Source organism: Cryobacterium sp. 10I5 (assembly GCF_035019865.1).
Classification (GTDB): Bacteria; Actinomycetota; Actinomycetes; order Actinomycetales; family Microbacteriaceae; genus Cryobacterium; species Cryobacterium breve_A.
In genome coordinates this window covers 1-43164 of sequence record NZ_JASJVI010000025.1, presented here as the reverse complement: position 1 = coordinate 43164, position 43164 = coordinate 1, and the positions used below count along the sequence as shown (strand labels likewise).

The 43164-nt window shown below is 69.2% G+C and carries 34 protein-coding genes; 10 read left to right on the top strand and 24 right to left on the bottom strand.

Annotation, left to right across the window (positions count from 1 at the left end):
• The 16 genes from QN350_RS08875 to rsmI form a co-directional block, all read right to left on the bottom strand.
• Positions 1 to 2391: hypothetical protein (locus QN350_RS08875; protein ID WP_323516161.1), on the bottom strand; the 2391-nt coding region annotated here is incomplete at its 3' end.
• A complete protein-coding gene (gene pstS / locus QN350_RS08870; protein WP_322139188.1) occupies positions 2388 to 4079 on the bottom strand; it encodes a phosphate ABC transporter substrate-binding protein PstS in 1692 nt (563 codons plus the stop codon). The genes pstS and QN350_RS08875, both read right to left, overlap by 4 nt.
• Positions 4076 to 5470 (bottom strand): phosphate ABC transporter permease PstA, encoded by a 1395-nt coding sequence (gene pstA, locus QN350_RS08865; RefSeq protein ID WP_322139187.1) that lies wholly within the window; start codon positions 5468 to 5470, stop codon positions 4076 to 4078. Before pstA ends, pstS begins: the two co-directional genes overlap by 4 nt.
• The gene (gene pstC, locus QN350_RS08860) at positions 5470 to 6540 is read right to left on the bottom strand and encodes a phosphate ABC transporter permease subunit PstC (RefSeq protein WP_322139186.1); all 1071 of its coding nucleotides are present in this window, start codon (positions 6538 to 6540) and stop codon (positions 5470 to 5472) included. Before pstC ends, pstA begins: the two co-directional genes overlap by 1 nt.
• Before the next feature lie 156 nt (positions 6541 to 6696).
• Positions 6697 to 8688, bottom strand: coding sequence for a protein kinase domain-containing protein (locus tag QN350_RS08855; protein WP_322139185.1), 1992 nt, complete (start codon positions 8686 to 8688; stop codon positions 6697 to 6699).
• Between the two features lie 7 nt (positions 8689 to 8695).
• Positions 8696 to 9541, bottom strand: a complete 846-nt coding sequence (locus QN350_RS08850; protein ID WP_323516159.1) for a murein transglycosylase — start codon at positions 9539 to 9541, stop codon at positions 8696 to 8698.
• Positions 9538 to 10203 (bottom strand): hypothetical protein, encoded by a 666-nt coding sequence (locus QN350_RS08845; RefSeq protein ID WP_322139183.1) that lies wholly within the window; start codon positions 10201 to 10203, stop codon positions 9538 to 9540. The genes QN350_RS08850 and QN350_RS08845 overlap by 4 nt, the downstream gene beginning before the upstream one ends.
• 172 nt (positions 10204 to 10375) lie before the next feature.
• Complete coding sequence (locus QN350_RS08840; RefSeq protein ID WP_281534225.1) at positions 10376 to 11035, bottom strand: methionine ABC transporter permease; 660 nt, start codon at positions 11033 to 11035, stop codon at positions 10376 to 10378.
• The gene (locus QN350_RS08835) at positions 11035 to 12102 is read right to left on the bottom strand and encodes a methionine ABC transporter ATP-binding protein (protein ID WP_322139182.1); all 1068 of its coding nucleotides are present in this window, start codon (positions 12100 to 12102) and stop codon (positions 11035 to 11037) included. Before QN350_RS08835 ends, QN350_RS08840 begins: the two co-directional genes overlap by 1 nt.
• Positions 12103 to 12252: 150 nt before the next feature.
• The gene (locus tag QN350_RS08830) at positions 12253 to 13137 is read right to left on the bottom strand and encodes a MetQ/NlpA family ABC transporter substrate-binding protein (protein ID WP_416347725.1); all 885 of its coding nucleotides are present in this window, start codon (positions 13135 to 13137) and stop codon (positions 12253 to 12255) included.
• 219 nt (positions 13138 to 13356) lie between these two features.
• The gene (locus tag QN350_RS08825; RefSeq protein ID WP_281534222.1) at positions 13357 to 15162 is read right to left on the bottom strand and encodes an ABC-F family ATP-binding cassette domain-containing protein; all 1806 of its coding nucleotides are present in this window, start codon (positions 15160 to 15162) and stop codon (positions 13357 to 13359) included.
• Positions 15163 to 15320: 158 nt separating this feature from the next.
• A complete protein-coding gene (locus QN350_RS08820) occupies positions 15321 to 16256 on the bottom strand; it encodes a 4-(cytidine 5'-diphospho)-2-C-methyl-D-erythritol kinase (protein WP_322139180.1) in 936 nt (311 codons plus the stop codon).
• 144 nt (positions 16257 to 16400) lie between these two features.
• The gene (gene rsmA / locus QN350_RS08815; RefSeq protein ID WP_322140394.1) at positions 16401 to 17207 is read right to left on the bottom strand and encodes a 16S rRNA (adenine(1518)-N(6)/adenine(1519)-N(6))-dimethyltransferase RsmA; all 807 of its coding nucleotides are present in this window, start codon (positions 17205 to 17207) and stop codon (positions 16401 to 16403) included.
• Between the two features lie 188 nt (positions 17208 to 17395).
• Positions 17396 to 18328, bottom strand: coding sequence for a TatD family hydrolase (locus QN350_RS08810; protein WP_322139179.1), 933 nt, complete (start codon positions 18326 to 18328; stop codon positions 17396 to 17398).
• Positions 18321 to 19883, bottom strand: a complete 1563-nt coding sequence (gene metG / locus QN350_RS08805) for a methionine--tRNA ligase (RefSeq protein ID WP_281534220.1) — start codon at positions 19881 to 19883, stop codon at positions 18321 to 18323. The genes QN350_RS08810 and metG overlap by 8 nt, the downstream gene beginning before the upstream one ends.
• Positions 19884 to 20052: 169 nt before the next feature.
• On the bottom strand, positions 20053 to 20916 hold the full coding sequence (rsmI, locus tag QN350_RS08800; protein WP_322139178.1) for a 16S rRNA (cytidine(1402)-2'-O)-methyltransferase: 864 nt from the start codon (positions 20914 to 20916) through the stop codon (positions 20053 to 20055).
• Between the two features lie 51 nt (positions 20917 to 20967).
• Between rsmI and QN350_RS08795 the strand changes: the two genes are divergently transcribed.
• From QN350_RS08795 to QN350_RS08785, 3 genes are all read left to right on the top strand, one after another.
• A complete protein-coding gene (locus QN350_RS08795; RefSeq protein ID WP_323516140.1) occupies positions 20968 to 22650 on the top strand; it encodes a dolichyl-phosphate-mannose--protein mannosyltransferase in 1683 nt (560 codons plus the stop codon).
• A gap of 223 nt (positions 22651 to 22873) precedes the next feature.
• The gene (locus QN350_RS08790; RefSeq protein ID WP_134448201.1) at positions 22874 to 23974 is read left to right on the top strand and encodes a fatty acid desaturase family protein; all 1101 of its coding nucleotides are present in this window, start codon (positions 22874 to 22876) and stop codon (positions 23972 to 23974) included.
• 292 nt (positions 23975 to 24266) lie between these two features.
• A complete protein-coding gene (locus QN350_RS08785; protein WP_322139176.1) occupies positions 24267 to 25289 on the top strand; it encodes a YeiH family protein in 1023 nt (340 codons plus the stop codon).
• Between the two features lie 298 nt (positions 25290 to 25587).
• On the opposite strand, the gene QN350_RS08780 is transcribed toward QN350_RS08785, so the two are convergent.
• Positions 25588 to 26772: an FAD-dependent oxidoreductase gene (locus QN350_RS08780; protein ID WP_322139175.1), complete on the bottom strand. Its 1185-nt coding sequence runs from the start codon at positions 26770 to 26772 to the stop codon at positions 25588 to 25590.
• Positions 26773 to 26978: 206 nt separating this feature from the next.
• Here QN350_RS08780 and QN350_RS08775 point away from each other — a divergent pair, with 206 nt between their 5' ends.
• On the top strand, positions 26979 to 28355 hold the full coding sequence (locus QN350_RS08775; RefSeq protein WP_322139174.1) for an L-serine ammonia-lyase: 1377 nt from the start codon (positions 26979 to 26981) through the stop codon (positions 28353 to 28355).
• A 411-nt stretch (positions 28356 to 28766) separates the two neighbouring features.
• Here QN350_RS08775 and QN350_RS08770 read toward each other — a convergent pair whose 3' ends face one another.
• The gene (locus tag QN350_RS08770; RefSeq protein ID WP_322139173.1) at positions 28767 to 29819 is read right to left on the bottom strand and encodes a Gfo/Idh/MocA family oxidoreductase; all 1053 of its coding nucleotides are present in this window, start codon (positions 29817 to 29819) and stop codon (positions 28767 to 28769) included.
• A 100-nt stretch (positions 29820 to 29919) separates the two neighbouring features.
• On the bottom strand, positions 29920 to 32418 hold the full coding sequence (locus tag QN350_RS08765; protein ID WP_322139172.1) for a DEAD/DEAH box helicase: 2499 nt from the start codon (positions 32416 to 32418) through the stop codon (positions 29920 to 29922).
• Between the two features lie 149 nt (positions 32419 to 32567).
• Here QN350_RS08765 and QN350_RS08760 point away from each other — a divergent pair, with 149 nt between their 5' ends.
• Complete coding sequence (locus QN350_RS08760) at positions 32568 to 34169, top strand: molybdopterin-dependent oxidoreductase (RefSeq protein ID WP_322139171.1); 1602 nt, start codon at positions 32568 to 32570, stop codon at positions 34167 to 34169.
• A 170-nt stretch (positions 34170 to 34339) separates the two neighbouring features.
• Positions 34340 to 34729 carry a TraR/DksA family transcriptional regulator gene (locus QN350_RS08755; RefSeq protein ID WP_281534215.1) on the top strand — a complete coding sequence of 130 codons (390 nt, stop codon included), beginning with the start codon at positions 34340 to 34342 and terminating at the stop codon, positions 34727 to 34729.
• Here the strand turns inward: QN350_RS08755 and QN350_RS08750 are convergent.
• From QN350_RS08750 to QN350_RS08730, 5 genes are all read right to left on the bottom strand, one after another.
• A complete protein-coding gene (locus QN350_RS08750; protein ID WP_322139170.1) occupies positions 34726 to 34917 on the bottom strand; it encodes a DUF202 domain-containing protein in 192 nt (63 codons plus the stop codon). The two genes, QN350_RS08755 and QN350_RS08750, sit on opposite strands and share 4 nt — an antisense overlap.
• A 96-nt stretch (positions 34918 to 35013) precedes the next feature.
• Complete coding sequence (locus QN350_RS08745; RefSeq protein ID WP_322140393.1) at positions 35014 to 35373, bottom strand: YidH family protein; 360 nt, start codon at positions 35371 to 35373, stop codon at positions 35014 to 35016.
• A 4-nt stretch (positions 35374 to 35377) separates the two neighbouring features.
• A complete protein-coding gene (locus tag QN350_RS08740) occupies positions 35378 to 37369 on the bottom strand; it encodes an ABC transporter ATP-binding protein (protein ID WP_416173022.1) in 1992 nt (663 codons plus the stop codon).
• Positions 37366 to 39099, bottom strand: coding sequence for an ABC transporter ATP-binding protein (locus tag QN350_RS08735; RefSeq protein ID WP_322139169.1), 1734 nt, complete (start codon positions 39097 to 39099; stop codon positions 37366 to 37368). Before QN350_RS08735 ends, QN350_RS08740 begins: the two co-directional genes overlap by 4 nt.
• Before the next feature lie 8 nt (positions 39100 to 39107).
• A complete protein-coding gene (locus tag QN350_RS08730) occupies positions 39108 to 39773 on the bottom strand; it encodes a TetR/AcrR family transcriptional regulator (RefSeq protein WP_322139168.1) in 666 nt (221 codons plus the stop codon).
• A gap of 123 nt (positions 39774 to 39896) precedes the next feature.
• Between QN350_RS08730 and QN350_RS08725 the strand changes: the two genes are divergently transcribed.
• The 4 genes from QN350_RS08725 (at position 39897) to QN350_RS08710 (ending at position 43011) form a co-directional block, all read left to right on the top strand.
• The gene (locus QN350_RS08725; protein WP_322139167.1) at positions 39897 to 40457 is read left to right on the top strand and encodes a TetR/AcrR family transcriptional regulator; all 561 of its coding nucleotides are present in this window, start codon (positions 39897 to 39899) and stop codon (positions 40455 to 40457) included.
• Positions 40458 to 40583: 126 nt separating this feature from the next.
• Positions 40584 to 41672: a medium chain dehydrogenase/reductase family protein gene (locus tag QN350_RS08720; RefSeq protein WP_323516133.1), complete on the top strand. Its 1089-nt coding sequence runs from the start codon at positions 40584 to 40586 to the stop codon at positions 41670 to 41672.
• Positions 41673 to 41893: 221 nt separating this feature from the next.
• Positions 41894 to 42394, top strand: coding sequence for a methylated-DNA--[protein]-cysteine S-methyltransferase (locus QN350_RS08715; RefSeq protein WP_281534210.1), 501 nt, complete (start codon positions 41894 to 41896; stop codon positions 42392 to 42394).
• Complete coding sequence (locus QN350_RS08710) at positions 42391 to 43011, top strand: DNA-3-methyladenine glycosylase I (RefSeq protein WP_322139165.1); 621 nt, start codon at positions 42391 to 42393, stop codon at positions 43009 to 43011. Before QN350_RS08715 ends, QN350_RS08710 begins: the two co-directional genes overlap by 4 nt.
• The last annotated feature ends 153 nt before the right edge of the window (positions 43012 to 43164 follow it).

Sequence of the window (43164 nt, the reverse complement as noted above, 5' to 3'; positions counted from 1 at the left end):
GGTGGGGGTCGGGTTTGCCGTGACGATGGGGCTGATGCCCTTTTCGATCGCCGTCGCGGCGGCAAGGGCCTGGGCGACCCAGCTGGCCGGAATCGACGCGTAGCCCTCGGGAAGCTGGCCGATTGCGGCGCCGGGAACCTGACCGGCAGCGACAGCGTAGCGGATCATGTTGGCGTAAATGCCACGGGCAGTGGAATCAGTTTGCAGCGGGTTCAGCGCCGCGTAAACCGGCATGGTCATCGGGTAGGCCGATGCCGCGGCCTTGGCGCTCGAGCTCGTCGGGTCGTACTCGAGCACGGCCTTGTTCGCGGTGGTCGGGGTCATTGCCGCTGCCGCAGCGAGCAAGGAAGCGGAGTTAGCGGCGACAAAGGCACCGGCCGAATTTCGCAGCGAGGCGGTGACGGTCTGGTAGCGGGCTGCTGACGCTGTCGTCGTCAGGCCCAGGACGCGTTGGGTGCCGACAAGGTTACGCACACTCTTGCCCCATTTCGGGGGCACTGTGTTCGGGCTCCAGTCACCGAGCTCCTGGCCGTCACCGCGCAGGGTCAGGTAGGCGCCAGTCTCGAAGTCGCTGGTATAGGGACGCCAGGTGACGAGGTTGACTTCGGTCTGACCGTCGGCCTTGGCCACCCGTGCGATCGGGTCAGCCTTGGGGAAGTTGGTGCGGGGCACGGTCATTTTTGTTCCGGAAGAGTTGACGGCGTCCTTGGTGGCGTACCAGGGGTTGACCTTCATGCCCCACTTGTCGGCTTCGCCGTTGAGGAAAGCCACGGCATCCGGATCTGAGAGCACGTAGCGCCACAGCTGGAGGGCCTCGTCGGAGCGCCCTGAGGGCAGGAGCATGTCGCCGAGGGACGGGCCGGTCAGGTCCTGGTACTGCCATTCCGCGTCGTTCACGGCGAGGAAGTCAGGGTCAACGCTCAGGTTCCTCGCGTTGTGGTTTACCTTCTCGGGGTTATCGACGAAGAACGCGAGAGATTTGGACGTAGCGGGGGCCCCCGTCGGCAGGGAGTCCAGATATGAGTTCGTCAGTAGCTTCGCGATCAGGCGCGGGGTGAGGTTCATCGAGGTGAAGGACTCGGTGTTCTTGTCCTTGTATTCCTGAGGCACGGTGCCGACGGGTTTCACCCGCCGGTCGATCGAGAAGGACACGGCGAGTCCGGAGAGTGCGATCGGCGCGTACTGCACCGGATCCGCCTTCGTCGTCTGCAGGGCACGCGATGTCAGGGCGAGAGGACTCGGGGTCTTCTGGCTTGCGGAGAGGAGAGAGTCTTCCTCGTTACCTGTGCTGAGCACGAAGGAGGATCCGGTCGAGCCGGTGCAGAGGTTGGGTTGCCAGGACGCGACGGCCGCCGAGGCGAGTTCGCTTCCGGAGAGTTGTTTCTCGGCCGAGCCGATGGAGCAGCGCAGGCCGATTGGCTTGAAGTCGAGCTTGACGGCCACGCTGTGCTGCCAGGCGTCCCAGAACAGGCCGGACTTGGTGATGTAGGACTCGCCGACGTCGTTCGTGCCGCGCGGGATGACCACGAGCCAGCACGACTTGCCCGTGACCGTGCCGTCCGTGGCCGTGACCGGCATGCCGCACCCGAGGCCGGGAGACTGCATCGCGGTCTGCACCTCGAATTTGACGGAGCCGGCGCCAGTATCGCTCGACCCCACCCACGGCACCTCGTTTGTCGTGTACTGCGTGTAGAACTCGTTCGTCGCGAGGTCGACGCCCACAATCGGGGAGGGCAGGGTCACGCCTGTCGCCGAGGGAGTGCCGGTCGCGGTCTGCACGAGACCCGTCAGCGGATCGAGGACGTAGTGGGTGAGGACGCCGGCGCCGTTCTTGAAGACCGAGGAGATGGTGCCGCCGGTCGAGGCGCGGTAAGGGATCGCCGTGACGGCCGGGATCGTGAAACCGTTGGAGGGCGACGTGTATTCGACGTCTTTCGCGTTGATGAACTCGTCCGAAACCGAGGTGTCCCTGGTAGACGCGGCCTTGCCGGGGAAACCGCCATACTGGCAGGTGGTGCGGTCGGGGTGCCCGGGGTTCAGCGGGTCCTCGCCCCAGCACTGCGCGATCTGCAGGAAGTTCTGGCCGCCCGAGCTCGTGTCAGGCCGGACCGACTTCGCGCCCGAGCCGGTCCAGTTGACAACGATTCCCTGCGAAACCAGGTCCTTCGTCTGGGAAACGGTGACCTTCAGGTCCGGGAACGGTGCGGTGTGGATGTCGAGGTCGTACCCCTTGGCAGCCACTGTGACGGCGCTTGAGGTGTCCGCGGATGCGGCGGGCGGGGTGATGGAGGCGAGCATCGAGACTCCGACGCCCACGACGATGCCGACCACGATGCCGCTCGCACCGGCGCGGGTCCAGACGGAGTCCGTCGCGAAGATCAGGCGCTTCACTTGTTGCCCGCCTTCGGAGCGCGTGGCTTGAGTCGGCGCCAGAGCACCGGCGGCAGCACGGCCGAGCCTATGAGCAGCACTCCGGCGAACAGCATGATCGACTGCTGCGCTCCCCAGCCGTTGTCGGCGAGCGTGAACGGCGACGCCACCGCGGACCCGGCCACTCCGGTCGAGGCCGTGCCACCGGTGCCGCCGGAGACGAGTGCACCGTTCTCGTCGTACACGGCAGCCGCGGCACCACCCGTGCCCGCCGCCGCGGCGTTTGCCGTCGTCGCCGCTGCTCCGGCTCCCGCTCCTGCGGCGGCCGCGGTTGCAGCGGCTGTGTCGGCCGTGGCGGCCGACCCGCCCGTACCGGTGCCGGTCGTCGCCGTGTCGTCGGTCGCACCGGCGGTGCCGGTGACACACTGGCTCGTGCCGACCTTGTCACACGCGGCGGGCTGCAGCGCGGACGTCGCGAGCTGGTTGCTCGACGGTGAGTCCCCGGCCTTGAACGTGGGGTTGTTGCAGTTGTTGATGTCGACGCCCGAGACATCCGCTCCCGGAACCCGCTTGATCTGGTCGAACCCGGCGAGTACAAGGTTCATCGGGAGCGGCGAGTAGCCCAGGGCCGCGGCCTGCTGCTGCCCCTCGCAGAGCATGTAGTTCGCGAAGGCGCCGAGAGTGAGGCCCTTCTTCGCCGTGAACACGCCGCCGACCTCGGTCGGCACGATCATGTACGAGTAGCTCGAGAGCGGGTAGGTGCGCGGATCGGTGTTGTTGTAGACGCCGTCCAGGATCTGGGTGAGGTAGTCGGGGCTCGTGACCGGGACATCCGTCTTGATCTTTGCCTGCAGCAGGGCGACGGCGACAGAGTTCGCGGTCGGCTCAACGTAGTAGCCGGCGTTGTTCAGGACCTTCGCGACCGGGAACCCGGCCTTGAGCGCATAGGAGTACTCGACGTAGGTGATGGCGCCTTCGCCGTAGTCCTGGCTCACGTACCCGGCCACGCCTGCCGAGCCGCTCTGGGCCTTCGCGTTGCCGTAGGTCGGGTACTGCGAGGTGAGCCCGCAGGAGGCCGGCTTTCCGACCTTGACGCAGAACTGGCCCCACAGGGAGTTGTACTGTTTGGACATCCAGAGGCTGAACTGGGCGGTCGAGCCTGACCCGTCGGAGCGCACGACGGGCACGATGCCCTTGTCCGGCATCTTGAGGCCGGGGTTGTCCGTCTGGATCGCCGGGTCGTTCCACTTCGTGATGACGCCCGTGAAGATCTTGGTGATGACCTCGCCGCTCAGCCGGAGGTTCGACACGCGCGAGCCATTGATCTTGAGGTTGTACATGAACGAGGTGCCACCGGCAACGATCGGCATGTAGGCATAGCCGCGGCTGGGCACCTCGGGCGCCGAGCCGTCCTCGGGCGCCGTCTGGAACGGGATCTCGCTGACGGCGAAGTCGACGTTGCCGGCGACGAAGTCACGGCGGCCGGCGGAGGAGCCCACACCGGAGTAGTTGACGGTCATTCCGTAGTTGGAGGCGACGTTCTTGCGCCACTGGTCGAGGGCGTTCTGGGACCAGGTCGATCCGGTACCCGTGATCGGGTCGTACGAGACTGCCTGGGCAGAGAGGGTGCCGGAAAGGCCGAGGATCGCCACGACGGCGAGGGCGAAGAGGGCGCGGATCGAACGGATCCATCGGGGCTGCGGCGTCACGAGGACGGCTCCTTTGTGCTGAGGTCGATCGTCGGTGCTGGGCTGCTCGGGTCGGTCGGAGGCGCAGAGGGCGGGGGCCAGGCATCCGCGGTGGTGGCCGCGAGGTGTTCGCGCCGGTCGGCGGCCACGGTGATCCGCTTGAGATCACGGGCGGATGCCGCGACGACCCGCTGCTGCTGGGCCCGGGACAGGTCGCCCGGGCCCTTTCCGCCGATGAGACGGGCGATGGCGAAGAGAGTGAGCACGAGCAGGATCAACACGGCCGCCGCCCCGAAACCACGGGCGATCATGTTCGGCTCCGGCGACTTGACGAAGTCGAACACCTGGAGCGGGAGCGAGATCATCGGACCCTCGAAGGGGTTGAGGTTGACGACGGCGGTGACGCCGGACGTGAGCAGCACCGGGCTCGTCTCGCCGATGCCGCGGGCGGTGCCGAGGATGACGGCGGTCGCGAGCCCGGGCCGGGCGGTCGGGAGCACGACGTGCCAGACCGTGCGCCAGCGCGTCGAGCCGAGGGCGTACGCGGCTTCGCGCAGGTTGCCCGCGACGAGGCGGAGCACGATGTCGGAAGCGCGGATCACGATCGGGAGCATCATCACCGTGATCGCCATCGACGCGGCGAACCCGCTTCTCTGGTGGGTGATCAGCACGATGATCGCCGAGTAGACGAAGAGGCCGGCGACGATCGAGGGCAGCGCGGTCATCGCGTCCGAGATGGTGCGCACGAAGCGGGCGAACCTGCCGCCGACCTCGTTGAGGAACAGGGCCGTGAGGATGCCGAGCGGGACAGTGACGATGAGCGCCATCGTGATCTGCATCAGGGTGCCGAGGATGGCGTGGAAGATGCCGCCGAGCTCGAGGCCGTCGAGCGGGCCGGCGAGTTCCATGCTGTCGGTGAAGAAGTTGAGGTGAGGCAGGGCCTCCTGGCCGCGCACGAGGGTGTACGCGACGACGAAGACGAGAGCGCCGAAGAGCAGCACGCCGGCGCTCGAGAGCACCACGGACATGACCCGGTCCTTGACCTCCTGCCAGTCGCTCTTCAGGCTGACGAGCAGGGCATAAAAGCCGATGAAGGCGATGAACGCCACGATCACGAAGCCGACATAGCCGGAGAGGGGTCCGAACCAGCCGAACAGCAGCACGGCGACGGCCACGCCGGCGGCCAGCGCGCCGAACACGTTGAACTGGTCGTCGACCCTCGCGGCGCGCATCCGCCGGCGCGGGCCGATCTCGATGCCCTCCGAGGACGGGATGTTCGTGGTGTGCCGGACGAAAGCGGCCTGGAGTTCGAGGTCGGCTTCGAGTTCGACGGCGGTCTCGGTCATCACGAGGGTCGAGGGGCCCGCGGATGCCGCGGGATCCGTCGCCTGGGTGCGGTGAGTGGTGGTCATCAGTCGCTTTCCGCCCCGGAGCGGGACCGCGCCACGATCGACGAGGCCGTGAAGTTGATCACGAGGGTGATCAGGAACAGCACGAGGCCTGCGGCCATCAGCGCAGAGAGGCCGAACGAGCTGGACTCTCCGTAGCGGAGCGCGATAAGCGCGGACACCGAGTTCGTGCCGGTCTTGAGCACCTCCCAGTTGATCGTGAAGATCGGGGAGATGATCATGTAGACGGCGATGGTTTCGCCGAGGGCGCGGCCGAGGCCGAGCATGGTGCCGCCGATGATGCCGCCGCGGCCGAACGGCAGCACCACGGACGTGATCATTCCCCACCGGGTCGACCCGAGGGCGAAGGCCGCCTCGCGTTCACCGATCGGCGCCTGGGAGAAGGCCTCGCGCATGACCGATGTCTGGGTGGGCACGACCATGAGGCCGACCACGATTCCGGCGATGAAGGCCGAGGAGGTGAAGGCGCTCGCCTCGGTGAGGGCCTGGCCGGTCGCATCCGTCACGCTGAAGAACGGGATCCAGCCGAAGTAGGTGGAGATCCAGGTGGCGACCGGGATGACGTTCGCCTGGAGGAAGAACACGCCCCAGAGGCCGAACACCACGCTGGGAACGGCGGCCATCAGGTCGACGAGGGTGACGAGGGTGGCCTTCAGCCGGCCCTGGGCGACCTCGGAGATGAGGAGCGCCGTGCCGAGGGCGAGGGGCACCGCGACGCACATCGCGATGACGGCGATCGTGATCGTGCCGAAGAGAACGGACGCGATGCCGAACTTCTTCGTCTCCGGCGACCAGTCCTGCTCGAAGAGGAAGTTGACGCCCGCGACCCCGAGGGCGTCGCCGGCCCGCAGCGAGAGGAAGACGCCGACCGCGAGCATGATCAGCACGGTGATCGTGCCCGCGCTGAACGCGACAGAGCGGAACACCGAATCGGAGATCGACGGGCGGGAGACCAGGGAGCGCCGCGGCCGGGAGTCGGGGCTCGACGGGTCGAAGACGGCCGGGTCTGCCCCGAAGGCATCGCCCAGGGGCGAGTCGCCCAGGGGCGGCGAGACGAGGCTCGAAATCGGCATAGCTGTCCTTGGGAAGACTCGGGAGGGGGTGAACGCACGGGTGGGGGTAACGCGTCCGAAACATATGTTCGGGGCGGTTAGTGAACGATTGGCGTCGATTTCTCAACCGAGATATGGACGCCGCGTGGAGAGTTGTGGCGGTCGATTCTGGCGCCGTCAGCCCGCGGGCGTCTGCGTCGGCGAGGGGGTCGGTGTCGGAGTCGGCTGCGGCGTCGACGTGGCCGTGGGAGTGGCCGAAGGCTCGGGCGCCGTGGACACAGTGAGGGTGATCGAGGTGCCGAGGCGCAGGGCGTTCTGGCCGGAGGGGGCGACCGCGATCACGGTTCCCGGCGGTGCGGCAGAGTCGGGCTTCGAGTCGGTGAGCACGACGAATCCCGCGTTTTCGAGGGCGGCGATCGCCTCCGCCTTGCTCAGTCCGACGGTGTTCGGCACCGTGTTCGAGCCGGACGCCACAGTGAGGTCGACCGTGTCTCCGGGGTCCAGGAAGCTGCCGGCCGCGGGGCTGACGCCGAGCACCGTGTCGAGGGGGCGCACCGAGTCCTGGAGGGTGAGGGCGCCGAGGCGGAGTCCGAGGGCCGCGAGCGCCGCCCGCGCCCCGTCGAGGGTCATCACCGAGACCTCCGGCACCCGGATGGTCTTCGGCGCCGCCGTGGCGTGGGCGGTGATCATCGGCTCGGGGGTGGCGCTCGCGGGCGCGGGCGTGCTGCTCGTGACGGCAACGGAGGTCGGGGCCGCGCCGCCGGCAGCGAGGATCCAGGCGAAGGCTCCCCCGATCACGAGGATCATCGAGACGGCCCAGAGCCCGCCGCCGCGCCGGCGGCTGCGGCCGTTGCGCACCCAGGCCGGGTTGTCCGGAACGGCGATGACGGCGGCGGATGCCGTGCCCGCGCGAGCGTTTCCCGTCGCGTGCACGATCGTGGCCGGGGCCGGGGCCGGGCCGGGTACCGGCACGGGGACCGCACCGAGCACCCTGGTGCGCTCCGCGAGCTCGGCGAGGTCGCCGGGCCGGAAGAGGCCGGTGGTGTCGTCGGAGGGCGCGGCGAGTACCCCGCCGGCCGGGGCCCCCTCGAGCGGAGCCGCGCTGCGACCCGGCGCTCCCCCGGCCCCGATGCGGTCCAGGGCAGAGTCGACGGCCACGCCCATCGCCGCGGCGGAGGGGAACCGGGCATCCGGGTCCTTGAGGAGCGCCTTGACGACGAGCCGGTCGACACTCCGCGGAATGCCGGACTGTTGAACGGACGGAACCGGAGGCGGCGACTGCACGTGGGCGCGCAGCACCGCGGCGACCGAATCCCGGAGGAACGGGGCCCGAGCGGTCAGCGCGAAGTAGAGCACCCCGCCGAGCTGGTACACGTCGCCGCGTTCGTCGACGGCGTCGCCCCGCGCCTGCTCCGGCGACATGTAGTTCACGCTCCCGAGCACGCTCTGCACGGCCGGGATCTCCTGCGTGGTCGCATCGAGGGTGCTGCGGAGAACGTCGGTGCCGAGGGCGGGGCGACCGGCGGCATCCGCGAGGCCGAAGTCGAGCAGGCGTACGCCGTCGCTGCCGACGTGGCCGGCCATGTCCGGGTTGACCATGATGTTGGCCGGGGAGACGTCGCGGTGGACCAGGCCGATGGCGTGCGCGGCCGCGAGGGCGCGCAGCACCGCGGAGGCGACGGTGAGCGCCTGCGCGACGGGGAGCGCCCCGCGGTGCTCGACGTACTCGGCGAGGCTGATCCCGGGCGCACGGTCGAGGGCGATCCACGCCTGGGGTTCCTCGGCGTTCGCGCCGGGGCCGGAGCGGGAATCTGTCCCGGCGGTTGTCCCGGAGCCGTGGCCGGTGTTGTGCACGCCGACGCCGAGCACCGCGACGATGTTCGGGTGCCGCAGCGCGGCCGCTGCCCTGGCCTCCGCGAAGAATGCCTCCCTGGCCCGGTCGGAGCGGGACAGGTGCGGGTGCAGGATCTTGAGGGCGATCTCCGTGGCGGCACCCTCGCCCGCCTGCGTGTCCACGGCGGCGAAGACGGATGCCGACCCGCCCGTCCCGAGCAGTTCGCCGAGCCGGTAGCGGCCCGAGATCAGGCCCGCGCCGGCACGAGCCGTGCGCCGGCCCGCCTGCGCACCGGAGGCATCCGTCGGCTCGGCGCGATCGATCGCGTCTGTCACGCCAGGGCTACTTCGCCCGGGCGGCGTAGGTGTTCGCGTACCCGGCGACGGCGGTGACATAGGAGTCGACGTGGTTGTAGGCGAAGACGGCCGCGCGCCAGCGGTCGGGCAGCGCCAGGTCGCCGTAGTTGCACAGGTAGCGTCCCGCTGCGAGGGCGGCGTCGTCGATCTGCTGCGGGTCGTTGACGCCGTCCCGGTTGCCGTCGGCGCCCCAGCGCTGCCAGGTCGCGGGGATGAACTGCAGCGGGCCGACCGCGCGGTCCCACGCCGCGCTGCCGTCCCAGGCGCCGCCGTCGGTGTCGGTGATGGCGGCGAAGTCGGAGCCGTCGAGGGCCGGGCCGAAGATGCCGGGGCGTGCCGTGCCGTCGGTGCCGAGCGCGGAGCCCGCGTGGGTGCCGTGCCCTGACTCGATGTTGCCGAGGCCGGCAAGGGTGCTCCAGCCCAGACGGCAGCCGGGCTGTTCTGCGGCGAGGGCGAGCGAGGCGCCGGCGTAGCCGAGCATGGCCCGCACCGGGATGCCGGTGGCCGCGGCCACGCGTCCCGCCCAGTCCGCGTCCACGAGCGCAGCGTTGCCGGTGAGCAGCGCGGTTTCCCCGGTCGAGGCGAGGGACGAGCCGGCAGCGGCGGACTCGGCGGCGGCCGGAGCCGGGGTCGGGGGTGTCACGGTGACGGTCGCGGCTGCATCCGCTGCAGCGGGAACGGCGGCGACGGCCTCGGCGGCGACGACAACGACGCTCGCCCGGATGCCCTCCGGGGCCGTGAAGCCGGGCACGAGCCAGCCGAAGACGACCCAACCGAGCAGCCCTGCGGTCGCCGCGGCGCCGAACCAGCCGCGCAGCCTCGCGCCACTCACCACGCCTGCGCTCGTTCTTCCTCGCTGAGCACCCGGCTGCCCCTGCGGCCGGCCTCGGTCGCGTGGCGGGCGTCTTCGGCCACGACCGCGACCCGGAAGGCCTCGATGGTGCCGGCGGCGGCTTCGCGGCTCGCGGAGGCGGCGCCGTACCAGCGCCCTGCGGTCATCACGATGCGTTCGCCGATGGTGACCACCCAGCCGTGGGTGCCGGCCGACGGGCCGGTGACGACGGTCGCGACCATCGCGTCGCACTGGTCCTTGAGTTCGAGCACGTGCGCTCGCGCGCCGGTGAACGAGCCGTAGACCGACGAGCTGCGGCCGAGTTCGCGGCTGTTGGAGGCGAGCAGCCGCCAGATGCCGGAGTGGCCGGAGTGGCCGGAGTCGGCCATAGCGACGGTCGCGAGGCCGCGGGAGCGATCCCGGACATCGACAACACGGTCGGTCGCACCGATCCGCGCAACCTCTGCGGGATGTGCGAGTTCGCCGGTCCGCGGGATTTCTCCGCTGCGCAGTATTCCGCCGGTGCGGGCGAGTTCTCCCGTGCGGGCGGCGGCGGTGCGGCCACCCGCCTGAACGCTCTCCCGGAAGGCGACCCAGCCCTGCAGGCGCGGGTCGGCATTGGAACGGAAGGCCGAGAAGACCACACTTGGGCGGGGCGACACAGCGACTCCAACGGCCTGGAACAAACAGCGATGGGTGCAGTCAAGACTGTGTACCGGCTCGGGTGGGCCAGCCCCGGCATTACTGTGCTGGCCCCAGGTGTCCGGCCCGGGCTCGTCACCTTACCGGGGGATGAACGGAAGCTGTCCGGATCGGCAACAGTTGTGAAAGGAACTAACGGCGGAGGGCCTTTCGCGCCAACGTGTTCCCGAGGTACTGCACCAGCTGCACGAGCACGATGATCAGCAGCACGGCGGCCCACGTCACGATCGGGTTGAACTGACGGTACCCGTAGAGAAGGGCGAAGTTTCCGAGGCCGCCGCCGCCGACGTAGCCGGCGACCGCTGACATGTCGACGAGGGCGACGAAGATGAACGTGTAGCCGAGGATCAGCGGGCCGAGCGCCTCGGGCAGCAGCACCGTGAAGATGATCCTGGCCGTACCGGCGCCCACACTGCGCGCGGCCTCGATCACGCCGGGCGTGACCGTGAGCAGGTTCTGCTCGACGATGCGGCCCATCGCGAAGGATGCCGCGAGCGAGATCGTGAAGATGATCGCGTTGTTGCCGATGCCGGTTCCCACCACGAGGCGGGCGAGCGGCTGGGCTGCGGCGAGGAAGATGATGAACGGGATGGGGCGCACGAAGTTGACCAGCAGGTTCAGCACCACGAAGACCGGCTTGTTGGCGAGCAGGCTGCCGCCGCGGGTCAGGTACAGGCCCAGACCGACGATCAGGCCACCGAGGCCGCCGAAGAACAGGGTGAGGCCGACAATGTAGAGGGTCTCGCCCGCGGCCTTCCAGAGCTGGGGCAGCAGTTCGATGAGGGATTCCATCAGCGCACCTCCGTGACGGTCGTGAGTGTTCTGACCCGGTCGAGGACCGCGTCGATGCGGTCGGTGCCGCCGGGGCCTGGGGTCGTGGGGGCATCCGTCGCCGCCGCGTCGCTCAGCGCGAGGGTGAGGTGCCCGAAGGAGCGGCCCTGCACCTCGTTGATGCCGCCGAAGACGACCTCGAAGCCGATGCCCGCGCGGGCGAATTCACCGAAGACGCGGGCCTGGTCGACCGCGTTGTCGCGGAAGGCGAGGGTGACGATGCGGCCGGGGTGCCTGCCGCGCAGCACGGCGAGCTCGTCGGGGTTCGGGATGCCCTTCACGACGGTCGACACGAACCGGGCGGATGCGGGTTGTTGCGGGTTCGAGAACACGTCGAACACGTCACCGCGTTCGATCACGCGGCCCTGGTCCATCACCGCGACCTTGCTCGCGATGGTCTGGATCACGTCCATCTCGTGGGTGATCACGATGATCGTCACGCCGAATTCGCGGTTGACCCGGGTGAGCAGGTCGAGCACCTCGTGGGTAGTCTCGGGGTCGAGAGCGCTCGTGGCCTCGTCGGCGAGGAGGATGGCGGGCTGGCTCGCGAGAGCACGGGCGATGCCGACGCGCTGCTTCTGGCCCCCGGAGAGCTGGTCGGGGTAGGCGCGGGCCTTGTCGGCGAGGCCGACGAAGTCGAGCATCTCGGCGACCCGCTTGACGCGTTCGGCCTTGGGCCGGTGCGCGACCTCGAGCGGATAGGACACGTTGGCCGCGACGCTGCGCGACCCGAGGAGGTTGAACTGCTGGAAGATCATGCCGATGCCGAGGCGGACCGTGCGGAGTTCGCGCTCGGGAAGGCCGGCGATGTCCTGCCCGTTGATCAGAATCTCGCCGGAGGTGGACCGTTCGAGCGCGTTCACGAGCCGGACGAGGGTGCTCTTGCCGGCCCCCGAGTAGCCGATGATCCCGTAGACGTCGCCGGCCTCGACGGCCAGGCTGACGTCGTCGATCGCCACGACGTCACTGCCGCCCTTTTCGTGAGGCGGGTAGACCTTGCTGACACCGCGCAACTCGACGATGGCCATAAACGAACTTCCTCACTGTGACGCTGACGCTCACGCTCAGGCTCACGCTTCTCGAAAACCGGGGGATGTCACACACCCCCGTAACGCACCGTTCCGGTCGAGAGCGCCCGGTGTGCGGGTCGCTCTCGACCGGAAAGGTGACTGTCGGTGCTACTTCTTGTTGGCCTTGGTGTCCGCGACGACCGTGGCGAGCGAGGAGACCAGGTCGGCGACCGGAGTCTTCACGAGAACACCGGAGCCGCCGGACACGGCCAGCACGCCGTCCTGAACGGCCTTGGTGTCCTGGTAGATCTGGACGAGCTTCTGGTAGGTCGCGTTGTCCTTGTCCGCAGCGCGGGCGACGAACACGTTGACGTAGGGAATGGCGGTCGGGTCGGCCGGGTCGTCCTTGGCGAGGGCGTCGGTGAACTTCAGACCGGCCTTCTCGACGAAGTCGTTGTTGATGATCGCGCCGGCGACATCCGGCAGCGAGTTCGCGGTGAGCGAGGCCTCGAGCGCGGTGACGGTGACCTTCGAAGCCGACGTATCGATGTCGTCGAGGGTCGAGAAGATCGAGCCGCCGTCCTTCAGCGTGATGAGCTTGGCCGACTGGAGCACGAGAAGCGCGCGGGCCAGGTTGCTCGCGTCGTTCGGCACCGCGATGGTGTCGCCCTTCTGGATCTCGCTGACCTTCTTGTACTTCGTCGAGTACAGGCCGAGCGGGTAGATCGCCGTCGAGCCGATCGGGGTGAGGTCCGCGCTGCTCGCCGTGTTGTACTGCGCGAGGTAGACGAGGTGCTGGAACTGGTTGAGGTCGATCTCACCGGCGGTCAGCGCGGGGTTCGGCTGGTCGTATGCGGAGAAGTCGACGATCTCGACCTTGATTCCCGCATCGGCGGCGGCCTTCGTGTAGACGGCCCAGTACGGGTCGCTCGCGCCGACGACACCGATCTTGACGGTCTTGTCGCCGCCGGCATCCGCCGTGCCGCCTGCGCACCCGGCGAGCAGGGCGAGGAGCGGGACGGTCGCGAGAGCCGCGAGCAAGCGCTTGGACAGAGTTGACTTTTTCACGTGGTGAATCCCCTTGGGTGTGCTGCGAGTGAGAGCCACGAGTGCTGTCTCGTGGACGGGCCTCGGCAATCAAGGGCACAGCAAAGCCACGGCATAACGAGGTGGGAGTCTGTGCCGCTGCGTCGCGAGGCACACCTTCAGGTTAACAAAGGATGCTGCGCCGCGCACGCCGCTTTGTAACACGCGGTCACAGCATCCGCGGTTTTAACCCTCGATCAGCGTCGAAAGTTCGAGCCAGCGAGTTTCGAAGCTCGAGATGGAGGATTCGAGGCCCTGCAGTTCGGTGCCGAGCTCGCCGAGGCCGGCGTAGTCGTTCTGGTCGTGGCTGACCATGCTCTGGTTCAGCACGACGATCCGCGACTTCTGCTTGGCGACCTTGCGTTCGATGGAGGCGAGCTCCTTCTGCGCGTTGCGGAGCTCGGCGCCGCCGATGGCGAGGTTCCTGGCCGGCTTGCCTCCGGAGGTGTTCGAGGCGTTCGCCTCGGCGGGCTTGTCGGAGTCGTTGATCTGCTGCTTGCGCATCTCGAGGTACTGGTCGACGCCGCCGGGCAGGTGGCGGAAGCCGCCCTCGGTGACCGCGTACTGGTTGTCGGTGACGCGTTCGATCAGGTACCGGTCGTGCGAGACGACGAGCAGGGTGCCGGGGAACGAGTCGAGCAGGTCCTCCATCGCGGCGAGCATGTCGGTGTCCAGGTCGTTGGTGGGCTCGTCGAGGATGAGCACGTTGGGCTCGTCGAGCACGATCAGCAGCAGCTGGAGGCGCCGCTTCTGGCCACCGGAGAGGTCCTTGACCTGGGTGACGAGCTGGGCGCTCATGAAGCCCATCCGCTCGAGCATCTGGCCGGGGGTGATCTCCTTGCCTCCGGCGATGTAGCTCGTCTTCTGGCGGCCGATGACCTCGCTGACCCGGTCGTTCTGGATGCCCTCGAGCTCGAAGAGCTGCTGGGTGAGCACGGCGACCTTGATGGTCTTGCCGCGCTTGACGTGGCCGCTCGTCGGCTGGAGGGTGCCGGCGACGAGGTTCAGCAGCGTGGACTTGCCCGCGCCGTTGACGCCCATGATGCCGGTGCGCTCACCGGGGGCGATCCGCCAGGTGATGTCCTTCAGCACGTGCTTGTCCTCGAAGTCCACCGAGACGTCGATGAGGTCGACGACGTCCTTGCCGAGGCGCTGCATCGCCATCGACTGCATCGTGACGGTGTCACGGGGCGGCGGCTCGTTCTCGATCAGTTCATTGGCCGCGTCGATGCGGAACTTGGGCTTGGCGGTGCGGGCGGGGGCGCCGCGGCGGAGCCAGGCAAGCTCCTTCTTCATCAGGTTCTGGCGCTTCGACTCGGTCGCGGCGCTCATCCGGTCGCGTTCGACGCGCTGCAGGATGTACGCGGCGTAGCCGCCCTCGAAGGGCTCGATCAGGCGGTCGTGCACCTCCCAGGTCTGGTTGCAGACCTCGTCGAGGAACCACCGGTCGTGGGTCACGACCACGAGGCCGCCGGAGTTGGTCGCCCAGCGGTTGCGGAGGTGCCCGGCGAGCCAGGTGATGCCCTCGACGTCGAGGTGGTTGGTGGGCTCGTCGAGGAAGATCACGTCGTGGTCGCCGATCAGCACGGCGGCGAGGGCGACCCGGCGGCGCTGGCCACCGGAGAGGTCGTCGACGAGGGCGTCCCAGGGGATGTCGCGCACGAGTCCGCCGATGACGTCGCGGACCTTGGCGTCCCCGGCCCAGAGGTGCTCGTCCATGGTTCCGACGACGGTGTGACCGACGGTCTGCCCGGAGGCGAGGGCGTCGGACTGGTCGAGCACGCCGATCGTGACGCCGCGGCGGCGGGTGACGCGGCCGTCGTCGGGTTCGATGCGTCCGGCGAGGAGGCTCAGCAGGGTGGACTTGCCGTCACCGTTGCGCCCCACGACTCCGATGCGGTCGCCCTCGTTGAGTCCGACGGTGACGGAGTCGAAGATGACGCGGGTGGGGTATTCAAGGTGCAGGGACTCGGCCCCGAGCAAATGTGCCATAGCTTACAACTTTACCGTGCGCGGCTGGGAGCCCGGCGCGCCTCTCGCCCCTGACCAATTCGACGGAGTTTTTGTGTTTCTGACGCGTGAGAGCGCGATCTAAGAGCTTTCCGGACAAAATCTCCGTCGAATCGGTGAGGGCAAACGGATGCCGCGGCTCAGTCGTGGACGAGACGGGCGCCGTGGACCGGGCCCGTCGCCCGCACCACGTGCAGGCGGGAGGCGCTCAACGCGACCTGGAGCTCGAGCGCGCTGTCGGCATCCGCCACGAGGAATGCAACCGTGGGGCCGGACCCGGACACGATGCCGGCGAGGGCGCCGTTCTCTTCTCCGAGTTCGATGACCTTGCCGAGGCCGGGGGCGAGGTGCAGCGCCGGGGCCTGCAGGTCGTTGTGCAGCGACTCGGCCAGCATCCGTGCATCGCCCGCGCGCAGGGCCTGGAGCACGTTGGCGTCGACGGTCGGCTGCGCCTGGGCCGGGAAGATGTCCTGGGCATGGCGCTCGCGGTGGCGGTCGAGTTCCTGGTACACACCGGGGGTGGACATGCCGAAGTCGGCCAGGGCGAGCACCCAGTGGAACTGGCCCTTGGCGAGCGCGGGGCTCAGCTGGTCGCCGCGGCCGGTGCCGATGGCGGTGCCGCCGGTGAACGCGAACGGAACGTCGGCGCCGAGTGTCGCCGCGATGGCGAGCAGTTCCTCGCGGGTCGCCTCGGTGCCCCAGAGTGCGTCGCACGCGAGCAGGGTCGCGGCGGCATCGGCCGATCCGCCGCCCATTCCCCCGGCGATCGGCACGTTCTTCTCGAGCTTGAGGTGCACGCCGCCGCGGTAGCCGGACCTGCGTGCGAGGGCGCGCGCGGCCCGGATTGCAAGGTTGCTGCCGTCTGTCGCGAGCGCCGAGGTGTCGATCGAACCGGTGAATTCGCAGGAGAAGTCGTCGGCGGGATAGGCGCGCACGTCTTCGCTGAGCGAAACGGCCTGGTAGGCGGTCGCGACTTCGTGGTAGCCGTCTTCGAGCACGGCACCGACCTTCAGGAAGACGTTGATCTTGCCCGGCGCCCGCGCGTGCACAACTTGAGATGTGGCCGCGTTGGTCATGGTTCTAACCTAGCTCAGCCGCACAGCCCCCTCGTGCGCGGTGCGCTTGCGCCTGGGCCTCTCGCGACCGAGTTGAGTTGCGGACAAAACACCCTCGTTGCCGACGGGAGGGTGTTTTTTCCGCAACTCAACTCAAGCAGGGAGTCAGGCGGGGTCGGCGGCGGTCCAGGACCTGGCGATGGCGAGGAACGCGTCGACGGTGAGCTGCTCGCCGCGTTCGGTCGGGTCGATGCCGGCAGCTTCGAGGATCGCGGTCGCCGAGGCCGAGTCGCCGAGCACCGTCGAAAGCGACTGGCGGAGCATCTTGCGGCGCTGCTGGAAGGCGCCGTCGACGAGGGCGAACGTCGTGAGGCGCAGCTCTTCGCTCTCGAGCGGGCTCTCGCGGCGCTGGAACGCGATCAGGATCGAGTCGACGTTCGGCACCGGCCAGAACACCTGGCGGCTGACCTTGCCCGCGGTGCGGAAGGCCCCGTACCAGGCGGCCTTGACGCTCGGGCTGCCGTAGACCTTCGAGCCGGGGGGCGCGGCGAGCCGTTCGCCGACCTCGGCCTGCACCATCACGACGCCGGCGCGGATCGACGGGAAGTGCTCGAGCATGTGCAAAAGCACAGGCACGGAGACGTTGTAGGGCAGGTTGGCGACGAGCCGGGTCGGTTCGCCCGGCAGGTCGGTGATCTTGAGCGCGTCGGCGCGGAGCACGACGAGCGGCGCGTCGGGGTGCATCAGCTCGACCGTGAGCGGGAGCTGCTCGGCAAGCCGGTCGTCGATCTCGACGGCGACGACCCGGGCGCCGGTCTCGAGCAGACCCAGGGTGAGCGAGCCGAGTCCGGGGCCGACCTCGACGACGGTGTCGGCGGGGGTGATCGCGGCGACCTTGACGATGCGCCGCACGGTGTTGCCGTCGATCACGAAGTTCTGGCCGAGCTTCTTGGTCGGGTTGACCCCGAGCATCTCGGCGAGGTCGCGGATCTCGGCCGGGCCGAGCAGCGAGCGCGGGGTGGGCGCGGCGGATGCCGCGGGCTCGGCAGCTGTCACGGGTCCGGCAGGCTCGACGGTCGCTCCGGCCGCGGCGGATGCCGCGGGCTCGGCGGGCAGGGCGGCATCCGTGGCCGGGGTCACCGCAGTGTTCTCGGCGTCGCTCACTGGAGTCCCCCGAGGCTGACGCTTGGAGCGGCCGGCGCCGGCACGACGGGTTCGGCGTCCCAGCGCCCGTAGACGCGTTCGGTGGTGGTGGAGATCTGGGTGGCCAGCATGGCGACATCCGTTTCGAGGTGGTTGGCCATCGCGCGCAGGGTGTGCGGCAGCAGGTACGGCGCGTTGGGGCGGCCGCGGAAGGGCGCGGGGGTGAGGAAGGGGGCATCCGTCTCGACGAGCAGCAGCTCACGGGGAGCCGCAGCGAGCGCGGACCGGAGCATGCCGGCGTTCTTGAAGGTGACGTTGCCGGCGAAGGAGAGGTACCAGCCGTGTTCGGCGCAGATGGCGGCCATCTCGGCGTCGCCGGAGAAGCAGTGGAACACCGTCCGCTCGGGCGCGCCGACCCGCAGCAGGGTCGCGATGACCTCGGCGTGAGCGTTGCGGTCGTGGATCTGCAGGGCGAGGCCGTTCTGCTTGGCGATCTCGATGTGCGCCTCGAAGCTGCGGTACTGCGCGGCGAGGCCCTCGGGCCCGGTGCGGAAGAAGTCGAGCCCGGTTTCGCCGATCGCGACGACCCGGGGGCGCCCGGCGAGCTCACTGATCTCCGCGAGGGCGTCGTCGAGCGTGCCGGCCTGCTCGTAGTCGGGGGCTTCGTTCGGGTGGATCGCGACGGCCGCGAGCATCCGCGGTTCGCTCGCGGCGGCCTCGGCCGACCAGCGGGAGGTCTCCCTGTCGCCGCCGACCTGGATCACGCCCTGCACGCCCACGCTCACGGCCCGGTCGAGCTGTTCGGAGAGGCTGAGCGGATGCTCGCCGTCGCTGATCTCGAGGTGGGTGTGGTTGTCGTACACCGGCACGGGGAGCGGCTCCGGCGGTGCCGGGTAGCTCAGGTCGCGTCCGGCGGTCTGTTCGCGCTGGCGGACGGGTTCGTTAGCCAACCGTCGCCTCGATGCGCGGGAACAGCGCCTCGAGCGGGGAGACGTGGGTGCCGCCTGTCCACTCCCAGGCGCGGTCGATGCGCTGGTCGGTGACGAGGCCTTCGCCGCCGAGGGCGGACCAGAGCTTCGCGCACGCCTCGGGAACGACCGGGGACAGCAACACGGCGAGCGTGCCGAGGCCGCGCACGGCAGTGAACAGCACGGCGTCGAGCCGGTCGCGGTCTGCGGGGTCCTTGGCAAGTCCCCACGGCTCCTGGGTCGTGATGTAACCGTTGAGCTCGTCGACGAGTTCCCACACGGATGCGATCGCCTCGTGGATCGCGAGGCGGGAGATGGCCTCGCCCGCGGCATCCGTCACCCGGATCTCGGTGGCCCTGATGGCCGCGTCCGCGTCGGTGAAGGCGGTCGTGACCGGGATTTCGCCGTCGCAGTAGCGCACGACCATGGCGATGACGCGGGACGCGAGGTTGCCGAAGCCGTTCGCGAGCTCGGACTGGTACCGGGCGGAGAGGTCCTCCCAGGAGAACGAGCCGTCCTGGCCGAAGCTGATGGCGCGCATGAAGTAGTACCGGAACGCGTCGGAGCCGAAGGTGTCGGTGATCTGGCTCGGGGCGATGCCGGTGAGCTTGGACTTGCTCATCTTCTCGCCGCCGACGAGCAGCCAGCCGTGGCCGAAGACCCGGCGCGGCACCGGCAGCCCGGCGGCCATCAGCATGGCGGGCCAGATCACGGCGTGGAAGCGGAGGATGTCCTTGCCGACGATGTGCGTGGCCGGCCAGAGCCTCGAGAAACGCTCGTCGTCCTGGCCGTAGCCGGCGGCGGTGATGTAGTTGAGCAGCGCATCGAACCAGACGTAGACGACGTGGCTGTCGTCCCACGGCACTTTGATGCCCCAGTCGAAGCTCGAGCGCGAGATCGACAGGTCGGAGAGCCCCTGCTTCACGAAGGAGATGACCTCGTTGCGAGCGGCCGCCGGCTGCACGAAGTCGGGGTCGTCCTCGTAGAGCGCGAGCAGGCGGTCGGCGAAGGTGCTCATCCGGAAGAAGTAGTTCTTCTCGTGCAGCAGCTCGACCGGGAGGGAGTGGATGGCGCAGACCTGCTGGCCGATGAACTCGCCGGTACCCTCGATCAGGTCGCTCGGCTGCTTGTACTCCTCGCAGCCGACGCAGTAGAAGCCCTCGTACTCGCCCGTGTAGATGTGGCCGGCGTCGTAGAGGTGCTGCAGGAATTTCTGCGCGTTGACCTCGTGGCGTTCGTCGGTCGTGCGGATGAAGTCGTCGTTCTTGATGTCGACGGTCTTGAGCAGCGGCTTCCACGCGGTCTCGACGAGGCGGTCTGCCCACTCCTTCGGGGTGACGCCGTTCGCGGTCGCGGTGCGCAGGATCTTCTGGCCGTGCTCGTCGGTTCCGGTGAGCAGCCAGGCGTCTTCGCCGGCCTGCCGGTGCCAGCGCGCGAGGAGGTCCGCGGCCACTTCCGTGTACGCGTGACCGATGTGGGGCACATCATTCACATAGAAAATGGGCGTGGTGATGTAAAAGGATGCTCCGGCGGACATGCCCCCAGTCTATTGGGAGCAGCGGAGACCCCGGGCCGGGTTACATCCCGCCTCCCGGGCGGCAAACCGGCCTAACGAATTCGACGGAGTTTTTCGGTTCTGAACCGGTTCAAACGCGTTCCCAGGTGCCGAAAACCTAAAATCTCCGTCGAATTGGTTACGAGGCGAGTCAGAACGGCAGGTGCGGATGCTGCGGCGCGGCCGGCGCACGCCCACCCGGCTTCTGCGCAAGGGCGGCCTCGTAGAGGTCACGCTTGCCGAGGCCGGAGACGGCGGACACGTCGGCGGCGGCCTCCTTGAGCCGGGCGCCGGCCGCGACCAGCGCGAGCACCTCGGCGACCCCGGTCGCGAGGTCGAGAACGCGCTTCTCGGCCCCGGCGACGACGATCGCGATCTCGCCCTTGACTCCCGCCGCGGCCCACTCGGCCAGTTCGGCGGCGGTCCCGCGCTTGACCTCCTCGAAGAACTTGGTGAGCTCACGGCAGACGACGACGCGGCGGTCGGCGCCGAGCACCTCCGCGAGGTCGACAAGCGAGGCGGCGAGCCGGTTCGGCGATTCGAAGAAGACCATGGTGCGGCGTTCGTCGGCCACCTCGAGCAGGGCAGACATCCGGTCACCGTGCTTGCGGGGCAGGAAGCCCTCGAAGGTGAACCGGTCGGTCGGGAGCCCGGAGACGGCGAGGGCGGTGAGCACGGCGGACGGGCCGGGCAGCACGGTGACCGTGACGCCCGCGGCGACGGCGGCGTCGACGAGGTGGAACCCGGGGTCGGAAACGGTCGGCATGCCGGCGTCGCTCAGCACGAGCAGGTCGGTGTCGCGGGCGAGCTCGACGAGCTCGGCCGCCTTCACCCGTTCGTTGTGGTCGTGCAGGCTGATCAGCTGCGGACGGTTCTCGATCCCGAGGGCCTTGAGCAGGTGCACGGTGACGCGGGTGTCCTCCGCCGCGATGACCGTGGCGGTCGTGAGCGCCTCGACCAGCCGGCGCGAGACGTCGCCGAGGTTACCGATCGGGGTGGCAGCGAGGATGATCATTCCCCCAGTCTCGCAGTCCGCGCATAACCACCGCTCACTACGATGGTCAGCGTGCTCCTCATACGCCGCTGGTTCCCGTGGGCCGGCCCCCTGTTCGTGGTCGTGCTGGCCGCAGTCCTCCGCCTCTGGAACCTCGGCTCCCCGCACGCTCTCGTCTTCGACGAGACCTTCTACGTCAAGGACGCCTGGAGCCTCTTCAACAACGGCTACGAGTCCACCTGGCCGGACAAGGCCGACGAGATCTTCGCCAACGGCAACGCGAACATCTTCACGGACATCGGCTCGTTCGTCGTGCATCCGCCGCTCGGAAAGTGGCTGATCTCGCTCGGGATGGCCGCGTTCGGTCCGGAGAACAGCTGGGGCTGGCGCATCGTGACCGCCCTGATCGGCATCCTCGCGGTGGTGCTGCTCATGCTCATCATCAAGAAGCTGTTCGGCTCGACCCTCCTCGCGGTCATCGGCGGGTTCCTGTTCGCGATCGACGGCAACGCGATCGTGATGAGCCGGGTGGCGCTGCTCGACAACTATGTGATGTTCTTCGCGCTGCTCGGCTTCGGGGCGATCCTGCTCGACCGGGACTGGCACGCGACCCGCCTCGCCGCCTGGATGGCGAAGCGGGCGGAGTCCGGCGAGTGGCCCGGCTGGGGCCCTGCGCTCTGGTGGCGGCCGTGGCTGCTCGCCGCGGGCCTCGCCTTCGGGCTGACCATGAGCGTCAAGTGGTCGGGCCTGTATTTCCTCGCCGCGTTCGGCGTGTACGTCGTGGTCGTGGACGCCCTCGCCCGTCGCCGGGCCGGCGTTCCGTTCTGGGCGAGCGCCGCCATCCTCAAGCAGGGTCCGATCAACTTCCTGCTGATGGTGCCGATCGCGATCGCGACCTTCCTCAGCTCGTGGACGGGCTGGTTCGTCACCAAGGGCGGCTTCTACCGCACCTGGGCCGACTCCCCCGAGACGGCCTGGACCGGGGCATTCGCCTGGGTGCCGCATGCCGTCCAGAGTTTCTGGCACTACCAGGTCGCCGCGTACACCTATCACGTCGGCCTCGTCACCCCGCACCCGTACCAGTCGAACCCACTGACCTGGCTGTTCATGGTGCGCCCGACGAGCATGTACTACCAGTCGTCGGCCGCCGGAGAGGGCACCTGCAGTTTCTCGACGTGCTCAGAGGCAATCACCGAGATCGCCAACCCGCTGATCTGGTGGGCCGGGGCCGCCGCGGTGCTCTACCTCGTCTATCGTCTCGCCCGGTACCGGGAATGGCGGGTGGGCCTCATCCTGATGGGCATGGTCGCCGGGTACCTGCCCTGGCTGATGTACACGGGCCGCACGGTCTTCCAGTTCTACTCCATCGCCTTCGAGCCGTACCTGATCCTCGCGCTCACCTTCGTGATCGGCCTCCTGCTCGGGCTCGCCCCCGGCACCGGAGGGGTCGTGGCCGCCTCTGCGCTCGCTCAGGGTCGCACGCCCGGACTCGCGCCCGGACTTGCGACCGGACTCGCGCCCGGACTCGCGGCCAGCGAACCTCAGCATTCGGAGCGGGCGACCCAACTGACGAGCACCGAACTACGAACGGATGTCGCGGCGCGGGAAAGCGACCGGACCGTCGGCATCCGCGTGCTGATCGGCTACCTCGTGGCTGCGGTGCTGGTCAGCGCCTTCTTCTATCCACTCTGGACGGGAATGCAAATCTCGTTCTCGTTCTGGCAGATGCATATTTGGCTGCCGAGCTGGCGCTAGCCGCGTCCGGTTCCCCGGAATTCCGGGCGAAGGAGAACCCGCGGTTTCGTGCCGTTTCGGCGATTTGAGGACTCTTCATATGCCGTTTGGGCCATATAGCGACTGGGAAACGGTTGTGAATCCGACCCACGGACCGGGGGTGCGCCCGTAGGATACTTCTATCTGCACCACGAGTGATTGCTCCAGAACCGACTGAGAAGTCCAGATCCAAACCAAAGGCCTCATGTCGGAAGCATCCGTCGCACCCACGGTGCGCATCGTCAAGACCCGTCGGGGTGGCGACTCGAAGAATCCCACCACCGAGTACTCCTCGCTGCTGCACACCGTGCGCAACCTGGGCCTCCTGAAGCGCGCGACCGGGTTCTACTGGTTCGTCTTCGGCATGCTCATCCTCGCAACCGCGGGCCTCGGCACCGGTTTCGTGCTTCTCGGCGACAGCTGGTACCAGCTGATCATCGCCGGCGTGCTCGGCATCATCCTCACCCAGTTCGCGTTCCTCGCCCACGAGGCCTCGCACCGCCAGGTGTTCGAGTCCGGCCCCGCCAACGACAAGGCCGGCCGCATCCTCGCGAACCTGTTCGTCGGCATCAGCTACGCCTGGTGGATGAACAAGCACAGCCGTCACCACGCCAACCCGAACGTGATCGGCAAAGACCCCGACATCGACCCCGACTTCATCGTCTTCCGCGAGGAGGACGCCGCGAAGGTGTCCTGGCTCGGCTCGTTCGTCACGCGCAAGCAGGGCTACTTGTTCTTCCCGCTCCTGATGGCCGAGGGCTTCAACCTGCACGTCCAGGGCTTCCGCACCGTCTTCGGCCGGGGCAAGGTCGACAAGCGCTGGCTCGAGATCAGCATGCTGACGACCCGCATTGTGCTCTACGTCGCCGTGATCTTCTACTTCCTGCCGCTCGGCATGGCCTTCGCCTTCATCGGCGTGCAGCTCGCCGTCTTCGGCGTCTACATGGGCGCATCCTTCGCCCCGAACCACAAAGGGATGCCGCAGCTCCCCCACGACAGCAAGGTCGACTTCCTGCGCCGCCAGGTCCTGACCTCGCGCAACATCCGCGGCGGCACCTTCATGGACACCTTCATGGGCGGCCTGAACTACCAGGTCGAGCACCACCTGTTCCCGAACATGGCCCGCCCGCACCTGCGCAAGGCGCAGGAGATCACCAAGGAATACTGCCAGTCGCACAACATCCTCTACACGGAGACGGGTCTGTTCCAGTCGTACGGGATCGTCATCGAGTACCTCAACACGGTCGGCCTCGCCGCCCGCGATCCGTTCGACTGCCCCATGGTCGCGCGGTTCCACCACCGCTAAACCTCAGCAGCTGCGGCCCACGCCGTCACCTGCCGCCGAACCGTCACGCTCCGCCGGGCCCCGTGCCCGCCCGGAACGTGGCGGTTCCGTCGTTAACCGCCGCCGCCTCGCGCGCCAGGTGCGCAGCTTCGCGCCAGGTGCGCAGCTTCGCGCCAGGTGCGCAGCTTCGCGCCAGGTGCGCTGCTTCGCGCGCTACCTGCGCCGCTGCGCGCCAGGCGTGCGTGGAGCGCACCGGCGCAGTTGGCGCGCGAACGACTCGGGGCGCGGACGACGTCGGAGTAGGCTCGGATCCATGTGGCTGCCAGGCGTGCTCGTCGCGGTCGCCGCCGCACTCCTTGCCGGGCTCGTGCACGCCCTCGTGCCCGGAGTCCCGCTGCTCACGGCCGCCGTGGTGTTCGGAATCGTCGCCGGCCAGCTGCCGGTCGCGCGCCGGCAGCTCACCGGAGTGCTCGCACCGGGCCTCTCGGTCGCCTCCAAGCGCATCATGCGCCTCGGAGTCGTGCTGCTCGGCCTCAAGCTCAGCCTCGTCGACATCCTCGGCCTCGGCTGGGTGACCATCGCGACGACCGTCGCGATCGTCGTTCTCACCTTCTTCGGCACGCTGTGGTTCGGTCGCAGGATCGGCTTGCCCGGGCAGCAGCCCCTCTTGATCGCTACTGGATTCTCGGTCTGCGGCGCGTCCGCGATCGGCGCCATGAGTGCCGTCGTGCACGCGGACGATGACGACACCGCCACACCGATCGCCCTCGTCACCCTCTGCGGTACCCTCGCGATCGCGGTCCTGCCCGCCCTGTGGCATCCGCTCGGCCTCGACGCCCTTCAGTACGGTCAGTGGGTCGGCGCGAGCGTGCACGATGTCGGCCAGGTCGTCGCCACGGCGCAGGTCGCCGGGCCGGCCGCCCTCGCCGTGGCGATCGTCGTCAAGCTGACCCGGGTGCTCATGCTCGCGCCGATCGTCGCCGGCGTGTCCCTGCAGGAGCGCCGCAGAGACGGCCTTGAGGCAGCCTCGACCTCGAATGCGATGCCTCTCCGCAGCGGCACGGATGCCACGACGCGGCATCCCCCGATCGTTCCGCTTTTCGTCGTTGGCTTTGTGGCTGCCGTGATGCTCCGCACCCTCGTGCCGGTGCCCGACGGGGTGCTCCTCGTCGCGGACACCCTGCAGACGTATTTCCTCGCGACAGCGCTCTTCGGCCTCGGCGCTGCCGTGCAGCTCAGGGTGCTCGTGCGCACCGGCGGACGTGCACTGACGGTCGGCCTCGGTTCCTGGGCGCTCATCGCCGCCCTCGCCTACGGCGCCGTCCTCCTCGCCTGACCGGTCGCGGGCTGCGGGTCGACCGCCTCGGTTCGCGCAGGTCGGGTCGCGCCGCAGAGATACCACGTGTCGCACGCTTCGGGTCCCGCGAGAGTACACTTTCGGCCCTTAAACCGCGAGTTTAAGGGCCAAAAGTGTACTCTCGCGGGTGCCGCGCGCGCGGGTGCCGCGAGCGCGGGTGCCGCGAGCGCGGGTGCCGCGAGCGCGGGTGCCGCGAGCGCGGGTGCCGCGAGCGCGGGTGCCGCGCGGGCGGGTGCCGCGAGCGCGGGTGCCGCGCGGGCGGGTGCCGCGCGGCGCATCAGCCGCGGGCGAGCCAGCCGCCCGGGCCGGCGTTGGGCGTGCGGGACAGGGCGAAACGGGGCGGCGCGGCCGCGGCATCCGTGGCCAGGTCCGCGAGGATCCTCCCGACCGTGGGCGTGAACTTGAACCCGTGCCCGCTGAAGCCGGCACCGACGGTGACGGGCCCGACCCGGTCGAGCACGAAGTCCTCGTCGGGCGTCGTCGTGTACGTGCAGCTGACCGGCACGAGCACATCCGCGTCGGCACCGGGCAGCCATTCGCGAACATAGCGCTGCAAGGACGCAAGCTGCACGGGCTCGGGCAGGAAGCTGCGCCGGTCGGGGTCGGTGACCGGACCGACGCCGTGCCAGCCGGCCTTGATCCCCTCTCCCGGGGTGTGCATGCCGTAGACCGGGGAGTACCAGTACCCGTAGTCCGGGTTGGCGGTGTCGCGGGCGTGGTTGAAGCCGGGCCAGTCCTGCGTCGCAGTGCCGCGCAGCGCGAAGTGCGCCGGCTGTTCCTGCGTCACCCGCAGCCTCGGCACTGAGACCACGCCATTCAGCAGCGCGGACGTCCACGCTCCGACGGTGACGACGACGTGTCGCGCTTCGATGACACTACTTTCCGTCATCACGCGCACCCGGTCGTCCCCGAGTACCTCGACCCGCAGTACCCGCACACCGTGGCGGATCTCCGCCCCTGCGGCTGCCGCGGCCCCCTGCAGCGCCGACACCGCCGCATCCGCGTTGATCCGCCCGGCGTCGGGGTTGTGCAGCACCCGGCCGTCGAAGCGGATGCCCGGCCAGCGCTCCCCCGCCGCCTCCGGAGAGAGGAACTCGGCCCCGAGCCCCGCCGAACGCAGTGCGTCGGCGACGTCGTCGAACGCCGGGTTCGGCCCGTGGTTGACCACGCCGACCTGGTCGAAGACCGCGGTCTCGGACTCGGCCTCGAGCTCGCGCCAGAGCGGTACGGCCTCGGCGAGCATGCCGACGTAGGTCGGGTCGGAGTACGCCGTGTTGAAGTTGCGCGATGCGCCGTGGGAGGCGCCGTTCTTGTGTCCCGGTTCGAAACGCTCGAGCAGGAGTACGGGGAACCCGCGCCGGGCGAGCTGCCAGGCTGTCGCCGATCCCATCGCGCCACCGCCGATCACGACGGTGTCGACGTGCTCGATGGGCGCGGTGTGTCCAACTGATCCGAGGCTCATGCGCCCATCCTGCCAGCACCGGTGCGCCTGCCCGCCTCGACATGTCGTCCAGCGTCACAGACACGGGTGAGGTGTCGCAGATCGACCTTCGCGGCGCCCCTGAACGTCGATCTGCGACACCTCAGCACCCAACAGGCGCGTGGGTACACGGGAGCGGCGGCCGCGCGCCCCCGGACGAGGGCGGCCGACGCGCCTACGATGGACTGATGTCCGCGTATGTCTCGGCCCTCGACCTGTTCTCCATCGGGATCGGCCCCTCCAGCTCCCACACCGTCGGCCCGATGCGGGCCGCCCGCGCCTTCGCCGCGCACCTCACCGAAGGCGGCCGCCTCGGCGAGGTCACCCGGGTGAACTGCTCCCTCTACGGGTCGCTCGGCTCGACCGGGCTCGGCCATGGCACCCCCGACGCCGTCCTCGCCGGCCTCACCGGCCTGCACGCCGAGTCGTGCGACCCGGCCGCCGTGCACGGCACCTGGGCGGGCCTGGGCGAGGGTGCAACGCTGCTCCTCGATGGCCGGCATGAGATCTCCGTGGAACACGGCGACATCCGCTTCGAACCGCGCACCCGGCTGCCCGGCCACCCCAACGCGCTCACCCTGCAGGCGTGGTCGGCGACGGATGCCCTCCCCCTGCTCGAGGAGACCTGGTACTCGATCGGGGGCGGCTTCATCCGCCGCGAAGGCGACCCGATGATCCCGCCGGCGACGTCTCCCCGGCCGATGGACTACGACTCGAGCGCAGAGCTGCTCGCACTGTGCGACGCCCTCGGGGTCGACATCGCCGCGATCGCCCGCGAGAACGAGGAGTCCATCCACGGGGCCGAAGCGCTCGACGCCGGGCTCGACGCGATCTGGGACGCCATGCACGTCTGCGTCGAGGCCGGACTGGCCACGGCCGGCACCCTTCCCGGTGGCCTGAAGGTCAAGCGCCGGGCCGCGGCCATTCGCATGCAGCTCGAGGAATATGAACTGCTCCCCCTGCGCGAACGGGACACCTCGACCGAGTGGCTGCACGCCTTCGCACTCGCCGTCAACGAGGAGAACGCCTCAGGCGGCCGCGTCGTCACGGCCCCGACCAACGGGGCGGCGGGCATCATCCCCGCCGTCGGGCACTACTACCTGCGTTTCGTCCCCGGGGCGAATGCCGCGGGCATCCGCCGTTACCTGCTCACGGCGGCCGCGATCGGTTCACTGGTGAAGGCCAACGCCTCCATCTCCGGTGCGGAGGGCGGCTGCCAGGCCGAGGTTGGATCCGCGTGCGCCATGGCCTCCGGCGCGCTCTGCGCTGTGCTCGGCGGCACCCCGCGCCAGGTCGAGAACGCCGCCGAGATCGCGATGGAGCACCACCTCGGGCTCACCTGCGACCCGGTCGGCGGCCTCGTGCAGGTGCCGTGCATCGAGCGCAACGCGATCGCGTCGTCGACGGCGGTCTCCGCCGCCCGTCTCGCCCTGCACGGCGACGGCACTCACCTCGTCTCCCTCGACACCGTCATCGAGACGATGCGCCAGACCGGACTCGACATGATGACCAAGTACAAGGAGACGAGCGAAGGTGGTCTCGCCGTCAACGTGATCGAATGCTGATCCGGCGGATTCCGGGCGATTTCGCACGGGATTCCCCGCACCTGGACACGGCACCCACAGGCCGCACGCACCGGACCGGAAGCTTCGCACGTGAGGGTGGTCTTGCCGCCGGATGAGACGCTCGGAAATCCGCACCCCTCGTTCAGGCAATCCACACCGCTCGTTCATCTCGGTGAACGAGAGTACAACCAGTCCCAACGTGTTGGGGCACTGAAGCTGACCGGCATCGGTCGGACCAGAAGAACGTGATGCGCGGGCGAGCACACGTTCGACCGGTCCGGCCGGGGCCGGTCGCTTGCTTTAACGCCCGCCGCCGCCCACCTGTACCTTTTCCGCCGAGAATCGTCGGTGCAACGGCGATCCTCGGCGCGAACGGCACATCTCGCGGGGCTGCAGGTGAGCGGATGCCGCCTACCGGGTCTGACGGAAGATCCGTTCGATGATCCCGACCACGCGGAGCGAGTCCTCCGGGTCGACGGGAGCGGGCGCGCCGCGTAGCAGTGAGTCGGCGACTCCCCGGTAGAAGGCCGCGTAGTCGCCGGGTTCCGTGGGCACCGCGTGCTGGGCGCCGTCGAGCCCGAGCATGCCCCAGGCCGACTCGTGTTCGATGCCGAAGCCGGCATCCGTCGGAAGCGCGCCGGCGGCCAGCGTGGCCTCCTGGCCGTCGAGGCCCCACTTCGTGTACCCGGACTCAGAGCCCAGCACGTGGAAGCGCGGCCCGACCTGGGCGGCGGTCCCGTTCATCCACAGGTGCGACCGCACCCCCGAACCGTGGTGCAGTGACACGAAGGTGTCGTCGTCGGCGTTCCCGCCGGGAACGCGGGTCGCGATCTCGGCGTAGACGTTGTCGATCGGCCCGAAGAGCTGCAGGGCCTGGTCGATCAGGTGCGCGCCGAGGTCGAAGAGGATCCCGCCGCCCTCACGGACGCCTGCACTCGCCTTCCACGCCTTGGCCGAGGGTGTCGGGCGCCAGAACTCGAACCGCGACTCGAAGTGCCGCACCTCGCCGAGGGCGCCCTCATCGATAAGTGCCTTCAGGGTCAGGAAGTCGCCGTCCCAACGCCGGTTCTGGAAAACGGTGAGCAGCAGGCCGAGCCGTTTGGCCTTCTCGATGAGGCCCTGACCGACGATGCTCGTCGGGGCGAACGGCTTGTCGATGACGACGGCGAGGCCCGCGTCGAGCGCGGCATGGGCGAGTTCCACGTGGGTGCCCGGCGGGGAGCCGATCACGACGAGGTCGAGGTCGTCCGCGGCGGCGATGAGCTCGTCGACGGTGTGCATCAGGCGCACGCCCGGATAGGTCTCTGCCGCCTGCTGGCGCCGCACGGGATCGCTCGTGACGATCGCGTCGAGGGAGAATTCGGGGTTCGCGGCGAGGAACGGGCTGTGGAACACCCTCCCGGAGAGACCGAAGCCGATCACGGCGGATCGGATCGGGCGGGCGATGATCTCTGCTGCACTCATGCCTCCCACGCTACTCCGCGGGGCACCGGCCGTCCGCCGCAGCGGCGCCCGACCCGACCCGGCACCGGCCCGGCCGAGCCCTGCCCTGCCCTGCCCTGCCTCAGAGCCGGTTGACCGCAGTGACCCGCACGTGCGCGGCGCCGAGTTCGTCCGATTCGGCGAGGTCGATCGTCGCGCTGATCCCCCAGTCGTGGTCGCCCGCCGGGTCGTCGAGAATCTGCCGCACGGTCCACTCCGTTGCGCCCTCGTCGAGGATCAGCATGCCGGAGCCGCGCGCGTTCGCGCCGGTCAGAACCTCGTCGTGTTCGGCGAAGTAACCGTCCATGGCGTCACCCCAGGCATCCGCCGTGAAGCCGTGCTCGCGGTCGAGCTCGCCGAGCGCGTCGTAGTTCTCGAGCGCCGCGAGCTGAACGCGCCGGAACAACTCGTTGCGCACGAGGATCCGGAAGGCGCGCACGTTCGTGGTGAGCCGGCGCGGGGGCGGCGGCAGCACCGAGACGGCGCCGGCTTCGTGCGCCTCGAGGTCGGGGTGGATGAGCTCCTCCCACTCGTCGAGGAGGCTCGAGTCGACCTGGCGCACGAGTTCACCGAGCCACTCGATCAGGTCGAGCAGGTCCTCGGTCTTGGCCTCGTCCGGGATGGTCTGCCGGGCGGCCCGGTAGGCGTCGGACAGGTAGCGCAGCACGACGCCCTCTGAACGGGCGAGCTTGTAGAACGCGATGAACTCGCCGAACGACATCGCCCGTTCGTACATGTCGCGCACGACGGTCTTGGGGCTCAGCTCGAAGTCCGCGATCCACGGCTGCGATTCCTTGTAGGTCGTGAAGGTGTAGGTCAGCAGCTCCTCGAGGGGCTTCGGCCAGGTGATCTCCTCGAGCAGGGCCATCCGCTCGTCGTACTCGATGCCCTCGCGCTTCATCGCGTTGACGGCCTCGCCGCGGGCTGCGAACTGCTGGCCCATCAGCACCGGGCGCGGGTCGTCGAGGGTCGCCTCGACGATGGACATCATGTCGAGCGCGTAGGTCGGCGACTCGGGGTCGAGCAGGTCGAACGCGGCGAGCGCGAATGGGGAGAGCGGCTGGTTGAGGGCGAAGTTCGGCTGCAGGTCGACAGTCAGGCGGATGTCGCCGCTCGCGCTCTGCTCGACGATCCCGGCCGCGCGCAGCGTCTTGTAGATGCCGAGGGCACGACGGGCGTGCGCGAGCTGGCGCTTCCACGGTTCGTGGTTGTCGAAGACGAGCTCGTAGACGTGCGAGAAGGCGTCTCCGCCGCGGCCGATCACGTTGATCAGCATCGCGGCGGTCATCTGCATGCTCGAGTGCAGTGTCTCCGGCTCGGCGTTGACCAGGCGCTGGAAGGAGGGCTCGCCCCAGGAGACGAAGCCCTCCGGCGCCTTCTTGCGGATGATCTTGCGCTTCTTCTTCGGGTCGTCCCCGGCCTTCTCGATCGCCTTGAGGTTCTCGGTCTCGTGGTCGGGCGCCTGGATCACGACCGTCCCGGCGGTGTCGTAGCCGGCCCGGCCGGCGCGCCCGGCGATCTGGTGGAACTCGCGGGCGTTGAGCTGGCGCATCTTGACGCCGTCGTATTTGGTCAGCGCGGTGAAGAGCACCGTTCGGATCGGCACGTTGATGCCGACCCCGAGGGTGTCGGTGCCGCAGATCACCCGGAGCAGGCCGCGCTGGGCGAGCTGTTCGACGAGACGCCGGTACTTCGGCAGCATGCCGGCGTGGTGCACGCCGATGCCCATCCGAATCAGCCTGGACAGGGTCTTGCCGAAGCTCGTCGTGAACCGGAACTCGCCGATCAGCTCCGCGATCGCTTCCTTCTGCTCCTTGGTCGCGACCTTGACGCTCGAGAGCGCCTGCGCGCGCTCGAGCGCGGCGGCCTGGGAGAAGTGCACGATGTAGACGGGCGCCTGGCCGGTCTTGAGCAGGTCCTCGACGGTCTCGTGCACGGGCGTGGTCTCGTAGTAGTAGTTGAGCGGGACCGGGCGTTCGACTCCGGTGACGACCGCGACCGTGCGGCCGGTGCGGCGGGCGAGGTCGTCGGCGATCTCGGTCACGTCGCCGAGGGTCGCGCTCATCAGGATGAACTGCACCCGGGGCAGCAGCAGGAGCGGCACCTGCCACGCCCAGCCGCGGTCCGGGTCGCCGTAGAAGTGAAACTCGTCCATCACGACCTGGTCGACCTGGGTGTCCTCGCCGCTGCGGAGGGCGAGGTTCGCGAGGATCTCGGCCGTGCAGCAGATGATCGGGGCGTCCGAGTTGACCGAGGAGTCCCCGGTCATCATCCCGACGTTCTCCGCACCGAAGATCTCGACGAGGGAGAAGAATTTCTCGCTCACGAGCGCCTTGATCGGCGCGGTGTAGAAGCTGCGCTTGCCGGCGGAGAGTGCGGCGAAGTGCGCGCCCACCGCGACGAGCGATTTTCCGGTGCCCGTCGGGGTGCTCAGGATCAGGTTCGCCCCCGAGACGATCTCGATCAGCGCTTCCTCCTGGGCGGGATACAGCGAGAGGCCCTGGTCGGTCGCCCACCCTTCGAACGCCGCGAAGAGGGCATCGGGATCGGTGACGGACGGGAGGGCGCTCAGAGTTGCCATGATCCTTCGATCCTGCCCTATCGCGCTGGTCGTTGCCTCCGGAAGGCCGGGCGCAGGAGGGAACGGGCTGGCGAAGCTCTGGCAAAACCACCAGCGAATCGTAAGGAATGCGCGGGCGCGCCCCCGCGCGGCCGCCCTAGGCTGAACGGATGACCGGCCCCGACACGCGCACGCCCTCCCCTGGTTCCCGCGCGCGCAAGACCGGGAACCGCGGCCGCACCGGACTCGCCGCCCTCGCCGGGATCGCGGCCGCCCTCGCCGGGCTCGGCGCCGCCGAGCTGGCCGCCGCCCTGCTCGCGCCGGCCGGCAGCCCGGTCCTCGCCGTCGGCGCCCTCGTGATCGACCTTGTGCCCGGCTGGGTGAAGGAACTCGTCATCGCCCTGTTCGGCACGAACGACAAGACCGTGCTGATCGTGACCCTCGCCCTCGGCGCCGCCGTGCTCGCCGCGGCGGCCGGGATGCTCGAACTCGTGCGCCCGCCGCTCGGGCGGGTGCTCACGGTCGCGGCGGGTGGCCTCGCCGTCTTCGCCGTGCTCAGCAGGTCGAGCGCCTCGACCCTCGACGCGCTTCCCGGTGTCGTCGCGATGGTCGTCGCGGCCGTGCTTCTCACCGTGCTGATCACCCGGCTCCGCGCCGAAACGGCACCCGCACCGGCACACACTGGGCCGGGCGGCGCCACCGTGGACCGCCGGCGTTTCCTCGCATACACGGGCACGAGCGCGGCCCTCGGCGCGGTAGCCCTGGTGATCGGGCAGGTCGTGTCCGCAGGCACCCGGGCAGCGGATGCCGCCCGCGCGCTCTTCACCCTGCCCGCGCCCTCCGTCACCGCGCCCGCGATCCCGCCTGCGGCATCCGTCGCCGTGGACGGCATCTCGCCGCTCATCACCGCCAACGCGGACTTCTACCGGATCGACACCGCCCTCCAGGTGCCCCGGATCGACCCGAGCACGTGGTCGCTCAAGGTCACCGGGATGGTCGAGAACGAGGTCGAAATGAGCTTCGCCGACCTGCTCGCCCTGCCCCTCGAGGAGAGCACGACCACCCTGATGTGCGTCTCGAACCCGGTCGGCGGCGACTTGATCGGCAACGCGACCTGGCTCGGCTACCCGATCCGGAACCTGCTCGCCCGGGCCGTGCCGACCGCGGGCGCCGACATGGTGCTCTCCCGCAGCCAGGACGGCTGGACCGCGAGCACCCCTCTCGAGGTCCTCACCGACGAGAACCGCAACGCGATTCTCGCCGTGGGCATGAACGGTGTCCCGCTCCCGCTCGAGCACGGCTACCCGGTGCGGCTGGTCGTGCCCGGCCTCTACGGCTACGTGTCGGCCACGAAGTGGGTCGTCGAACTCAACGTCACCCGGTTCGACCAGCACACCGCGTACTGGACCGACCGCGGCTGGTCCGAGCGGGGCCCGGTCAAGCTGTCCTCCCGGATCGACGTGCCGCGCTCGGGCGCCAGGGCCGGAGCCGGAACAGTGACCGTCGCGGGTGTCGCGTGGGCCCAGCACACCGGCATCCGCGGGGTGCAGGTGCAGGTCGACGGCGGCGCCTGGGAAGAGGCGACCCTCGCAGCGGCGATCTCGGCCGATACCTGGCGCCAGTGGACGTGGTCGTGGCCTGCGACGGCCGGCTCGCACACCCTCCGGGTCCGGGCGACGGATGCCGCCGGCCTTGTCCAGACGGATGTCCGCCAGGACGTCATTCCCGACGGTGCGACGGGTCTCGACGAGGTCACCGTCACAATCAAGTAGGGGCCGCGGCTCCACCCGCCCCTCGAGGCGACCTCCCTTCACCGAGGCAGGTCTGTGCACGTTGTGCACCGCTGCGCAAGCCCCGAGACAGCCCGGAATGCCGGGCGTATTCTCGTCAGAACATTCTGGCTGCCCGTTCCAGGGACCGCCTCAGCGCGAAAGGACCTATCATGCGCACCCAAGCCAACTTCACCGCCGCAGAGCTCCGGCACTTCGAGCGCCTTCTCCTCGAGGAACGCCACGACGCCTTCCTGGCCATGGGCCGCATGGACCAGACCCTCTCCGGGGTGCTCGACGCCCGCAACAGCGGCACCGACGACGACGAGCACGACCCCGACGGCCCGACGCTCACGATGGAGTGGTCCCGGATGTCGGGGGTGCACAGCGAGCTCGCTGCGAAGTCCGCGGCGATCGACCGCGCCCTCTCCCGGATCCGCGAGGGCGCGTACGGCCTCTGCGTGCGCCGCGGCGAGCCGATCAGCCACGAACGGCTCGAGGCCCGTCCGGCTGCGGAGCTCTGCATCGACTGCGCCCGCGAGGTCGAGGCCGGGGCGCGCTAGCAGCGCGGGAGCAGCGCATGCCGACGGTAGACGACGGCCACGACACCCACGAGCGGCGCCGCGAACCGCACTCCGGCCGCCACGGCGACGGCGAGCGCGAGCACCGTGCGCTGCCACGCGAGCAGGGTCCGTTCGGGCTGCAGTCCGGGGTCGAACGGATGCTCGGCGTCCTCCGGTGCCTCCGTCACGACCCCGCCCGCCGGCATCCGCTCACCGGAACTGACCGCCGTTCACGAGACGGCACCCCGTCACAGGACTGCGCCGCTTCACAAGACTGCGCCGCTTCACAGAAACAAGCCCGCGAAGATGAGCAGCCCGCCGACCACGATGCCGACGGCGAGCACGCCGGACAGCGCGGGGGCCGGCAACGGGCGGTCCTCGCGGAGGGCGCGTTCGATCCGGCTCCAGTTCAGCCAGGCGTGCACGGGCACGAGCAGGCCGAGCGCGAGGAAGAGGACGGCCGCCGCGACCCGGAAGTCACCCCGGAGCGGCAGTTCGAGCACCCCGAGACCGACGCCGACCGCGAGGAGGGCGAGCGCCGTGCGGATCCAGGCGAGGAAGGTGCGCTCGTTGGCGAGGCTGAACCGGGGGTCCGGTTCCCGGCCGTGTCCGTAGACCGACCGGGGAAACCGTCCTTCGGGTATCTTGCTAGACCTCGTCGGCGACGGGAGCGGCGAACTGCGAGTTGTAGAGGGCGAAGTACGCGCCCCCGGCGAGCAGCAGTTCCTCGTGCGTGCCCAGTTCGACGATCCGGCCGGACTCCATCACGAGGATGAGGTCGGCGTCGCGGATCGTGGAGAGCCGGTGCGCGATGACGAAGCTCGTGCGATCGGCGCGGAGCGCGCTCATCGCCTTCTGCACGAGCACCTCGGTGCGGGTGTCGACGGAACTCGTCGCCTCGTCGAGGATCAGCACGCTCGGCTTCGCGAGGAACGCCCGCGCGATCGTCAGCAACTGCTTCTCGCCGGCGCTGACGTTGCCGCCCTCGTCGTCGAGCACCGTGTCATAGCCGTCCGGCAGCGAGTGCACGAACCGGTCGACGTAGGTGGCGCGTGCGGCGGCCTGGATGTCCTCCTCCGACGCCTCGGGGCGGCCGTAGGCGATGTTCTCGCGGATCGTGCCGCCGAACAGCCAGGTGTCCTGCAGGACCATGCCCATCCTGCCGCGCAGGTCGTCCCGGGTCATCTTTGCGATGTCGGTTCCGTCGAGGGTGATCCGGCCGGAGTCGAGCTCGTAGAAGCGCATCATCAGGTTGACCAGGGTCGTCTTGCCCGCCCCGGTCGGCCCGACGATCGCGACCGTCTGGCCGGGTTCCGCGACGAGGTTGATGTGCTCGATGAGCGGCTGGTCTGCCGAGTAGCTGAACGAGACGTCCTCGAAGGTGAGCCGGCCGTGGTTGTCCGTCGGGCTCTCAGCGGGCTCGGGGTCTGCGGTCTGCTCTTCGGCGTCGAGCAGGCTGAATACGCGCTCAGCGGATGCGACGCCGGACTGCAGCAGGTTGGCCATCGATCCGAGTTGCGCGAGCGGCTGGGTGAACTGGCGGGAGTACTGGATGAACGCCTGCACGTCACCGAGCTGCATGGCGCCGGAGGCGACCTGCAGTCCACCGACGACGGCGATGCCGACGTAGACGAGGTTGCCGATGAACGTCATCGAGGGCATGATCAGGCCGCTGATGAACTGGGCGCCGAAGCTCGCGACGTAGAGTTCCTCGTTCTTGGCCGCGAAGCGTTCCTCGACCTCCTTCTGGCGTCCGAAGACCTTGACGAGGGCGTGTCCGGTGAAGGTCTCCTCGATCTGGCCGTTGAGCTCGCCGGTGTTGGTCCACTGGCCGACGAAGAGCTTCTGGGAGCGCTTCGCGATCAGCATCGTCGTCACGAGGGTGAGCGGGATCGTGACGAGGGCGATCAGGGCCAGGAGCGGTGACAGCAGGAACATCATCACGATCACGCCGACCACGGTCAGCAGGGACGTGACGATCTGGCTCATCGACTGCTGCAGGCTCTGCGAGACGTTGTCGACGTCGTTGGTCACCCGGCTGAGCAGTTCACCGCGCTGTACGGTGTCGAAGTACTTGAGCGGGAGCCGGTTGATCTTCGCTTCGATCTCGGCACGGAGGCGGAACACCGTGCGCTGCACGACGCCGTTGAGCACGTAGGCCTGGATCCAGCTGAACGCCGAGGACAGCACGTAGAGGATCATCGCCCAGAGCAGCACGGTGGAGAGAGCGGCGAAGTCGATACCGAGACCAGGGGTCAGGGTCATGCCGCTCAGCAGGTCGGCCTTGCCGGTGTCGCCGGAGGCGCGGAGGCCGGCGATGACCTGGTCCTGGGTGACCCCGGCGGGCAGCGCCTTCGAGACGATGCCGGCGAAGATCAGGTTGGTGCCCTGGCCGAGAAGGCGCGGGCCGATCACGGAGAAGGTCACGCTGATGACGGCGAGCACGACGACGACCAGGAGCCAGAGCCGTTCCGGCCGGAGCTTGCCCATCAGGCGCTTCGCGGAGGGGCCGAAGTTCATGGCCTTCTCAACGGGCATGCTCATTCCGCCCATGGGGCCGTGGCCGTGGCCGGGGCCGCGCCCGCCGCCTGGCCCGCGGGCCGGCACTGCCGCCGCGGGACGTTCGGTTGACTCGCTCATGCTGCTTCCTCCGCTGTGAGCTGTGAAGACACGATTTCCTGGTAGGTCGTGTTGGTGTCGAGGAGCTCCGCGTGGGTGCCCCGTCCGACGATCCGGCCGTCCTCGAGAACAAGGATCTGGTCGGCGTCGATGATCGTCGACACTCGCTGGGCGACGATGATCATCGTGGCCCCGTCGGTGCCGACCTTGAGGGCCGCCCGGAGCCGGGCATCCGTCGCGAGGTCGAGCGCCGAGAACGAGTCATCGAAGATGTAGATCTCCGGCCTCTTGACCAGGGCCCGCGCGATCGCGAGCCGTTGCCGCTGCCCGCCGGAGACGTTGGTGCCGCCCTGGGAGATGGGCGCGTCGAGGCCCTCGGGCATTTCTTCGACGAAGTCCTTCGCCTGGGCGATCGTGAGCGCCTGCCAGAGTTCGGATTCGGTCGCGTCGGGCTTGCCATAGAGCAGGTTGCTGCGCACGGTGCCGGAGAACAGGTAGGGCTTCTGCGGCACGAGGCCGATGTGGCCCCACAGCAGGTCCGGATTGAGCTCGCGCACGCCGACGCCGTCGACGAGCACGGTGCCGCTCGTCGCGTCGAAGAGCCGCGGGATCAGGTTGATCAGGGTGGTCTTTCCTGAGCCGGTGCTGCCGATGATGGCGGTCGTCTCGCCGGAACGGGCGAGGAAGCTCACGTTGCTGAGCACGGGCTGCGCGGCGCCGGGGTAGGCGAAGCCCACGTCGAGCAGTTCGAGCACTCCGTGGCCGATGGTCGCGTTGACCGGGTTGAGCGGCGGGACGACGCTCGACGGGGTGGCGAGCACCTCGCCGATGCGGTCGGCGGAGACGGTCGCGCGCGGGATCATCACGGCCATGAAGGTCGCCATCATGACGGCCATCAGGATCTGCATCAGGTAGCTGAGGAACGCGATCAGCGTGCCGACCTGCATCGAGCCGTCCTGGATCCGGAAGGCGCCGAACCAGATCACGGCGACGCTCGACACGTTCAGCACGAGCATCACGATCGGGAACATCAGCGCCATCAGGCGACCGGCGCGGAGTGCCACATCGGTGACGTCCTCGTTGGCGACGGCGAACCGGGCCGTCTCACGGTCTTCGCGCACGAAGGCGCGAATCACCCGGATGCCGGTGAGCTGTTCCCGGAGGACCCGGTTGACGGTGTCGATCTTGACCTGCATGGTGCGGAACAGGGGAATCATCCGGACGATGATGAGCCCGACGGCGATGAGGAGAACCGGAACGCTCACGGCGATCAGCCAGGACAACTGCACGTCCTGGCGGATGGCCATGATCACGCCGCCGATCGAGAGGATCGGGGCGGAGACCATCAGGGTCGAGGTCATCAGCACGAGCATCTGCACCTGCTGCACGTCGTTCGTGGAGCGGGTGATCAGCGACGCGGCGCCGAACCGGGTCACCTCCTGCTCGGAGAACTCACCGACCCGGGTGAAGACCGCGCCGCGCAGGTCGCGGCCCAGGGCCATGGCCGACTTCGCGCCGAAGTAGACGGCGATGATCGAACAGACGATCTGCGCCAGGGTGATCAGCAGCATCAGGCCGCCGGTGCGGAGGATGTAGCCGGTGTCGCCGGTGGCGACGCCCTGGTCGATGATGTCGGCGTTGAGCGTCGGCAGGTACAGGGAGGCGATCGACTGCGCGAGCTGGAACACCACCACCGCCGTCAGGAGCCGCCAGTATGGCCGTAAGTACTTCACGAGTAATTTCCAGAGCATCGGGTCTCCTAGGGCAAAGCGGGGATAAGGGTGGAGGCTGTGGCCGGCGCGGACGCCGGGAAGGTTGTGTCGACGAGTGACGAGCCGGTCGCGGTCGAGCCGGGCGCCGGGATGCCGTCGATCCCGTGCAGGATCAGGGCGGCGATCTCGGCGTCGTCGAAATCGGGGCCGTTGCGGACGTGAGGGACCGACGCGGCCAGGGTCAGCATCCGGATCACCTGGGCCGCCCGCTCGGCGGACACCGTGAGCCGGTCGAGGTCCGGCGCGAGGATCCGCGCGATGATCTCGGCAAATTCCCGCCGGGAGTCGTCGCTGGGGTGCGGGCCGCGGTGCCCGATCACAGACATCAGGCTGAACACGGTCGTGAACCGGTCCCGCATCAGGGCGACGATCGCGGTAATGCGTTCCTCGAGGGGCAGGGTGGTGTCGATGCCGCGCAGCCGACGCCGGAACGGCTCGGGGTCGACCTGCCGGGCGACGACCGCATCGATCAGGTCGTCCTTGCTGTCGAAGGCCCGAAAGATGGTGCCCTCTGCGATGCCCGCCCGGTCGGCGATCTGCCGGGTCGTGACGGCGTTCCCGTGCTCCAGCAGCAGCGGCAGGGTCGCGTCGATGAGCATCGCCCTCCGGTCCTCGACCGGCAGCGGCTTGGCACGGGGCGGCTTGGCTGACATGCTCTCAGCATAGATGAGTGAGCGCTCACTCACAAGCGGATGCCCGCCGAATTTCTCGTGAACGGCCGTCGGCATTCACGATTCGCTTGCGCTTGCAGAATGAGTGAGTGTACAGTCACTCACATGCCAGCCCCCGCCGTTCGCCTGTCCACCGCCGAAGCTCGCCGATCGATCGTGATCGACAGCGCCATCCAGGTGTTCTCGCTGACCGGCTACCTCGGCACACCGATCGCGGCGATCGCCGAACACGCCCGCATCTCCCCCGCCTACGTCTCCAAGCTGTTCCCGAACAAGGAGGCGCTCTTCGTCGCCGCACTCGACGAGTGCTTCGACCGCGCCGGGGCAGCCCTTTCCCGCGGGGCGGAGACCAGCGTCGACCGGAGCCCCGACGGCATCCTCTCCGCGATGGGCGGGGCGTATGCCGATCTGATCGCCGACCGGTCGCTACTGATGCTCCAGGTGCACGCACAGTCCGCAGCCACCGTTCCCGAGATCGGTGCGGCGCTCCGGCGCGGTATCGAGGCGATCACGACCATGGTCCGCTCGAGCTCCGGAGCCACGGACGAGGCCGTGCAGCGCTTCGTCGCCTACGGCCAGCTCTGCCACCTCATCGTCACTACCGGACTCGACGAGGTGCCGGCCGAGTGGGCGCGCCTGCTCACGGCCGGCATCCGCCACCCCTGACCGGCCACCCTGCACCGGGTGCCGCAGCCCGACCCGGAATTCGTCTCGCATTCTTACTCTCGCAATCAGTGAGTGATCAGTCACCCACCTCCGTATCCCAACCGACACCGACACCAGGAGAACACCATGACGAACAACATCCGGCCCGAAATGACACCCGCGACGGCCCCCGCTTCACCGAACTCGTCGCCCACCCTCACGACCGAGATCGTGCTGCCCGGCATCGTCGAACCGGACGGCTTCCAGATCCGGCGACGGATGCTGCCGGCTCCGTCCCGCGGCCAGGCGCGGGTGCGTGTCGAGGCGAGCGGCATCTCGTTCGCGGAACAGTCGATGCGCCGCGGACGCTACCCCGGCCAGCCGAAGTTCCCCTTCGTTCCCGGCTACGACCTCGTCGGTGTCGTCGAGGCGGTCAGCCCAGGAACGGATCCCGGTCTCGTCGGGCGTCGTGTCGCCGCCGCGACCAAGACCGGTGGTTGGGCGAGCGACGCGCTCGTGCCCGCCGCAGACCTCGTGCCCGTGCCCGCCCTGCTCGATGCAGCACTGGTCGAGTCCGTCATCGTCAACGGGATCACCGCCTGGCAGATGCTGCACCGGAAAGCACGCGTGAGGGGCGGCCAGACCATCCTCGTGCACGGTGCGAGTGGCGGGGTCGGCACGATCCTCGTGCAGCTCGCCATCCACTCGGGAATCCGGGTGATCGGCACGGCAGCTCCCCGGCACCACGACGCCCTCCGTGACCTCGGGGTCGAGCCGGTCGACTACACCGACCCGAACCTCGCTGCCCGCGTCCGCGAACTCGCCCCCGGCGGCGTCGACGCCGCCTTCGACCACCTCGGCCTCGCGAGCGCACGACTCTCGAAGAGCCTGCTCGCCCGCGGCGGCACCCTGGTGTCGTACGGCATAGCCTCTGCCCTCAAGGACACCGGGTCGCTCCTGCCGCTCTTCATCGGGCTGCTCGCCCGGCTCACTCTCTGGAACACCCAGCCCAACGGCCAGCGAGCCCTGTTCTACGATTTCTGGGCCGGGCGCCGGATCATGCCGGCCGCCTTCCGCAGGCACCACAGGGAGGACCTCACCGCGGTCCTCGACCTTGTCGAACGCGGGATCGTGACCCCGCAGATCGCCGCACGGTTCCCCCTCATGGAGGCCGCGGAGGCGATGCGCCTCGCCGAGTCGCGCACCGTGCTCGGCAAGGTGGTCCTGCTCCCCTGAGGCGCGGTATCCGCCCGCCCGCTCTGTTCCCACTTCGAAACGCAGGACATCCGGGCCGTTGAGGCCACCACAGCCTCAGCGGCCCGATTCTCCTGCGTTTCGTACGGCTTGACGGACCGGGCACGGATGCGGCGCCTCCCCACCAGGCGCGGCTCACGCCGGGTTTTCCCGAGGTCCGAAACCCGCCAGAGGCACGCGCGGCCCCCGACTACAGTCGAACCATGGACAGCATCCCGACCGCCTTGATCCGTCTCCCCAGCCCCATCGGCCGGCTGGAACTCACCGGCGACGACGTCGGCGTCCTCACGCTCTCAATCGAGCGCGAGGGGCACCTGCCGCTCGAAGACCAGCCGGAGCACCCCTCCCCCGTTCTCGAGGAGGCAGCGAAACAGCTCACCGAGTACTTCGCCGGCACCCGCTCCCGATTCGACGTTCCGCTGCACCTCGCGGGCGGCACCGCATTCCAGCGCGCGGTCTGGGCCCGCCTCGACGAGCTCGACTACGGCACGGTCACGAGCTACGGCGAACTCGGCCTCTCCATCGACCGGCCGGGTTCCGGGCGCGCGATCGGTGGGGCCGTCGGCGCGAACCCGTTGCCGATCCTGATCGGCTGCCACCGCGTGCTTGCGAGCAACGGCCGCATCACCGGCTACAGCGGTGGCAGTGGTATCCCCACCAAGGAGTGGCTGCTCGCGCACGAGGGCATCGAGTACCGTTCGTGATCGACCCGGTGCCCGCAACCGGTGCTGTCGTAGCCGCTGCGGCGGCACCGCTCGCTCTTCGCACGGGCGAGGACGGCATCGTTCGCTGCGCGTGGGCCAACGGCGACCCGGAGTACCGCCGGTACCACGACGAGGAGTGGGGTCGCCCCCTCCGCGACAACGAACGGCTCTTCGAGAAGCTCTGCCTCGAGGGATTCCAGGCCGGGCTCTCCTGGATCACGATCCTCCGTCGCCGGCCGGCCTTCCGGGAGGCGTTCCACGGTTTCGACGTCGACCGAGTCGCGGCCATGACCGAATCCGACGTCGAGCGGCTCCTCGCCGACGCCGCCATCATCCGGCACCGCGGCAAGATCGAGGCCGCGATTGGCAATGCCCGGGTCACCCAGGGCCTCGGCGAGAGCCTCAGCGAGCTGATCTGGAGCTTCGCACCTCCCGCGCGTGCTGCCCGGCCGCGGGAACTCGGCGACGTGCCGGCGATCACCCCGGAGTCGACGGCGCTCAGCACAGAACTCCGCACCCGCGGCTACCGTTTCGTCGGCCCGACGACGATGTACGCGTTCATGCAGTCCGCCGGTCTCGTCGACGACCATATCGTCGGCTGCCACCGCGCCTCCTGACCCAGCGCCCTGGGCGTCGCGTCCGCTGGCCGCCGCGGGGCGCCGGGCCCCGGGCTGTGTAACCGCGCCACCGCATCCGCCGCCGAGCCGCGCTTCCTCAACCGCCCACGCGCCAGAAGCGCCGCTTCGCGCCAAGCCTGCCTGGCGCGAAGC

Coding starts and splice junctions, on each gene's coding strand:
- pstA (WP_322139187.1), bottom strand. CDS start 5,470: ATGACCACCACTCACCGCACCCAGGCGACGGATCCCGCGGCATCCGCG.
- pstC (WP_322139186.1), bottom strand. CDS start 6,540: ATGCCGATTTCGAGCCTCGTCTCGCCGCCCCTGGGCGACTCGCCCCTG.
- QN350_RS08840 (WP_281534225.1), bottom strand. CDS start 11,035: ATGGAATCCCTCATCGAACTGCTGCCCCAGCTCTGGAAGGCCGCGGGC.
- QN350_RS08835 (WP_322139182.1), bottom strand. CDS start 12,102: ATGGCCATCGTCGAGTTGCGCGGTGTCAGCAAGGTCTACCCGCCTCAC.
- QN350_RS08825 (WP_281534222.1), bottom strand. CDS start 15,162: ATGGCACATTTGCTCGGGGCCGAGTCCCTGCACCTTGAATACCCCACC.
- QN350_RS08820 (WP_322139180.1), bottom strand. CDS start 16,256: ATGACCAACGCGGCCACATCTCAAGTTGTGCACGCGCGGGCGCCGGGC.
- rsmA (WP_322140394.1), bottom strand. CDS start 17,207: ATGCTCGGGGTCAACCCGACCAAGAAGCTCGGCCAGAACTTCGTGATC.
- metG (WP_281534220.1), bottom strand. CDS start 19,883: ATGTCCGCCGGAGCATCCTTTTACATCACCACGCCCATTTTCTATGTG.
- rsmI (WP_322139178.1), bottom strand. CDS start 20,916: ATGATCATCCTCGCTGCCACCCCGATCGGTAACCTCGGCGACGTCTCG.
- QN350_RS08790 (WP_134448201.1), top strand. CDS start 22,874: ATGTCGGAAGCATCCGTCGCACCCACGGTGCGCATCGTCAAGACCCGT.
- QN350_RS08785 (WP_322139176.1), top strand. CDS start 24,267: ATGTGGCTGCCAGGCGTGCTCGTCGCGGTCGCCGCCGCACTCCTTGCC.
- QN350_RS08780 (WP_322139175.1), bottom strand. CDS start 26,772: ATGAGCCTCGGATCAGTTGGACACACCGCGCCCATCGAGCACGTCGAC.
- QN350_RS08775 (WP_322139174.1), top strand. CDS start 26,979: ATGTCCGCGTATGTCTCGGCCCTCGACCTGTTCTCCATCGGGATCGGC.
- QN350_RS08770 (WP_322139173.1), bottom strand. CDS start 29,819: ATGAGTGCAGCAGAGATCATCGCCCGCCCGATCCGATCCGCCGTGATC.
- QN350_RS08765 (WP_322139172.1), bottom strand. CDS start 32,418: ATGGCAACTCTGAGCGCCCTCCCGTCCGTCACCGATCCCGATGCCCTC.
- QN350_RS08760 (WP_322139171.1), top strand. CDS start 32,568: ATGACCGGCCCCGACACGCGCACGCCCTCCCCTGGTTCCCGCGCGCGC.
- QN350_RS08755 (WP_281534215.1), top strand. CDS start 34,340: ATGCGCACCCAAGCCAACTTCACCGCCGCAGAGCTCCGGCACTTCGAG.
- QN350_RS08740 (WP_416173022.1), bottom strand. CDS start 37,369: ATGAGCGAGTCAACCGAACGTCCCGCGGCGGCAGTGCCGGCCCGCGGG.
- QN350_RS08735 (WP_322139169.1), bottom strand. CDS start 39,099: ATGCTCTGGAAATTACTCGTGAAGTACTTACGGCCATACTGGCGGCTC.
- QN350_RS08730 (WP_322139168.1), bottom strand. CDS start 39,773: ATGTCAGCCAAGCCGCCCCGTGCCAAGCCGCTGCCGGTCGAGGACCGG.
- QN350_RS08725 (WP_322139167.1), top strand. CDS start 39,897: ATGCCAGCCCCCGCCGTTCGCCTGTCCACCGCCGAAGCTCGCCGATCG.
- QN350_RS08720 (WP_323516133.1), top strand. CDS start 40,584: ATGACGAACAACATCCGGCCCGAAATGACACCCGCGACGGCCCCCGCT.
- QN350_RS08715 (WP_281534210.1), top strand. CDS start 41,894: ATGGACAGCATCCCGACCGCCTTGATCCGTCTCCCCAGCCCCATCGGC.